A 55541-nucleotide genomic window follows, 5' to 3' on the forward strand; every position below is an offset into this window, starting at 1 on the left:
GTCACCGGCCTCGGCGTGCCGATCGGCGGCCAGCAGGCTGCGGTCGGCCCGCTCAGCGCCCCAGAACAGCCGGGCCGACTCGTCCAGCAGGCGGCCGTGCTCGGAGGCGGTCAGCGACGGCTCGGCCAGCAGCAGGTCGAGCACCTGCATCGCCTGGTCGCGGTGCTGTCCGCCGTCGCGGTAGAGCTGCCACAGCAGCTCCCGCGCCCGCCGCAGCGGCTCGGGCAGGCCCGCCCGCTCCAGGGCCAGCACCGCCTCCTCGGCGGCGCCGTAGCGGGTTTCGGCGTCGTTGTGCTCGCGCAGGAGCATCGCCGCGTCGAGCCGGGCCAGCGCGGCGGCGGCCACGTCGCCGGCGGCCGTATGCGCGGCGATGCGGTCCTGCACCTCGGCGAGCCGGTTGCGGGTGCGCCGCCCCGCGGTGTCCAGCACGCTCAGCGGCAGGCTGTCCACCAGCGGTGGCGCGGACATCCGCTGCCGGGCCAGCTCGCCCTGGAACGTGGTGCCGTTGCGGGCGTCGAACCGGGCCGCGAGGTCGGTCACCAGCGCGGTCAGCTCGTCGCGCAGCGCGGTCACCGTCGTCGCCGGCCGCCGCCCGTCCGCGCCGGTCCGGCCCTGCACCGCGATGTCGCCGTGGCCGCCGTCGGCCAGCCGGTTCAGCACGAGCACGGCGGGCGCGGCGAAGGCCAGCACGTCATGCGGGCTCACCGTGCCCGCCAGCCACGGCAGGTGCCGTTCCAGCAGCTCCAGGCCACGCAGCTCGTTGCCGCTGCGGCCCAGGAACGTCAGGTGCGTGCCCAGGGCCGGCAGGTGCAGCCGGTCGGTGCGCATCACCCGGTACGCCGCGCGGTGCAGCTCGGCGGCCTTGCGAAACGCGCCCGTGTGCAGGTGCGCCAGCATCAGGTTGGTGCGGATGCGCTCGGGCTGGGTGCGGCACCAGCTGTCGGCGAACGGCTTGGCGACCTCGATCGCGTCGGCGTGCCGGTCCAGCATCATCAGATACCAGGCCTGCGCCGACGGCACGCACACCGAGCAGTTGGCCAGGCTGTCACGCTTGGCGGTCACCATGTCGTGGTACGCCGCCGCCGCCTCGTCCAGGTCGCCGACGTGCAGGGCGATCTGCCAGCGGGCCTGGTGCACCGCGTGCAGGCTGTGCCCGCCGCGCAGGTAGCGGGCCCGCATGTCGTCCAGCACCGCGTACGTGCGGTCGAGCGGGATGTCGGGGAACTCCGGCAGCGCGTTCACGATCCACTTGAACTGCCAGAGGATCGACTCCTCGGTGTCCGGTCCGCCGATCTCCGGGTCGCGGTCGTAGGCGGCCAGCGACAGCGAGAACGCCAGGAACGCCCGCCGGTCGTCGCCACCGAACACGAACTTCTCGATGGCCTCGTGCCGGAACTCGAACGTCAGCTTCGCGTCCCCGGCCGCGTCCGCGGCACGGATCACGGCGTCGAGCGCGCCGTGCTGCGCCGCGCCGTCCGGCATCGCCATGGCCGCCGCGAACTCGTTGCGCAACTGCTGTTCATTCATCGCCACAGCGTCTCCCCCTCCAGCTCGTCGAAGTCGTCCTCGTCGACGGACCAGTCCTCGGCGAGCTCGGCGAAATCGCGGCCGAGGGCGTGCAGCACGGCCGCATACAGCAGGGTGGTCTCCCACTGCTCGTCCTGCTCGAAAGCGGCGCGGGCGAGCGGCTCGGCCGCTTCGGCCCGCCCGTCGCGCAGCAGTGCCAGCGTCTCGACCCGGGCCAGCCGCTCGCGCAGCGGGTCGCCGTCCGGGACGAGCCGCGCGCCGTCGCGGGCCTGCGCGGCCGCGTCGGCGAAGTGACCAGCCAGGTGCAGTCGCCGGGCGTCGGCCAGGGCCAGCCGGGCGCGGCGCGGACGCCAGTCGTCGTCGACGGGCGCGTCGGCGGCCAGCTTGCGGGCCCGCTCCACCACGGCCTGGTCGACGATGCGTTTCACCGCGAACAGGGCGTCGAAGGCCGCGCCGGGGTCGCCCGCCGACGCGAACTCGTCGGCCGCCGCCAGCACGCGGGCCGCGGCTCGATCGGAGTCGGGGTCGCCCTTCGCCGCGGCCAGCAGCAGCGTGATCCGGCTCGGGGCGTCGGCGGGCAGCGCCGGTGCGGTGAGCACCGCGTCGACCGCCTCCAGCGCCTCGGGCCAGCGGTGCGCGTCGCGGTGCAGCTCCCACAGCAGCAGCCGGCAGCGCAGCGCGTCGTCGTGCAGGCTGGCCCGGGACAGCCGGCCCAGCGCCTCCTCGGCGCTGTCGAGCGCGTCCTGGGCACGGCCGGCACGCCGCTGCTCGTACGCCGCGTCCAGCAGCGCCTTCGCTGCGGTGTCCAGGTCGCCCCGGGCGTCGGCCTCGCTCACCACGTCCATCAGCGCGCCTATCGTCGAGGTCATGCGCTCGCGCGGCCGGGTCGCCACGCTCATCGACAGCCGGTCGGTCAGCGGCTCGGCGGCCAGGTGGCCCTCGACCCGTGAGCTGATGTGCGTGTTGCCGTTACGGGCGTCGAACCGCGCCGCGATCGCGCGGGCCAGCGCGGCCACCTCCGCGCCGACCTGCGCGATGGTGCTCGCCGCCGGGCCGCCCGGCACCGCCGCGACGGGCAGGTCGCCGTGCCCGGCCTCGGTCAGCCGCCGCAACACCTGCCCGGCCGCGGCCGCGAACTCCATCGCCGCGTACGGCGACGACGGCGCGTCCAGCCAGCCCCGGTGCCGCTCGATCAGTTCCAGCCCTCGAGTCTCGTTACCGGACAGCCCGCAGAAGCGCAGGTGCGCGGCGATGTTGTCCAGGTGGTGCCGGTCGGCGCGCATGTGCGGGTAGCCGACCCGGTGCGCGTCCATGGCGTCGGCGTGCCGGCCCGTGCGCAGGTAGGGCAGCAGCAGCTCGGACAACATCCACTGCGGCTGCTCGGTGCAGCCGCCACGGGAGAACGGCCGGCCGATCTCGATGGCCTCCTCGTCGCGGCCCAGCGACACCAGGTGCCGGACCTGACCCGACGGCACGCAGGCGGCGCAGTCCGACAGCCGGTCCCGGCGGGCGGTGAGCATGCGGTCGTACCAGTGCTCGGCGGCGGGGTCGCCGGTGTGGTGGGCGACCAGCCACCGGTGCTGGTACACCGCGTGCAGGCTGTGCCCGCCGCGCAGGTAGCGGGCCTCCATGTCGTCCAGCACGGACCGGGTGCGGTCCAGCGGGATCTCCGGGAACTGCGGCAGCGACCAGACCACCCACTTGAACCGCCACAGCAGCGTGTGGTCGGCGTGGTGCCCCGTCGCCGCCGGGTCGCTGTCGTAGGCCTGCAGGCAGTGCGAGAACGCCAGGAACAGGCGCGCCGGGTCGCCGCCGTGGTGGAACTCGCTCATCGCCGACATGCGCCAGCCGAACGCCTCCCGGCGCATCCCCGCCGCGTCGGCGTGGCGCAGCGCGATGTCGTATGCCGCGAACCGCGCCGCGCCCGGTGGCCGGCGGTGCGCCTCGTGCCACAGCTCGTGCACGGCCTGCTCGGTCATCGTCACGCGGCACCGCCGTGCATGGCGCGGCCGAGCAGGCCCAGGAACGACTGGTTGAGCGCGGCCGTGTCGACCGGGCGCAGCGGCTGGCGGCCCAGCAGCAGCGCCTGCACGTACAGGCCCTCCACGACCAGCACCGTCAGGTCCGGGTCGGTGACCGTGACGGCCTGGCGGATCAGCGGGTTGCGGTGGTTCAGCACCAGCTGCGGCCGGTCGGTGCGCCCGGCGGTGAACGAGCCCAGGATCGAGGCCCACACGTCGTCGACGTCCTCCTGGCCGCGCTTCAGGTCCAGGTGCAGCGCGGTGTCGCCGTCGAGCAGGTACAGCGCGGGCAGGCCGGCCGGGTCGAAGGCGCGGATCAGCACCTCGACGCCGAAGCGGTCCAGCGCCCGCTGCGCGCCGACCAGGAAGGCCCGCAGCCGCAGCTCGTCGTCCGGGGCTAGCTCCTCCAGCCGGGTGGACAGGTCGCTGGCCGACAGCGCCTCGGTGGTGATCTTCTCGTCGAGGGCGGGCAGCCGGGACAGCAGCTCGGCGTCGTAGACGTAGCCGGCGTTGACGACGGCCAGGCCCTGCGCCGAGGCGACGGCGGCGATCTGCCGGAACTCGTCCAGCGACGGCACGAAACGCACCACGCCGTAGGTGTCGCGGAACTGGGCCAGGGTCATCGGGCCGACCGTGGTCTCGTACGGCCACCACTGCTCGACCAGCCGCAGCATCTCGTCGTCGTGCACCGCGAGCGCCTTCACACCCAGGTGGTGGATGCGCAGGAACTGCTGCAGCTTCGCCTCGTCGACCGTGCCGAGCCGGGTCATCCAGCCGCGCAGCTGGTCACCCAGCGACTCGCGGACCTGCGCCAGCAGCGTGTCGTCGTACAGCGCCTCGCGGCTGGCCGTCGGGCGCAGCTCGGTGGTGTCGATGACGCAGCGCACGAAGAACGCCCACTCGGGCAGCAGCCCCTCGACACCCTCGCTGAGCAGCATCTGCTTCAGGTACACCCGGTGCGCCACGCGGGCGGCCGGGTTGGACGGCATCGGCAGCACGAACGCCACGCCGCGCAGTCCGGCCTCGGCGACATCCAGGTCGATCACGTCGAACGGCGTGAACCCGAAGGCCTCCTCGGCGTACGACAGCAGCCGCGCCCGCCGCGCCACCTGCGCCTCACCCTCGCCCGTCTCCCACGGGGCCAGCCCGGTGGTGATCGGCTCACCGTCGACCTGGACCGTGATCGGCAGCATCGAGCCGTACAGCCCCGCCAGCTCGCGCACGGTCTGCGGCAGCAGCCACTCCTCCGCGCCGCGCCGCGGCCGCAGCGTCACGACGGTGCCCGGCGCGGCGAGCGCGTCGTCGCCGTCGAGCACCCGCACCTGGTAGCTGCCGTCCGAGGAGCCCAGCCACTCCACGGTCGGGTTGTCGCCGCACCGGGTGCGCACCTGGATCGTGTCGGCGACCAGGAAGCACGACAGCAGGCCGATGCCGAACTGGCCCAGGAACTCGTGCCGGGCGAAGCCCAGATCGTCGCGCTTGGAGCTGCGGCCGATCGTGGCCAGCAGCTCGTGCACCTGGGGCTCGGTCAGCCCGATGCCGTTGTCGGTGATGGTCAGCGGCTGCCCGGCGGCCTTCGGGGCGCTGATCTCGATGGCGCCGGCGTGCTCCAGGTCGTTCACCCGCACCGCCGTGATCGCGTCGACGGCGTTCTGCATCAGCTCGCGGACGTACACCCGCGGGCTGGCGTAGAGGTGGTGGCTGAGCAGGTCGACGATGCCGCGCAGATCGACATGGAAGGTGTACGACACGTGGGTCCTCCGTGGTGGGGTGTACGCGGTCGCCGACCCTACCGTCCGTCACCGACGTTCGCGGACTGGTTTACGGCCGCGGCGGCTGTCGGTGTCCGCTGGCACCATGTCGCCCACGAGGGAGAGAGGTGGCGCGTGGAGCAGCTGATTCCGAAGCTGTCCGGCGTCTGGCAGGAGCACCTGGACGCCGACAGCGAAGCGTCGGGCCGGCGGTTGGGCAACGTGCTGGGCACGGCGTGGAAGGGCTGGGTCCGCGACATCACGGCGCTGCCCGGCTGGGTGAAGGTGCAGGCGTGGCAGCCGCAGGACCGGCGCGGCCCGGCCATGCACCTGCACGCCCTGGCCTGCGCCGGGCGGCTCGACTGCCCGGCGCAGCGTGACCTGCTGCGCCACCTGGCCGCCCAGGACGCGCCATGGACGAGCGCCCACCTGTCCTGGTGCCTTCGGCACGTGGCCGGCAGCGTGGGGTGCGACGCCGACCTGATGCACCTGGAACTGCCGGCCGCGCTCGCCGCCCGGCTGCCCGGCACGGAGCTGGTCGGCCATCAGCGTGCGCTGGAGGCGGTGCTCGCGATCGTCGCGGACAACCCGCCGGACGACGTACGGCTCCAACGCCGGCTCAGCGCCGCGCTGAACGCCGGGATCAGGAAGGCCGGCAACCACGGGCGCCGCCCGGGATGGCGGGCGGCACCGGTTGCCGGGCGCGGCAGGTGGTTACGAGAGATCGTGCGGGGCCGTCGCCCACTTGTGGACCGGCGGCGGCTCCCCCTCGGCGTAGCAGACGGTGACCGGGCACCGGTTCGCGCTGTGCAGGCCAGGGTGGTACAGGTCGAGCAGATCCCGGCGCGCGGCCAGCGCTTCGGGCGTGCGGCCGGCGGTGTGCAGGTTGCGCTGCAGGGCGTACAGCGCCCAGATCAGCAGGTTGGTGGCGTGATGGTCCTGGACGGGGTCGATCTGTTGAGCGTTCGCGACCGCCTCCTCGGCGAGCCGGAACCGGGCGTCCGGCGAGTCCGTGACGCGCTCGGGGAGCAGGAGCACGCTTACCAGGCGGCTGCGGTAGCCGGGGGTGCGGGCGGCCAGCGTGCGGCAGGCCCATACCTCCGTCACCGGATCAGGCCCGGCGGACGATGGGAGAGCGCGTGGCTCTGCGGACAGAACGCGACGCCCACCGCGCAGGCGGCGGGCGTCGCGTGTCGGCTTCCGGGGGCGTCGCGACCCGCAGACTGAGCTGCCTAAGCTTCCCGCTCATGTCCGTTTTTCGAGGTGGCACCCGCGCGATCTTCACTTGGCCGTACGACTGGTCCGTGCGATGTGCTCAGCGTCGATCAACATGCCTGCTTCCGATTCATTGCTCATTGTTGAGCGGGTCGGATGTTTCGCTCTCCGTCGCCGGGTAGCGGCTGGAGTCCTGGACCGGCAGTCTGGTCCGGTGGCGATCGGCCCGTTCCAGCAAGATCTGTTTGACCCGCTGGTGCGGGGTGTGCAGGGCGATGTCGGGGTCGCCGGCTCTTGCCTGGATGTTGATCGCGGCGTTCACGTCTGCCTGCCACACGACCCCGCACCAGGTGCAGTGAAGCCGGTCCCCGCTGCGGCGGCCCAGGCTGCTGCAGCGATGACAGGCTTGTGAGGTGTAGGCGGCGTTGACGGGAACGAGCACAGAACCTCTGCGCTCCGACACGCTTTTCAGGGCCTCGGCGGTGACCCCTTTGGTCCACGCCGCTAGACGCCTGTTCACATTCTTGCCGAGCGGTCTGCGCCCGGTGAAGGTTTTGGTAAGGTCCTCGGCCACGACGGTGGCGGCCTTGTCGACGACCCGGTGCACGGCGGTGAACGTCTCGGTGCGCACTTTGGCCCGCCAGGCCCTGTCGCGGCGGTTCTTCTTGACCGTACCCAGGTTGTTGCCGAGGATGCGGTCGGCTTTGGCGCGGTCGCCACGCAGTGCGGCCTGGTTGGCGATCGACCGCAGCCTGGCCCGGGCCCGGCCCTTCTCCTTGCGCTGGTCGGACTCGGCGGTGAGCAGTGTGCCCAGGCCGGTGCCGTGATGTTCACCGTCGGCGTGAGGACCTCGGTGTAGCCCTTGTCCACGCCGATGGTCGCTGATCCGCACGGATGCTGGCTGGTGTTCATCGTGGCCGCGTCGATCTGGTAGTGGACCTCGACCCGGCCGCCGCGCAGGATCAGCCGCAGCGTGCCGGTCGGCGCGACGGTGGTGCGCAACGGGATCTTCACCATCGCGCGCTGCTGGAGGCCGGGAACGGCCAGCCACAGTCGGCCGCGGGCGTCGACGCGGGTGTTGTGCTGGTCGGCGCGTACCACGATCTGGTTGTGGGTGCGGTTGCGGCCGCGCCGCCAGGCCCGGCGCATCTGCCGGGGCCAGGTACGCATCAGCAGCCCACCGTTCGGCCTTCAGCGCAGTGAACAGTCGGCGCCGTTCGGCCGGGTCACTGGTGTGTCGGCCGATCGCGCGGCGTACCTTCACCTTCGCGGCGGCCCGGTTCGCGGCGATGTCGGCCATCGCGTCGCGGACCGTCTCCTTCCACGCATTGGCCAGCACCCCGAACCCCCGATGGGTGCCCTCGGCCAGCCACCGGTCACGGACCAGCCGGTCGGAAAGACCCGCACCGCCCACCGACCCGTAACGCTGCCACACCAGCACACCAGACAACGCACCCGACCCAGCCGGCGCGCCTGCTCCACCAGCGCACCGTACTTGCCGGGGTTGAGCCGGTGCGAGTACGCGACCCGCGTCACCTTCACCCTGCGGCCGCCTGCCCTCGTACAACATTTGCCAACCGGCCGATGCGGTCCGCGAACTCCCCGCTCCGACGAACACCGCGCACGATGCCAACCCTACACCGGTCCAGATAGGAACGCGCTGACTGGTCCGAGTCCCGGCAGGTCAGACGGGCGGCCGCCGGGTGTCCGTCGAGGACTTCTTCAGCGAGAAGTCGGAGCAGCCCGGGTCGGTGATCTCGCCGCGGATGCTCTGCCCGGCCAGCGGTGAGAACGAGGCTTCCAGCCCGACCATGATGTAGTCGCCCGGCCGTTTGATCCAGTGGTCCGGCTCCAGCGTGAAGCCGGTCGCCGTGTACGAGCCCTCGACCACGTACGACCCGCGCGGCACGTTCGGGTTGCTCTTCACCGCGAAGAACTCGAAGGTCGCCTCGACCTCGTGGTCGTCGACCACGAAGATGACCAGCTTCAGCCCGGTCAGGCCCTGCCGGCAGCGGTAGGTGCCCTCCCACGTCCCGTTGAGATAGGCCCGCGCCGCTGTGAGCGGGTCCCCGGACGGGGTCGGCGAGGGCAGCGGCGAAGGGCTCGCCGTGGTGGTCGGCGCGACCACGAGGTTCGGTGCGGCCGGGCTGTCGGGCCGCTGGATCAGGTACCACGCGCCACCGGCGACGAGTGTGAGCGCCACCAGGGCGGCGACCCCGGCGAGCACCCAGGTGAGCGTCTGCGATCCGCCGGACCGGGCTGCCGTCGCGGGCGGCGACCAGGGCGGCAGCGTCTCGGTGGGCGGCGGGTACGCCCCCGGGGCCAGCGGCAGCGTGCCGGTCGTCGCGAACATCGGCGGCGCGAGGTCGTTGAGCAGCGCGTCCAGCCACGTGGTGAGGGTGTGCACCCGACCCGACGGCGCGGCGGACAGCGCGTTGAGCAGCCGGTGCTGGAAGGCGGGGAACGCCGCGCACAGCGGGTTCGCGCGCAACAGGTCCGACAGCCGGACCAGGTCGATGCCCACTCGCGGGCCGGGCCCCTGGTGCGGCGGGTGGACCGGCGGGGGCGCGCCCAGCACGGCGTGCACGACGGTGGCGACGAACGCGTAGCGGTCGGCGTCGGGGCTGGTCAGCGCGCCGGGCAGGAACAGCTCCGGGGCGGCGTACGGGGTGCTGCGGGCGGCCACCAGGGAGCCGTCGACGGTCCACAGCTCGCCCAGGTCGGCGGGGCTGCTGGAGCCGTCGGGGCGGACCACGATGGTGGCAGGCTTGACGTCGCCGTGCGCGACCGGAACGCCGGTGCGGCGGCCCGAGTGCAGGTCGTCCAGCACGGCGGCGGTCCCGGCGAGCACGCGTACCCGCTGTGCCAGCTCTTCGTACGGGTTGAGCGCGAGCCAGTCGAGATAGGACTGATCGCCGAACCGGTTGTCGTACACGGCATCCCCCTGTCTCGGGACAATATAGATGGCCGTGTCGCCGGTGCGGACCGCCCGCACCGTCGCGGGTGCGGGCGGTCCGGGATCAGGCCGGGATCCGCTCGACCGGGATCCACAGCTGGGCGTCGACGTGCGTGCCGTCGGCCGAGATCCGGTTCTGCGACAGCTCCGGCCCGGGACGGCTGCGGTACGGGTTCGACGGGAACCACTGCGTGTACACGTCCCGCCAGAGGAACTGCACCGCCTCCGGGAACGCGCCCGAGGTCTCGAACACCGCCCACGTGCCCGCCGCGACCGGCAGCGCCTCCAGGTCCGCGGGCACGTCCGCGTCCGTGACCACGCCGTGCCAGTAGTCCAGCTCGACGCCCTCGGACCGGTCCTCGCCCAGGCCCGCGCTGACGTGCACGATGCCGCCCGGCTCCTGGTCGCTGAGCGCCTCGATGCGCGCGACCGTCTCCTTCGGGATGCCCTTCAGGAACGCGACGATCGCCGGGTTCATCCCCTCGTGCACCAGCGGGACCCGCGCCTTGAGGCCGACCAGCTGGAACTTCTCCTTCTCCACCACCCGATATCGCATGGTGCTGCTCCCTTCGACGATGAGCCGGAAGGACATCCGGGGGTACGCCCGCAGCGTCGCCCCGCCGCGGCGCGCCTCGCCCGGCCCGACGCCGTGCACGGCCTTGAACGCCCGCGCGAACGCCTCGCCCGAGCCGTAGCCGTAGCGCACCGCGATGTCGAGCAGCGTGCGCTCGCCGGCCAGCACCTCGGCCCCGGCGACCGTCATGCGCCGCCGCCGGACGTACTCCGACAGCGGCACCCCGGCCAGCGCCGAGAACATGCGCCGGAAGTGGTACTCCGACGTCATCGCGATCCGCGCCAGCTCGGCGATCTCGATCTCCCGATCGAGGTGCCGCTCGACGTGTTCCAGCGCCTGGTTGAGCTGCTCCAGCACCCCGGACTCCCTCCTGTTTCCGAACACCACGCTAGGGGGAGCGGGGCCTGCCCGACCCGACTTACGGTGCCCGCCGCGGTCGGGTGCTCCGCCGGTCAGAGCAGGTCGGACAGGGTGCGCAGCTGGGTGGCGACCGACTGGCCGATGGCGCGCCCGTGCGCCTCGCCGCCGGAGGAGTAGCGGGTCAGCACGGCCATGGTCCAGTCGTCGCCCAGCGCCAGGCAGTTGACGTTGTAGAAGCCGTACGGCGCGGGTCGCCACACCCAGCCGTTCTTGATGGCGATCCTGGACTGCTCCGCGGCCGGGAAGGCGCGCCGGATGCCGAAGTTGCCGGTGCCGCGCACCGCGCGCATCTCCCCGATGAGGTAGTCGGTCCACGTCGGGCCGGCCGCCGCGCCGGTGCCGATGGCGTGGGCGATGCGGCAGGTGTCGCGCGCCGACAGCTTGGTCTTGCTCCAGTCGGGCCCGGCTTCGGAGTCGGTCAGCTTGCAGATCGAGATCAGCCGGGTGATCGTGTTGCGCCCGCCGAGTTCGTTCCACAGGAGCGTGGCCACGCCGTTGTCGCTGTCGCGGATCAGCTTGGTGATCTCGGCGAACCGGGCCGCACTCGGCGTCCGGCCCGCCTCGGTGGCGCGGCGCAGGTAGTCGGCGGCCAGCCAGGCCTTGATCATCGAGGCGGTCATGTTCGTCTCGTGCAGGTTCTTCGCGCCGACGATCTCGCCGGTGCCGCGGTCCATCAGCGCCCAGCTGTACCAGCCGCTGGTGGTGATTTTGACCAGGTCGCCGGCGTTCGCCGCGGTCAGCGTGCGGGCCCGCTCCACGCCCGGCGGGCCGGGCTGGGCGGGCACGGCGACCGGCGCGGTGTCGGGCAGGGCGGCCGGTTCGTGCCAGACCGCCGCCGTGCCGGGGTCCGCGCCGCCGCGGCCGGCCAGCCAGAAACCGCCGGTGGCCAGCGCGGCCACGCCCGCGCCGCCGGCCAGCAGGGCGCGTCGACGGGTGTGCTCGGTCATGAGGGGGTGCTCCGTGGGGGTGCGGAGTGGCGGCCGGCGGGCGGGGGTGCGCGTCGGCGGTTCAGTGCGGGGGTGTGGTCATCCCGTCGATGATGCCCCAAGCCGGGGGCTCGTGTGGTCCGCGAACCGGGTCAGTCCAGGCTGATCGTTCCGGTGATGGTGGTCGGGCCGGCCGCGGCGAGCGTCTCGGCGATGCCCTCGGCCCAGCCGCGGATCGCGTCCCAGTCCCGGAAGTCGCCCTCGGGCGCGCGCAGCGCCACGACCAGCGCCTGCTCGGCGATGCTCAGCCGGCTGTGCTCCAGCCGCCCGGCGAAGACCTTGTGCTCGCGGGCGGCGGTGGCCTCGGCGATGGCGATGACGTCGACCGGGTCCTCGTCGGGCATCGGCGGGTCGCCGACCGGGCCGCTGGAGAACAGCCACACCGGCCGGGCCGACAGCACCGCGGCGTGGCTCTGCACGAACCAGCGGGCCGGTTGCAGCCAGTGCCCGGAGTACACCGCGCTGCCGATGACGAACGCGTCGAAGCCGTCGACCTGCACGGATGGGTCGATCTCGACCGCGTCGGCTTCGAAACCGCGCTCCCGGAGCACCTTGGCGATGGCGTTGGCGATCTCCGCCGTCGCCTCGTACTTCGACGCGGCGGCCACCAGCACGCGGCGCGGTGGGCCGGTCTGGCCGGTCAGCGCCTCGGGCAGTTCGTCGAGCTGCGCCATGACCAGGCGCTGCAGCGGTGGCTCCAGCAGGGGCGGCGCGGTGACGGGGGCGGTGGCGGGAGCGGGAGCCGTGGTCATGCCGGGGTCCGCTCCAGGTCGGCGTCCGCCTGCGCGAGCAGCCGCTGTCCCAGCTCCACCAGGGCCCGGCCGGCGGCCAGTTCGTCGCCGATCTCGGGCACCTCCTCGTCGAACCGGTTGCGGGCCGCGCTGCCGTCGCCGCGCAGCGCCGCCGCCGTGCCGCCGGTGTCGAGGCGGGCGTGTGCCTGCGTACGGCCGGAGCCGTCGTCGTCGATCGTGATGTCGACGGTCCAGTGCTTGGTGCTCATCGGCCCGGCCTCCCGGCAGTCACGCGCCGACACGCCGTCAGGTCGCGTGCCGCCCCTGCCATTGTCGCGCCCGTACCGCCCTGCTTGGGCCGGTTGGCCTGCACAAAGGCATTTCCGGTCGGATCGCGGCCGCCGCGCCCGGTGACGTGGTGACGGCGCGACGGGCCGCCGCTCACTATGGTGTGCGTGTGTCCAGCGAACAGGTGTACGCCGGTGTGTTCGGCACCGTCCTCGGAATCGCGCTGCTCATCGCCGCCATCAGGTGGATGTTCGGCAAGCGGTGATGTAAAAGATAGCTGACATGCGGTACGCTCCGCCGTACCGTTGATGTCAAGAATTCTTTACATCACGGCTGACCGAGAGGAGCCGCCATGACCTCCTGCAAGCCCGCGCCCGCCGCCGACACCGACCGCGTCCCGACCACCTATGAGGAACGCAACACCTGGTGCATGGCGATCCTGGTGCCCGTCACGTCCCTGGCGTACTTCGCCGTGGTCATCCCGCGCCTGTGGCGCCAGCCCGTGGCGGAGATCGCCTGGGTGACGCCGATGCTGTGGGCGATGGGAGCCACCGTCGTCGGCACCATCCTCGGCTCCATCGTGGCGGCCATGCTCGCCCGGGACGGCCACACCGAGTCCGACGTGCGCGACCGGGAGATCGTCCGGCACGGCGACCGCATCGCCCAGAACGTGCTGGGATTCGGGGCCGCCGCCGTGCTGGTGCTGGCGATGCTGCGGGCCGACCAGTTCTGGATCGGCAACGTGCTGTTCCTGCTCGGCGCCGTCGGCACGACCTGGGGCGCCGTCGCGAGGATCCGGGCGTACCGCGGGGCGTTCCATGGTTAAACCGACCCGTGTCACCAACCGCATCCGGGTGCTGCGCGCCGAGCACGGCGACATGACCCAGGCCGAGCTGGCCGAGCGGGTCGGTGTCACCCGGCAGACCGTCATCGCCATCGAGCAGGGGCGCTACTCGCCGTCGCTAGAGATGGCGTTCCAGATCGCCCACGTGTTCAAGGTGCCCCTCGACGACGTGTTCCAGTACCCCGAGGACGCGGCCTGACGGGTGCCGGGGCTGCCCGCGGCCCGCGCCGGGTGGTGGCATCATGGCCCGATGGCTGCTGAGGATCCCGCGGAACGCCGCTGGCGGACGATGCGCGGCTGCGACCGGATCCTGTCCGGGCACCGCACGCCGTCCCTGCGTGAACGGCTCGCGGACCTCGCGGCCGTCGACTACGACGGGCTCGACGACCGGCCCGACTTCTACGGCGGCGGGCCGGTCGCGGCACTGGAGCGGCGGGTCGCCGGGCTGCTCGGCAAACCCGACGCCGTGTTCTTCCCGACCGGCACCATGGCCCAGCAGGTGGCGCTGCGCTGCTGGGCCGAGCGCACCGGCAACCGGGCCGTCGCGCTGCACCCGCTCGGGCACCTGGAGGTGCACGAGCGCAAGGCCTACCAGGTGCTGACCGGCCTGCGCGGGGTCTGGCCGACGGCCGAGCCGCGCCAGCCCACCGCGCAGGAGGTGCGCGACCTCGACGAGCCGTTCGGCACGCTGCTGCTCGAACTGCCGCTGCGCGACGCGGGCTTCGTGCTGCCCACCTGGGACGAGCTGAACGCGGTGGTGGCCGCGGCCCGCTCGCGCGGGGCGAAGGTGCACTTCGACGGGGCCCGGCTGTGGGAGTCGGTGTTCCACCTGGGCCGGGATCTGCCGACCGTGGCGGGGCTCGCCGACAGCGTGTACGTCTCGCTGTACAAGACCCTCGGCGGGCTGTCCGGCGCGCTGCTGGCCGGGGCCGAGGACTTCACCGCGCAGGCGCGCGCCTGGCGGCACCGCTACGGCGGGCAGCTGTTCCAGCAGTGGCCCGCGGTGCTGGCCGCGCTGGCCGGCCTCGACCGGGAGCTGCCCCGCCTCGGCGAGTACGTCGCACATGCGAAGACCGTCGGCGCGGCGCTGGCCGCGCTGCCCGGCGCGCGGGTCTTCCCGCACGAGCCGCACACCCACCAGTTCCAGCTGTGGCTGCCCGGCCCGGCCGCGGCGCTCAACCAGGCCGTGCTGACCCTGGCCGAGCAGCAGAAGACCTGGTTCGCCAACGTGTTCACCGACCGGACCCCGGGCCTGGCGATGACCGAGATCACGGTGGCCGCGCCGGCGCTGGAGTGGACCGCCGCCGACGTCACCGCGGCCGGGCTCGCCCTGCTGGAACTGGCCGCCGCGGCGCAGGGCTGAGAGACTGGCCGTGATGCTCACGACGCTGCTCGACGAGGTGGCCCGGCTGCGCGCGACCCGGCCGGGCCGCTTGCTGGTCGGCATCGCCGGCGCCCCCGGCGCGGGCAAGTCCACCCTGGCCCTGGAGCTGGCCGCGAAACTCGACCACGCCGCGGTCGTGCCGATGGACGGGTTCCACCTGGCCAACGTCGAGCTGCGGCGGCTCGGCCGGGCCGACCGCAAGGGCGCGCCGGACACCTTCGACGCGGCCGGCTACGCCGCGCTGCTGCGCCGCCTGCGCGAGGCGACCGGCGAGACGGTGTACGCGCCGACGTTCGACCACGTCCTCAACGAGCCCGTCGCCGGGTCGATCCCCGTCCCGCCGGACGTCGAGGTCGTCGTGACCGAGGGCAACTACCTGCTGCTGGACACCCCGCCGTGGGACCGCGTGCGGCAGCTGCTCGATCTCGCCGTCTACCTGTCCGCCGACGACGGCCCGCGGGTCGACGGCCTGCTCGCCCGCCAGCACGCCAAAGGCCTCGACCCCGCCGCCGCCCACGACTGGGTGCACCGCAGCGACGAAGCCAACGCCCGCCTCGTCAAGGCCACCGCGCACCGCGCCGACCTTCGCCTGCACCGCCCCTGACCGACCCGGCCCCGCACCGTGCCCGTGCCGCGCTCGTGCCGTGCCCGTGCCGCGCCCGCACCGTGCCGCGGCGCGCTGCCTGCGGCGTGGCGCGGCGCGGTGCCAAGATCGTTCGACTTGCCTGGCACCTGTGCGTATCTTGAGGCCGAATACCCCCATGTGCCTGGCAAGTCGAGCGATCTTGCGGCGGTATGCGGCTTATGTGGAGTTCGTCCGTTAGCCTGCCAGGGTGCATTCGAAGCTCAGCGAGCGGCAGCGGCGCATCCTGGAGGTGATCCAGGACGCCGTGACCAGCCGCGGTTACCCGCCCACGCTGCGGGAGATCGGACGGGCGGTGGGCCTGGCCGCTTCCTCGTCGGTCGCGTACCACCTGCGCGAGCTGGAGGAGAAGGGCCTGCTGCTACGCGACCGGGGCCGGCCGCGGGCGCTGAGCGTACGGCTGCCGCTCGACGACGGCGGCATCCCGCAGCAGCGCGGGGCGGCCACCGTGCAGGTGCCGCTGCTCGGCACGATCGCCGCGGGCGGCCCGATCCTGGCCGAGGAGTCGTACGAGGAGACGCTGACGCTGTCGCGGGACCTGGTCGGGCACGGCACGCTGTTCTCGCTGCGGGTACGCGGCGACTCGATGGTCGACGCGGCGATCTGCGACGGCGACGTGGTGGTGATCCGCCGGCAGCCGACCGCCCACAGCGGGGAGATCGTCGCGGCGATGATCGACGGCGAGGCGACCGTGAAGGTGTACCGGGTCAGCCGTCTGCACGTGGAACTGGTGCCGTGCAACCCGGCGTACGACCCGATCCCCGGCGACGACGCGGTCGTGCTGGGCAAGGTCGTGGCGGTCGTACGCCGGGTGCGGTGATCAGCTTTCGAGGCGGGCGCGCTCCGCGGCGTACTGCTCGTCGGTCAGTTCGCCCCGCTCGCGGCGGCGCTCCAGCGTGGCCAGCGCCTCCGCACGCTGCTCGAAGGTGAGCGACGCCTGCGGCTGGGCCGGGACCGGCTGGGCGGGGTAGCCGGGGGCGGGGTAGCCGGGCGGGTAGGCGTACGGGACGGGCGCGAAGCGGGGGGCACGGCGGAAGTAGGCGTTGGCCGGCGGCAGGGCCAGCAGCACCGCGACGGCGATCAGGGCCAGCATGCCGAAGCCGAACAGCGCCAGGCTGCCGTAGAAGTACCAGTCCGGGTAGCCCTGGGGCAGCCGCTGGGCGAAGGTGTGGATGCCCGAGCTGTCGCGGCTGTACGCGGTCAGGTAGCCGATGCTGCTGAATGCCGGCGTGCCCGCCGAGCCGAGCCCGCACACGTTGCAGAGCAGGGCGAACCCGACGGCGATCCAGGTGAGGATGCGCCCGACGAACGCGCCCCGGCCGACCGCCAGCGCGAGCAGCACCACCACGGCGGCCGCGACGACGCCGAACCCGGCCGACACCACCGGCAGCGCACCCGTGAGCCCGCTGATGAAGTCCCAGGCCCGGGGATCGACCCCGGATTCCTCCATGGCCGCACGCACCCGGGCGGGGTACTCCCCGGAGCCGGCCATGATCATGACGGCGTCGATCAGGTAGGCGGCGGCCACGGCGATCAGCAGCCACATCGCCGCGGTCACCCCGGCCGGGCGTTGCTTCGTCGTGGGCGCGGGGTGGGGCGCGACGGCGTCGGTCATCTTGTTCCTCCCGTGGACAGGGCTGCGACCTTAGCAGTCACCCACCAACCGGGACGACCTGCCGCCAGGTCACATCCATTGTGTTAACTGTCGGAATGCGTGCCTGGGAGGACGAGTACGCCGAGTTCGCCACCGCGCTGGCCCCGGCGCTGCGGCGGCAGGCGCGCCAGCGGTGCGGCGACTGGGCGGTGGCCGAGGAGCTGGTGCGGCGCACCCTGCTGCGGCTGTACCGGCGCTGGCCGGCGCTGGGCTACGAGCCTCCCGAGGCGTACGCCCAACGCCACCTGCTCCGCGCACTGCGCCGTCACAAGCCGGGGGACCCGGCCGAAGGTCCCGAACCGCCGCTGGGCCTGTCCACGGCGGAGCTGGTCGGCGCCGGACGGCGGCTGCGCCGCCGCGACCTCGCGGTCAGCACCCTGCTCACGGTCGCGCTGGCGGTGGGCGTCGGGTTCGCGGTGATCATGCTGCGGCCCGATCCCGGCGGCACGCCGCCGCCCGAGGAGGTCGACTGCATGGCCGGGGTCCCCGGGCCGACACCCCTGCCGTCGTCGACCCGTTCGCCGGTGCCGCCCACGCCGCCGCAGGTCGGAGGCCGGGCCGGAGTGGACCGGTTCGCGGTGCTGTCCGGCGCGATGCCGCTGGCCCAGGCCGAGCCGGTGACCGCCGACGCGGCGCTGACCGAGCGCTACGCCTGCCTGATGGCCGAGCTGATCCTCACCCGGGTCAACCCGCTCGGCCTGCGCCGCAACGACCTGGGCCTGGCCGACGGCGGGGACACCCGCGAGCTGGCCCCGCTACCCGACCCGGCCCTCGCGCCCGGCGCGCTCACGGTGAGCCTGCAACTGGTCAACGGCAACGGCTACGGCACCCTGACCATCTCGGCCGCGCCCACCACGTACGTGCCCGACCTGGGCCACTGCGAGCGCCTGACCTGGTGCGGGTTCAGCGCCGAACTCGACAGCGGCGCGATCCTTGAGCAGTACGGTGTGCGCGAGCAGCCCGAGGACCGCCGCGCCGGCTTCGCCCTCGGCCCCGACGCCCAGCTCTGGACCGTCCTCGTCTACACCGGCCACACCCTGGTCATGGTCACCATCACCAACACCCCCGACCCCTTCGCCGCCCAACCCTCCAGCCAGCGCAACCCCGCCCTCGGCATGTCCATCACCCAATTCGCCGCCGACCCCCGCCTAGCCCTTTTCGACCCCACCGCGACGCCTCGATCGCGTTGATCATGAACTTAAGGGCGTGCTCGACGGCGTGTCACCACCCCTAACTTCATGATCAACAAGTGGGGGGCGTGGGGGGCGTGGGGGGCCAGTAGGGGTTGGGGGAGTGGATGAGGGCGGCGGCGCCGATCAGGCCGGCGTTGTCGGCGAGTTGGGCGGGGGTGATCGTGAGGTGCTGGAGGAAGCCGAGGCGGCCGAAGCGGGCCAGGCCCTCCTTCAGCGGGGGGAAGAGCAGGTCGGCGGCGTTGGCGACGCCGCCGCCGATCACCACCTGGTCCAGGTCGCACATCGCGGCGGCCGAGACGATGCCCGCGGCCAGGGCGTCCGCGGCACGGGTGAACGCGCGCAGCGCCACCGGATCGCCGGAGCGCGCGGCGTCGGACAGGTCGCGGGCGGTGCCGTCGCCGGCGGGCCGCCAGCCTTCGCGCAGCGCGTACCGGACCATGCTGGGTCCGCTGGCGATCGCCTCCACGCAACCACGCCCGCCGCATGGGCAGTCGTCCCCGTCGAGGTCGACGACCATGTGGCCGACGTGCCCGGCGTTGCCGGACTCGCCGGTGAAGGGCCGCCCGCCGTGCACGAGCCCGCCGCCGACGCCGGTCGACACCACGAGCACCAGCAGGTCGTCGTGTCCGCGGCCCGCCCCGCGCCAGTGCTCGCCGATCGCCGCGCACACCCCGTCGCCGGCCAGCCGCACCGGCACGCCGGGCACCTGCGCGGCGAGCCGGTCGACCAGCGGGAAGCCCCGCCAGGCGGTGATGTTGACCGGGCTCACCGTGGCCCCGGCCAGGTCGAACGGCCCCGCGGTGCTCGTGCCGACCCCGACCACGGGCCGGTTTCCGGCTTCCTTGAGCAGGCCGTCGAGCATCGCCGACAACCCGGCCCACACCTGCTCGCCCGCGTCCGGGCCCGGCAGCGGGCGCGGCGTGGGGATGCGGTCGGCGGCCAGCACGGTCCCGTCGGCGTCGACGAGTCCGGCGGCCATCTTGGTGCCGCCGATGTCGACGGCGAGGGCGAGCGGTCCGGCAGCGTGGTGCGGCATGGGGGGCTCCTGGAGGTCGGGGCGTTGGAAGAGAGTATGACAACGTTGTCCGGCCGTCGCCGCCCCGCCCCCGGCGACCGGGTACCGTTCCTGCCGTGACGAGCGAGCACAGCGAAGCCCCGGCCCGGGCCGGCCGCCGCCCCACCATGGTCGACGTGGCCCGGCTGGCCGGAGTCAGCCTCAAGACCGTGTCGCGGGTCGTCAACGGCGAGCCGCACGTGCAGCGCGCCATGGCCGACCGGGTGCTCGCCGCCGTCGCCGAACTCGGCTTCCAGCGCAATCACATGGCAAGCGCGCTGCGCGCGGGCCGGGCCAGCGCCACCATCGGCCTGATCATCGAGGAGCTGGCGAACCCGTTCTACTCCACCATCGCCCACGTGACCGCCGAGATGGCCCGCGAGCGCGACACCCTGCTGCTGTCGGCGTCGTCGGAGGAGGACCCCGTACGCGAGGAGCGGCTGTTGCGCGACCTGTGCTCCCGTCGCGTCGACGGGCTGCTGGTGGTGCCCGCCGGCTGCGACCACTCGTTCCTCAACTCGCAGGTCGAGATGGGCATCCCGGTGGTGTTCCTGGACCGCCCCGGCACCAACATCGAGGCCGACGCGGTGCTGCTGGACAATCGCGGCGGCGCGCGCAACGGCGTACGCCGGCTCGTCGCCGACGGCCACCGCCGCATCGGGGTGCTGCTCGACTCGGTCGACGTGCACACCATGCGCGAGCGCCTCGCCGGAGCTCAGGACGCCCTCGCCGACGCGGGGATCGGCTACGACGGCGCACTGGTGCGCGGCGGCGTACGCGACCCGGGCACCGCCGCGTCCGCCGTCGCCGACATGCTGACCCAGCCGAACCCGCCGACCGCGTTCCTGGCCCTGAACAACCGCATCACCGTTGGCGCGGTACAGGAGCTGTGGCGGCGGGGCAGCGACGCCGCCCTGGTCGGCTTCGACGACTTCGAACTGTCGCACCTCATGCCGCGGCCGCTGACCGTCATCGGCTACGACACCCGCGAGCTGGCTCGTCGCGCCACGCAGCTGCTGTTCGCCCGCATCGACGGCGACCGGTCGCGGCCGCGTACCGTCGTGCTCCCCACCGAACTGCTGGACCGCGGCCTGACCCCGGCCCGCACCCCCCGCTGACCGCCCGGCCCGAAGGAAGGGCACCTTCACATCGCCATACGTTGTGGAAGGGCACCTTGCCATCCTTGCGGAGCGGGCGGGGCAGGTCAGGGGCCCGTGCGTCGGGCCCGAGGGTGCCGCGGCCCGGCGGCCGTCAGCCAGGCGTGGCGGCTTCGGTCGCCGGCGTCGCCGCGGCGGCTCGGGCCAGTCTGGCCGCCGCGAGGCGCAGCGGCGGGCGGTAGAGCCGGGCGCACCACAGCCGCCAGCGGCTGAACAGTCCGGACGGGACGTCCGCGCGCTGCCGGGACTCGTCGAGCCACGCCTGGGCCGCGTCCGCACCGGCCCAGCGGGCGGCCGCCGCATCGCAGGCGAACTCGGCGCACCAGCGGCTCACGACGTGCTGTGCCAGGCCGCCGATCAGCGCGATGGCCAGTGCCGGGGCGTTCCTGGCGACCAACCCGCAAGCGCACAGCAGCAGCCACAGCGAGGTGCCGACTATCCGGATCATGCGGTCGTTGCGCACCAGGTGGGCCGCCTCATGGGCGACCATGAACGGCAGGTACGGCTGGGCCGCGGTACCGGTGGTCACGCCGAGCCAGGTCCGCAGGTCGGTGCGCAGGCTGAACCCGTGCCAGTCGGCCGAGGCGCGCATCCGCACCTGGACGTCGCGCATGCCGTGGGCGGCCAGCATCGCGGCGAGCGGCGCAGGCAGGTGCGCCGGCGTCGGAGCCGGCACCGACGTGCGGACGAGGCGGCGCGGGCTGGGTCCGCTGAGCAGCGTGCCGAGGCAGACCGCGAAGACGGCCAGGAGCAGCAGGCTGCCCGCGGCGGCCCAGCCGGCGTCCGGCCAGGCGACGGCCGTCGTCACGAGGGCCAGCACGGCATACCAGGTCAGCGTGGCGACAAGGCGCAGGCCGAGACGGCGAGGTATCGACATCGACGTGTCGAAGGGCAGGGGTGCCGACGGCAGCGGCTCCTCCGCGTCGTCGTCGCCGGACTTCGCGAGCAGCGCGGCCCGCAGCGCCGCCGGTGTCGCGCCCGCCGCGGTCAGCGTCCTGCCGCCGACGCCGTCCGGCAGGCCGGCGACTGCCAGTAGCAGGTGAACCGTGGTCAGCTCGTTGTCCTGGCGGCTCAACGCCTCGCGTAGGGCCAGCTCCAGCAGCCGCTTGACCTCGCTGGTGAAGGGCAGATGGCGGATCGGGTGGTCGCCGGGAACCGCTGGGCGCAGGGCGAGGTACGCCTCGCGCAGCACTTCGGTGTCGAGTTGCTCGGTCAGCACCGACGCGGCCACCGAGCCCTCGGCACCGAGCAGCCCGAACAGCAGGTGTCCACTGTCGATCGTGTCGTGGCCGAGTGACAGCGCCACGGACTGCGCGGTGACGATCGCCCGGCGGGACTGTGCGGTGAGCCACTCGAACATGATCTCCCTCTCCGGTGCGGGATCATGCCACGACCGCGCTGCTGACGTGGTCCCGTGCGATGGGAAGGGCACCTTCTGCAACGCGGAGCGTTAAGAAGGTGCCCTTCCTTGCTTTCAGGCGGCGGCGGTGCGGAAGACGGGGTAGTAGCCGCCGGAGTGGCCGGTCGCCATGGGGTGGTAGGAGATGCCCAGGCTGGCGAAGTTGAGGGCGTGCAGCCACTTGTCGCCGCTGCAGAGCTGGTGCCCGACGAAGATGGAGCGCACGTCGGCGAAGACGAAGCCGTGCCGGCCGGCAGCGGACCGGGTGAGGTCGTCCACCAGGTTGATGCCTTCGTTGATCTTCGCGTGGGACGTGGCGCTGAGCCCGACGCAGGTGGTGCCGAGCTGGTAGAAGACCGGGTAGCCGAGGACCACGACGCGGGCGTTGGGGGCGCGGGAGCGGATCGCGTTGTACACGTTGTCGAGCAGGCCGGGCAGGGACGCGCGGGCCTTGTCCTCGGCGGTCTGCACAGCGGCGACGCACTGCGTGGTGCCGTAGAGGGCGCAGGTCTTCATGATGTCGGCGAAGCCGACGTCGTTGCCGCCGACCGAGATGCTGACGAGCGTGGTGGTGCTGCTCAGCGCGGACAGCTGGGAGCTGGTGACGCTGGTGGTGGTCGCGCCGGAGCAGGCGACGAAGGCGTACGACGCGGGGGCGTTCGCGGCGGCCCACAGGGCCGGATAGGCCTTGGTGCTGCGCTGGCAGGAACCGCTTTCGGACGTGTAGCTGCCGGCGCCGACGCCGGAGGAGTAGGAGTCGCCGAGGGCGACGTAGCGGACGGTGGAAGCGGCCTGGGCGGGGGTGGCGGCCAGGGCGACCAGCACGGTGAAGGCGGTGGCGAGGCTCGCCGTGAAGGTCAGCAGACGCGATCGGGTCAAGTCGTCCTCCGGGTCAGGGGCGATCGATCGCATATAGATATCAGTTGAAATCGCGTTTGTGAAGATCTCAATTCGCAAGTGTTGCAAGATGTTTCGGGGGTATGGCGCGGCGGCGGACGGTCGCCTACATTGGATCCGTTTGCCCAGGTGGTCGCGCCATCGGCGGGCGGTTGCGGGCTGGGCGCGAAACGCTGGTGGTGATCAGCGGACGGTTGGTGCGACGTGTGGTGGGGCGTGTTTGCCGTCAACTTCTTGCAGGGCGCTTCATGGGTGGGGCCGCGCATCGCATAGACGTTGGCCTATCACATCGAATCTGATCGAGTTCCAGTCGATGTGATAGGCCAACGTCTATGGCGGGAGGGGCGGGGCGGAGCGGGGCGGGCAGCGGTCGATTTCGCCGTCGCGCCAGCACCGGCCCGTCGCGGATCGCAGGAACTGCCGCAACGCGCGATGCCCTCGCCCGCCGTCGAGTACCGGACCGTCACCTTCCACTGGCTGGCGACCGTGACCCAGCGGCGCGCCCAGCGGCATGCCGACCGGCTGCACCTGCTGGCGGTCCAGGCAGGCGCGGGACTCGAGCAGGGCTGAATCCCGCCACGGGCATCAAACGGTCCGGGGACGACGGATGGTTAGGCTGGCCGCCATGCAGATCATCGAGGGAGCGGGACGGTGGACGCCGCCGCCGGCCGGTACGGCCAACGACTGGGTGGAGCACCTGAAGACGCCCGACCTGTCCGTGGGCACGTACTGCATCCCGGCGGGCGGGATCGACGACCAGAGCCCGCACACCGAGGACGAGGTCTACGTGGTCACCGCGGGCCGTGCCCGGATCGTGACGCCGGACGGCGAGGCGGCGGTCGGCCCCGGTGCGGTGATCTTCGTGGCGGCCGGCGAGGAGCACCGGTTCGTCGACGTCACCGAGGATCTGGTCCTGCTGGTGTTCTTCGGCCCGGCCTACGGTTCACGCGGCGGCGTCGTCGCGGGCTGAGGCGAGGCGCGGCATCGCTTGCTCCACTCTGATGTACTGCGCGCATGTCTCGGGGGAGCAGGATATTCACCATGGTGCTCGTGGCGGTCATCGCGGCCGCCGGTTACGGCGGCTATCGCTGGTGGCACGAGCGGCCGCCGTACGGGCCGGAGGTGCCGGCGTTCGCCGCCACGGCGGAGCAGTTGCCGTCCGGCGATGGACAGGAGCTCCGGCACCACGGTCATACGGTCTTCGTCCGTAAGGACGAGATGGCCATCAGCGGGAGCATCACCTGGCGGCCGCCGGCGGGGCGCGGTTCCGACTGGGACGAAGACGGCTGGTTCATGATCTTTGTGGTGGACAAGCGCGTCGACCTCATGCCACCGAGAGTCTGGGGCACCTCCCCGAGCGGGCTGGAGGTGGTGTCCGGCGGCGACGGCGTGCAGAACCGGATCGCGGAGAAGTATCCGTGGCTGCGAGGCGCCGGCGATATCAAGACCGATGAGAACACGTGGCGCGACGGCGGTATGACCCTGGCGACGACGCCCGCCGCCGGCGAGGTCGACTTCATCGCGATGTTCCCGCCGATCCCGGTCGGCGATCCGGCGCGGCGGTTTGTGGCCGCCGCCCCGGTCACCCTGTCCGACATCATGATCGCCGTCGCGTTCGTCGGCCCCGACCGGCAGGTCTACTGGGCCGAGCGGGTGTACGGCTAGATCCCCACCTCGGTCTCGGTCACCGGCGGGCCGGGCTGCACGGGCACCCGGGGTCCGGCGGCCAGCGCCGCGGCCAGCTCGTCGACCTCGCGCCACACCGCCGGGTCGTCCCAGTAGCCAGTGTGCCGACGGGCCAGCGGCAGCGGCTGGCCGTAGATGTACCAGCAGGTCTCCGGGTCGGGCAGCAGCACGTCCACGGCGGACGCCGGCTGGGCGGCCAGCGCCGCGCCGCCGATGTAGTCGGTGTCGTAGTGGAAGTTGCGCCACGCGAGCAGCCGCGGCTCCAGCGAGCGCAGCACGCCGTCGGTGAAGTACGCCGGGAACGCCCATCCGTACAGCGTGCGCAGCGGCGAACCGAAGGTGACCAGTGCGTACTGGCCGTCGGCGGGCAGGTTGTCGCGCTGCAGCAGCGCCGCCGCGGCGATGACGCTGCCCTGGCTGTGCGCCGCGACGACGGCCTTGCCGCCGTTGCTGTGCAGCCGCCACAGCCGCCGCTGCACCTCAGGCACGGCCCGCTCGGCGTACGACGGCGGCGCCAGCGGGTGGAACGCGCGCGGCCAGAACGTGCACACGTCCCAGATGACGCCGATGCGGCGGCGGCTGGCCAGGTTGGTCCAGCCCCGGCGCAGCAGCAGCACGACCAGGATCGGCAGCGCCGCGGTGAGGTAGCTGCCCGCGGTGACCGTCCACTGGGTGCCCCAGGGCAGCTGGTGGAAGACCCAGTAGCGGATCTGGATCGCGATCAGCAGGATCACGCCGACGACCGCCATCGCGGTGAGCAGGCGGTCGATGTGGCGCGGCATCTTCGCGACCACCCGGGCCCGCACCACGCTCGCGATCCAGCGCCGCTGCCCGGCCGCGTTGTCGTACCAGTCGGGTTCGCCGTCGGGCTGGGGATAGCGGTCGACGGCGTAGTACTTCTCGGCGGTCGCGCGGGCCTTGCGGCTCGCGCCGGCGCGCCAGTACGCGACCAGCTCGAAGAGGCCGAACAGCACGATCAGGGCCAGCGGCACCAGGGTCAGGTACTGGTGCAGCGTGGCGATGATCGGGTACACGTACAGCTCGCCGGGCTCCGGCGCGACCACCGGGATCAGCGTCAGCGAGTTGACCTCGCCGAACAGGTCGGTGATACGCAGCATCGCGCCCAGCATCACCGCGTTGAGCAGCGCGATGCTGACCGCGAGCACCACGAACGGCCCGAAGATGAAGAAGATGCCCCGCTTCCAGCCGCCCAGCAGTGTGGACACCAGCGTCAGCCCGAGCGCGCCGAAAATGCCGCCGAAGGCGATGTTGATGGTGTACCGCATGTTCGGCAGGTAACCCCAGGGCCGGCCCATCTCGGGCTGCGCCAGCAGGAACACGGCCGCGGCGGCCAGCGCGCCGACGGCCAGGGCGATCAGCAGCCCGGCCGCCCAGCGGCGGCATTCGTCCAGCGCGGTCACGATCAGCGCGCCGAGCACGGCGGCGCCGCCGAGGCCGATCGTGGCCAGCAGCGCCCACCGGGTCTCCATCGGCGGAAGGTCGCCGTCGTAGAACATGCCGTGGCCGGTGTAGCCCAGCGCCAGCGCGATGAACGCCAGGGCCGCCGCGACATGCGCGCAGCCCAGGTCGAACGCGCTGCGGCGGCCGTCCCAGAAGGTGCGGTCGGCCAGGGTCAGCTTCGGCTGGGCGGCGCTGGTCGCGGCCCGCGCCGGCTTGTGGCCCACCTGGTACGGCGGGTCGACCTCCTCGTACCGGTTGATGCTGCGCAGGGTCAGCACCGCCAGGAAGGCGACGAACAGCACCGGCACGAGCGCGCCGATCAGCACCCGCCGCCCGGCGTACTCGGCCAGCAGGGGGCTGCGCAGCCAGCTGAGCAGCCAGTTGTCGCCGGCGCAGTCGTCGCGTCCGCCGCACTGGTAGGCCAGCAGTTCCATGGTGCCCATCGCCATGATCAGCACCACGTTCACGGTGATGCCGAGCGAGGCCCAGCGCACGAACGTGCGGTGCAACCGGAAGCGCCAGCCGGAGCCGTGGGTCTTCGGCGTGCACATCCACCCGGCGAGGTTGGCCATCGCGAACGGCAGGAGCAGCAGCCACAGCACGCGCGAGCCGCTGCGCGAGGTCAGGCCGCCCCACGAGTACGCCTCGACGTGGCGGGTGGGCAGGTCGGCGGTGCGGTAGAAGCCGGCGATGCGGTCGCCGGAGACCTGCTGCGGGGCGAGGTCGCCGAGCAGGTCCTCCGCGGTGGTGCCGCCGACGCCGTGCAGGCGCAGCTCGGTCACCCCGGACAGGTCGACAGGAGGAGGGATCAGGCCGGACGGGCGGTCCACCGGCGCGGCGTCGTAGCGGGGCACGGGCATGGGGACACCTTGTTGCGGGGCAACGGGTCTGGCAACCGTCCGAATCGGCATACCGGGCGTCGCGAGCGCGACAGGGCGGCAGCCGATCACCCGATGGGGGAGGATGGCGGCATGGCACGCGCTGTGATGATCGACTGCGATCCGGGGATCGACGACATGATGGCCCTGCTCACCATCTGCGCCAGCCCCGAACTGGACCTGCTCGGTGTCAGCAGCGTCGGCGGCAACGTCGGCATCGAGCTGACCACCCGCAACGCCCGAGCCGTGCTCGCCCTGGCCGGGCGCGGCGACGTCCCGGTCGCCGCGGGTGCGGCCCGCTCGCTGGTACGCAGACCCGCCGGCGACAAGGACGGCGCCCACGGCGACGGCGGGCTCGGCGGCGTCGTGCTCCCCGAACCCCCGGGAAGCGCCGACGCCCGGCCCGCGGCCGAGTTCCTCGCCGCCACGGTGGCCGCCGCGTCCGATCCGGTCACCCTGTTCGCGGTCGGGCCGCTGACCAACGTCGCGCTGTTCTACGCGCTGCACCCGCAGGTCGCGGCCCGGCTCGAACGGCTGGTGGTGATGGGCGGGTCGATCGGCGCGGGCAACATGACCCCCGCGGCGGAGTTCAACGTGTGGTTCGACCCGGAGGCCGCGCACCGGGTGCTGACCGACCCCGGCGTGTCCGTGCCGACCACCCTGGTGCCGCTGGACGTGACCCGCCGCACCGGCCTGGTCGACGCCGACCTGGCCGCGCTCGCGAAGTCCGGGCCGATCGGCGCGCTCACCGCGCGGGCGCTGGGCGGCTACCGGCACGGCCTCGGCGCGGTCACCCCGGTGCACGACGCGGTCGCGGTGCTCGCCCTGCTGCACCCCGACCTGATGACGACCCGGCCCGCCCGGATCCACGTCGACACCGGCTACGGCCCCAGCCGGGGCAGCACCGTGGTGGACTTCGGCGCGGATGCCGGCGACGGGCCGGTGGTCGAGGTGGTCGTCGACGCCGACGTGCGTGCGGTGGCCGACGCGCTGCTCGATCGGGTGACCAGTCTCGACCTGCAGGTTTAGCGACGGCACCGGTGCGGTAGCCGTGGGTCATGGACGAGGAGCGCACCACTTCACGAGCCGAGAGACTGCTGCCCGAGGAACTGGCCGTCGGCAGCGACGATCCGCAGGCCCAGGCGGAGGCGATCCTGGCCGAGTCGGACATCCGCACGCTGCGCGCCCAGCACGGCCCCGACCTGTACGCCGAACGCCGCACCTCCGAGGAGGCCGCCGAGTAGTGGTCACTCGTCCGGCGCGAACTCGGCCCGGACCCCGAGCAGGCGGACCGCGCGGTCCTGGCTGAACCCGGCGAGGGCGGCCAGGGCCGCGCGCTCGACGGCTGCCGGGTCGGTCGTGGGGGCGTCGAGCGGGTGGCCGTGGGTGCGGGTGGTGAACGGGACGTAGCGCACCTTCACCACCACCCGTCCCACCGCGCGATCCTGCGCCACCACCGCGTCGGCGACCTGCGCGGCCAGCACCAGCACCTCGCGGCGTACGTCGGCCCAGTCGTCGAGGTCGGTCTGGAACGTCGTCTCCTTGCTCAGCGAACGCGCGACGTGGGGCGCTCCGGTCACCGGGGTGTCGTCCTCGCCGTGCGCGAGCCGTACCAGCCACGGGCCGGTGGCCGGGCCGAACGCCGCGGCCAGCTCCTGCGGGTCGGCGGCGGCCAGCTCGGCGACGGTGTGCAGGCCGTGCGCGGCCAGCCGCTTCGCGGTCTTCGCGCCGACACCCCACAGCGCGTCGGTGGGCCGGCCGCCCATCACCTCGGCCCAGTTCGACCGGGTTAGCCGGTACACCCCGGCGGGCTTGCCGAAACCGGTGGCGAGCTTGGCGCGCGGCCGGTTGTCGCCGATGCCGACGGTGCAGTCGAGGCCGGTGGCCGCCCGCACCCGCCGCTGCACGTCGCGGGCGGCGGCCTCCGGGTCGTCGGTGTCCGGGGCGAGGAACGCCTCGTCCCAGCCGAGCACCTCCACCACCGCGCCGGTCTCCCGCAGCGCCGCCATGACCAGCGCCGACGCCTGCTCGTACGCGGTGAAGTCGACGGGCAGGAAGACCGCGTCCGGGCACTTGCGCGCGGCGACGCGCAACGGCTGGCCGGAGTGCACGCCGAAGGCGCGGGCTTCGTACGAGGCGGTGCTGACCACGCCGCGTTTGGCCGGGTCGCCGTCGCCGCCGACCACCACCGGCCGCCCGCGCAGCTCAGGCCGGCGCAGCACCTCGACCGCGGCCACGAACTGGTCCAGGTCCACGTGCAGCACCCAGCCGGTCACCGTCCCATCGTCGCCCGGACCCGCTGCCGACCAGGGCGAACCGACGGATAATGGGGTGGAAGCATGATCATGGGGGTGAGTGTTGTCCCCGTCCGACGGCCGGACCCGACCGGTCCTGGCCCTGGGTGTCGTGGCGCTGTGCACGGCGGCGCTGCTGCAGAGCGGCGCAACCCCGGCCGGCCGGTTCGACGCGCGGCCGTGGCCGCCACCGAGGCCGGCTGTCGCGCAGGACGCGGCGCCGGACCGGCCGTGGCCGCCGCCGAAGCCGGCCGAGCCCGCCGCGCACGGGTACGGCCTGCTCTGAAGCGTGACGCGGGTCGGTGTGCCCGGCGCGCACGCCGGCTGTACGCATGCGGTCCACATCGTGTCCTGGTGCTAACGGTGATCCATGTTGGATACTGGCCAGCACCCAGATGATCTCCGATGGCAAGGCGTCACATGCCGCGACCGAAGGCCGCCGAATCCGACCGAGCACTACTCCGACTCGTGATCGACCTGGGCGACGCGCCCACGTCGCCGGAACTGATCGAAGCCGTACGCGCGCTGACCCATGTCTACGAGATCGGCATGCTCGCCGAAGCCGCCCGGTCCGGCTCGCGCTTCCGGGACGACGCGCTGACCCTGCTGCGGATCAGCGAGCGGGCCTGGGACGCGCCCGACCATGTCGGCACGGACGGCGACGCCGATCAGGAGCGGCTGCGCGACCTGGCCTGGCAGCGTTACGAGGACTCCGCCAACGCGATCGTCTGGGCTGTTCCACTGTGCGTGGCGACGATGACACTGGACGGGCTGCTCGACCTGACGCTCACCCACGCCGCGCAGGAGCCGCCGTGGAGCGACTACGGCGACGCCGCGCTCGCGGGCGTGGGCGCGGCCGTGCGGGAGATCCAGGCCTTCGCGTCGTTCGTCGAGCGGCACCGGGCGTACCCGCCGCGGCAGGCCGCCAGGGACCGGGCCGAGTTCGCCCGCCCGGCCCGGCAGCCCGAACCCGACCCGGGCCTGCGCCGCGAGCAGGAGGGATTCCTGCGCAGGCTGGCCTCCGACGGCTTCTTCCATCCCTTCGGCAGGCAGACCGCCCGGCTCATCGCGCCCGAGGACCTCGACAAACTGGAGCGCTCACTGGCCTACCTCAGCCGCCGCCGGGTCCGTCTCCACGACGGCGGCTGATCGCCGGGCGTCACGACGCCGCGCCCGGCCCGGTGGCCCGGCGGCGGAGGGTGCCGCGCTCTGGCGGGAACCGGCGCCGGGGGAGGGAGCCGTGCTGGGGCGGGTGAGCAGCAGCGTGGCACCCAGCAGGGTGAGAGCCGCGGCGACGCCGAGGACCAGCCGGTGGTCGAGCACCTCGACCGCGCCCGCGCCGAGCGCGATGGTCAGCGCCGTCGGCGCGAAGACCACGGTGTTCGCGGTCGCGGCGACCCGTCCGATCAGCTCCGCGGGGGTATGCCGCTGCACGGCCGTCATCACGGCGATGACCGTCCACGGCAGACCGACCCCGATCAGCACCCGGGCCAGGGCCACGACCGGGGTGGACGGCACGCACTGCAGCGCCAGGCCCAGGGCGGACAGCGTGGCACCCCACCACGCCGCAGCGGACTCACCCCGGCGGTCCAGGACCCGCCCGCACAGCAGCCCGCCCGCCACCGACCCGGCTCCCTGCGCGGCGGCCAGCACTCCGGCGAACTCGGGCACCCGCCCCAGATCCCCCACGATGACCAGGTACGCCGCCGCGTTGGACAGCCCGGACATCGCCACCGCCGCCGCACCGGTCCCGACCAGGCCGCGCAGCGCGGCATGCCGCCACAGGAAGCCGATGCCCGCTCGGGTGTGCCGCAGCAGCGAGCCCTCGCCGTGCGTGGCAACAGGCAGCGGGCCGGGCCGGACCGCCGCGTAGCAGCTGGCGGCCAGCCCGAGCGCCAGCGCGGCCAGCCCGGCCACGGACGGGCCGCCGTACAGCGTGAACAGCGCCGCCCCGGCCAGCGGCGCGACGAGCTTCATGCCCTCCTGCACACTCATCCGCAGGCTGTTCACGCCGCCCAGCCGGTCGGTGGGCACCGCCGCCTGCATGATCGCGGCCTCGCCCGCGTCGAGCAGCACGAACGTGACCCCGTAGCCGAGCATCACCGCGAAGATCAGCCAGGTCTGGCCGGCTCCCCGTACGGCGAGCAGGGTGAGCAGGAGCGCGGCCATGGCCACGCTCGCCGTCACGAGCAGCCGCTGCCGGGGCAACCGGTCGACCAGGGCTCCCAGCACGGGCCCGGCCAGCGACGGCAGGTGGACGCACAGCCCGCACAGCGCGGCGAGGCTCGCGGAGCCGGTCAGCGTGAGCACCCAGACCGACGCGGCCAGCGACATCGCCGTGCTGCCGAACCCCGAGGTGAGGGTCACTCCGAGGAACAGCCGTGCGTTGCGGTCGCCGAGCACCGCTGCCATCCCGCCGCCCATGACGGTCCTCCCTGAAAGTTGAGCCGAAGTGGCTCATCATGGGTGGGGCGGTCGGGCCTGTCAATGTGGACGTCAGGGTGCGCGGACACCCGGTCCGGGGTCCGGGGCGGCATCCCGGTACGCCTGGCGCAGCCGGGCCACGGCGACCCGCAGCAGCACCGGGCGGCTGTCCAGCTCGACCGCGGCCAGGTCGGCGACGGCGTGCCCCACCAGCGAATACAGTGCTCCTGCCGGGGCGTCGGCCGCGGCGGCGAGGCCGGTGCGTGCCAGCGCCGCGCGTGGCTGTACGCCGTCCCACGAGGGGTCCGCGGCCATCTGGTCGGCCGCGGCGCGGGCGGCGGAGCGCAGTTCGGCGACCGGCGCGATGTCAACGCAGTGTTGACAATCGGTGTCGTACGTCTGCTCGCCCAGCCGGGCCGCGCGCTGTTCGGCGGCCTGGCGGGAACGCAGGCCGAGCGCCGACGCGACCCGCGCCCAGCTCACTCCGCGGCGGCGGGCCGCGGCCAGCAGGTCCCGTTCCGCGTGGTCGATCGCGGAACGCAGTTCCCGCAGGTCGGACAGCGCGCCGACGATCCGGTCCGGGTCCCTGTCCGCCGCTGCCAGCACGCGGCGGTGCAGGTCGAGCCCGACCGCGCCGATGTGGTGACGATGCGGTCCGGCGGCGGGGGAGGAGGTCATGCGGTCATGGTCGGGGCCGGCCGACCCGATGTCAACGTCGCGTTGACAGTCAGCGGGCCGGCCGCTCGACCTCCTCGGTCGGCAGGCGGAACTCCGCCACGGCCGCCGCCGGGATGAGGGCTGGTGACGCCGCTCGTGGAACGTCGAGCCGACCAGCGCGTTGCGCAACGCGCGTGCCGGGCCGGGTCTGCCGTCCGGAGTGACTGCCGACGGCGGACCGGGCGATCGGCGCAGTCGGCTCGCCGTCCACAAAGCCCAGTGAAGCACTGTATGCGGTATCGCGCATACATCCGTATGGCTGGTATATGAACTTCGTGTTATCGATCAGTGGCGCTGAGTAGCCAGGGTCAGCGGTGCCGGACCCACACGTTGGGTTCGGCGTACACGCCGGTGTCGGCCTCGCGGTCCACGCCCAAGGTGCTCAGCCCGTCAGGGATGACGTAGTCGCCCGAGTCGGGCAGCGCCAGCCCGGTCCAGCTCTCCCAGTCGGCCACCGAGCCGGTGATGACCTGCGAACGCGGCGCGGCGGCCAGCACCCGCGCGCCCATCCGGACGTGGGTGCGCAGCCACGGGTCCTGCGGCAGCCCGTCGGGGCGGGTCCAGGCCTGGTAACGCTCGATCGGCGTGAGCGGGTAGCGGGCCTTGTGCGTGGGCCGGACCGGGCAGATCACCCGGCTGCGACCCCGCGTCGCGGCGTCATCGCAGAGCGCCGTGAGCAGCTTCGCCGCCAGCCCGGTGCCCTGCCGGTCGGGGTGCACCTGCGCGGCGAGCACGGCGTGCGTGTCCGGTGTGCTCCCGGCGTCGTACGCGGCCAGGGCGCGCGCGAGGCTGTCGTTGTATCCGGCGGGCAGGTCGGACACCTCGCCGGTCCAGCGCAGCGGCACCGCCCAGCCCGCCGCCACCGGCTCGCCGCCGTCGAGCAGCACCAGCTCCAGATCGCCGAACAGGTCGCGGACCCGTCCGATGTGCCGCTTGGTCTCCTGGTCGTGGAAGATGAACTCCGGCCAGCCGCCGCCGAACAGCCGCTCCAGCTGCTCCTGCGGGCGGGGGCGGGCGTGCATGGGCTCCGCGGTGAGATTCACCGGCCGAGGCTAGATCCCGGCGGGCGCCTTGTCGATCACGGGATGGCGCAGGCCGCGGTGGCCCGCCGGCAGCGACTTGCGCATCACGTACCAGCTGACGGCCAGGCATGCCGCGACCACCGGCCAGGTCAGCGCGATCGTGGCGACCGTCAGCGCCTCGGTCTGCCCCGCCCAGAACAGCGGCAGCCACACCGCGAGCCGTACGACGTACTGCATCACCCAGATCCAGCTGGCCCGGCTGTACGCGCGCAGCAGCGCGGGGTCGCGCCGCCAGGTGCCTCGCTGTCCCAGCACGCCGCCGACGACCACGCCGAGCAGCGGCCACCGCAGTACGATGCTGACCGCCCAGGCCAGCGCGCTGGCGGCGTTGGTGGCGATGCGGATCAGGAAGAACGCCTCGGGGCGGTTGGTGTACAGCGCGATCAGCGCCGCGACGACCACGCCGAGCAGGCCGATCAGCACCGCGCCGAGCTTGTCGCCGCGCACCAGCCGCCACACCCCGATCGCCGCGGTGACCGCGACCGCCGCGCCCACGCCCCACTCGATCGACCGTCCGCCGGCCACGAAGGCGATGCCGAACGCCAGCGGGCCCAGCGTGGCGTCCAGGGCGGCACGACGTCCGCCGAGCAGCTCGGCGAAGGTCTCACCGGCGGGGTCGGGCCGGGTGGCGGTCACGTGATCTCCAGCGGTCGTCGGGTTAGGTGAGCCTAGCCTGTCCGGCATCGGCCGGGAAGCGCCCGCGTCCTGGGCTGGGACATTCCGGCCCGACCTGGTAGGAAGATCCTTATGCGTACGCCCGCCACTGACGAGGTTATCGACCTCTGCCGCGACCTGATCCGCATCGACACCACCAACACGGGTGATCTGGCCACCAGCGCCGGCGAGCGGGCCGCCGCCGAGTACGTCGCGACCAAGCTCAGCGAGGTCGGCCTCGACCCGCAGCTGTTCGAGAGCCGGCCCGGCCGGGCCAGCGTGGTCACCCGCATCCCGGGCGCGGACTCCTCGCGCGGGGCGCTGCTGGTGCACGGCCACCTGGACGTCGTGCCCGCCGACGCGAGCGAGTGGTCGGTCCACCCCTTCTCCGGGGAGATCAAGGACGACTTCATCTGGGGCCGCGGGGCCGTGGACATGAAGGACTTCGACGCCATGTCGCTGGCCGTGGTGCGCGACTGGCAGCGCACCGGCTACGTGCCGCCGCGCGACATCGTGCTCGCCTACACCGCCGACGAGGAGGCGGGCAGCGACTGGGGCGCGAAGTTCCTGGTCGAGGAGCACCCCGACCTGTTCGAGGGCTGCACCGAGGCGATCGGCGAGGTCGGCGGCTTCTCCTACACGGTCAGCAACGACCTGCGCCTGTACATGGTCCAGACGGCCGAGAAGGGCATCGACTGGCTGCGCGTGCACGCCACCGGCCGCCCGGGGCACGGCTCGTTCGTGCACGACGACAACGCCGTGACGGCCCTGGCCGAGGCGGTCGCCCGGGTGGGCCGCCACCGCTTCCCGGTCGTGGTGACCCCGACGGTGCGGGCCTTCCTGGAAGAGGTCGGCGAGGCGCTGCAGATCGAGATCGACCCGAACGACCCCGAGGCCGCCATCGCCAAGCTCGGCCCGATCGCCACCATGATCGGCGCGACGATCCGCAACACCGCCAACCCGACCCGCCTGAACGCCGGCTACAAGGACAACGTGATCCCGGGCCGGGCCAGTGCGACGATCGACTGCCGGACCCTGCCGGGGCAGTTCGAGCTGTTCCGCGAGCAGCTCGTGGAGGTGCTCGGGCCGGATCTGGAGATAGAGTCGATTCACCGCCAGCCCGCGCTGGAGACCGGGTTCGACGGGGCGCTCGTCGATGCGATGGCGCTGGCCCTCAAGGCCGAGGACCCGGGCGCGCACGCGGTTCCGTACATGCTTTCGGGTGGCACCGACGCCAAGTCGTTCGCCCGGCTCGGCATCCGCTGCTTCGGCTTCGCGCCGCTGCGCCTGCCGCCCGATCTGAACTTCTCCGCGTTGTTCCATGGCATCGACGAGCGCGTGCCGGTGGAGGGACTACAGTTCGGCGTGCGGGTTCTGGACAGGTTCCTGCGGCAGAGTTAGGCCCGGTCGTGCGCGGCCGGGAACCGGCCTGTCTCGTCGTATGAAGGAGTAACCGAGTAATGAGCGACAACCACGCCGCCGTCGAGGCCGCGCTGGAAGAGATGATCACCGCCGCCCGGGCGCACCTGGCCGCTGTACGCGACGCCAAGGGCGAGGTCGACAGCGATGACGTCTGGCGTGCCTACGTGGCGTTCAACAACGCCGCCGTCACCTACGACGACGCCCTCTCGGAGACGTACGGCGAGCCGCTGCCCTGGGAGGTGGAGCCGATCGACCTGGAGAAGGCCGACCGGTTCATGGCCGACCTCGTCGCCGCCGAGCAGGCGCCGACCGACCCGCACCCGAAGGTGATCTCGGTCCGCCAGCGCCGCGACTACCTGATCCCGAGCGTCTCCGCGCTGATCAACGCCGCCGAGCTGGCCCGCCGTGAGGCCGGTCTCAGCGACGGCGACTCCGAGCCGGTGGCCTCGGTCGCCGACGCCGTGCTGGAGCTGCTGCAGAGCTCCGACGGCTCGCTCGCCGCGCTGGACATCCCGGAGCTGGAGCCGCTGGACGGCATCGTCACCGTCGCCGAGGTGGACAAGTCCCTGGAGCCCGACGACTTCGAGGAGACCGACGCCAACGGCCCGTTCACCCTGGGCGCGTCCGACAAGCTGGTCGCCCGCCTGGACGAGCACCTGAACGGCGACATCATGGAGGACCAGGACTGACGTCCTGATCTGACTACCGACGGCGCGCTCCCGGAAACGGGGCGCGCCGTCCGCGTTCCGGCGGCATACTCGGCGACCATGGGCGGAACCGGATTGTGTGTCCTCAGCCCGCTGCCCGCCGCGCGGATCGAGCCGGCGGTCGTGGCGGCGTTTCGGGCCGAGGGGCTGGTACGGCACTCCGCCCGGGTGCGCGACTGGTACGACGCCGCGGGGCGGCCGTACGCCTACTACCTGAAGGCGACCGACTTCGAGTTCGACCCCGAGGAGACGGCACCGCTGGAGCAGGCCGTGGGCGTGTCGATGGCTTCTCAGGTGCAGGTGCACATCGGTGTCGGCGATCCGGCCGGAAGACCCGCGTTGGGGCGCATCGCCCATCGGCTCGCCCTGGCGGCCGACGGCTGGGTGTACATCGACCTGCATGATCCGCCGCCCGCGGGCATCCGGGAGCTTTTCGAACGGGCGGGGCGGTGCGTGGCCCTCGAGGACGACGACACGGTCTTCTTCGTCGACGCGGCGGCGATGGCCGCCTGGCTGGCCCACCCCGAGTTCTACGTCATCAAATGAGGCTGGTCGGGAGCGTGTCCAGTCGGCCGGTGGCGTGACGCGCACCGACACGGTCGCGCCGCCGGGCAGGGGCGCGCCCTTACACCGCGTCAGACGGACAGGCCGGGCAAGGGAAGGGCCCGCAGCGGCCGGCGGAGCAGCACCTTGCGGGTGCCGTCCCTCATCAGCTGCACGCGGGCCAGTTCCCAGCCGCCGTACTCAGCCTGGATCGCGAGCCGCACCGCGGCGGTCAACCGATCGACATCCGGAGGTAACCGCAGCGGTGCGTATTCGTAGTCCATAGAGCGATGGTGCACCTCTGTCCCAGGTCAGGCAAGCAGGGCGGGCGCCCCATCTGGCGGTGTTACACCCGTTCAGAGCTCAATGCGGCAGAACATCCGTATTCGCACGTGGGCCGCACCCGCTCCACGCTCAAGATCGCTCGACTTGCCCAGGCAACCGGGCGAATGGCCGATCAAGATACGAACAGGTGCCAGGCAAGTCGGACGATCATGGGCGCTGCGCGCCGCGCGCGGCACGGCAGTGGGGCGGGGTGGTCAGTCGAGTTCGGGGTAGCCGAGGGGGATCGCGGAGACGTCGTCGAGGGCGCGGGAGATCTCGGGGGGCAGGTCGATCTCCTCGACCTGGAGTGCCGCCACGAGTTGGCCGACGTTGCGGGCGCCGAGGATGGGCGCGGTCACGCCGGGGCGGTCACGTACCCAGGCCAGCGCGACCTCGGCGGCGGACACGCCCAGGCCGTCGGCGGCGGTCGCCACCGCCTCCACGATCGCCGAGCAGCGCGGCTGCAGGTACGGCAGCACCGAGCGCTCGAAGTGCGGCGACGCGGCCCGCGAGTCGGCCGGGCGGCCGTGGCGGTACTTGCCGGTCAGCACCCCGCGGCCCAGCGGCGACCAGGGCAGCACGCCCAGGCCCAGCGCCGCCGCCGCGGGCAGCACCTCCCGTTCGATGCCGCGCTGCAGCAGCGAGTACTCCATCTGGGTGGCCACGATCGGGGCGCGGCCGGGCCAGGCCTGCTGCCAGGTCACGGCGCGGCCGGTCTGCCAGCCGGAGAAGTTCGACACACCGGCGTAGCGGGCCTTGCCGGAGCTGACCGCGTGGTCGAGCGCGGCCAGGGTCTCCTCCCACGGGGTGTCCGGGTCGTTTCCGTGCACCTGCCACAGGTCCACATACGACACACCGAGGCGGCGCAGCGTGGTGTCGAGGGTGCGCAGCAGGTGCCCGCGGGAGCCGTCGTGGCGGCGGCCGGCCCGTGCGCGCAGCCCCGCCTTGGCGACGATCAGCACGTCGTCGCGGGAGACCATGGCGTCCAGGAGGGTGCCCAGCACCGCTTCGGCCTCGCCGTCGGCGTACACGTCGGCGGTGTCGAGCAGCGTGCCGCCGGCGTCCACATACGCCTTGAGCTGTGCGCCCGCGTCGTCCGGATCGGTGTCCAGGCCCCAGGTCATCGTGCCCAGGGCCAGGCGGGAGACCACCAGCCCGCTACGGCCCAGCGGTCGTTGCTGCATGGGGTGAACTGTATTCGGCTTGACACGTCGGCGGGGATCGGTGGGTGACGCGCGCGACATGCGGCACAGAACCCGCGGCGAGACCGGTTTATCGAGCTTGCTTTGAGGGAAGTGGGCTGTGGTTGAGGTGCACGGTCGACCCAGCCCCAGGAGCGCCGAACCATCATGTCGAGCAGTACGGCCGGTGGAAGTCCGACTGAGCCGGCCACCGCCCGCCCCCGCAGCCCCTACATCGACACCCTGCGCGCCGTCGCGATCGTGCGGGTGTTCCTGCAGCACACCGTGCCACTGGGCGTGCTCACCACGCTGCTGCCCGCGATGTGGGTCATGTTCGGTCTCGCCGGCTACCTGACCGCGGTGTCGCTGCGCCGGGGCGGCGCGGCGGCCACGGTGCGTTCGCGGCTGCGCCGCCTGCTGCCGCCGCTGTGGATGCTGGGCGCGATCGGGGTGCCGTTGATGCTGCTGCACGGCTGGCACGCGGTCACCTGGACCGACCTCGTCCCGTGGGTGTTTCCGCTGGTGAACCCGCCGGGCAGCGAGTGGGGCGCGGCGCTGGTCGTCGCGCTGTGGTATCTGCGGGTCTACCTGTGGTTCGTGCTGCTGTCCCCGGTGCTGCGCTGGCTGTTCGAGCGTGCGCCGGTGGCCACGCTGCTGGTCCCGCTCGGGGCGGCCGTGCTGCTGTCGACCGCGGTCAGGCTGCCGAGCAACGCGGTCACCGATGTGATCTGGAGCACTGCGGCGTACGGCACCGCCTGGGTGCTCGGGTACGCCCGCGAGTCCGGGCTGCTGGATCGGCTGACCTGGCCCACCTGCCTGGCCGCCGCGGGGGCGCTGGGCGCGGCGGCGCTGCTGCGGGCGGCCGCCGACCGGGAAGGGCTGCACGACCAGCTGGTGCCCGTGCTGTGGGGCACGGCCGTGGTGCTGGTGGCGCTGCGGGCCCGGCCCCGGCTGGACCGGCTGGCCATGCCGCTGCGCCGGGCGGTCGCGCTGCTCAACGCGCGGGCGGTGACGGTCTACGTGTGGCAGCTGCCGATGGTGGCCGTCGGCCTGTGGCTGCTCGGTCCGCTGGCCGGACCGCCGGCGCGCACCGTCGCGGTCGCGGCCGTACTGACGGCCGGTGCGGTGCTCTGTTTCGGCTGGGTCGAGGACCTCGCCGCGAAGCGGCCCCCGGCGCTGCTGCCGGCCTTGCCCGCCGCCCGCCGTGCCACCGTCGACGCGGTACGAACGCCGTCCCGTGTGACGCGAGGCTGAGACCGGGGTCATCCTTCCCATGATCCCTACCACTCGGTAACGTTGGCCCACCGCCGCCGACGCGGCCCGGCCAACGGAGGTCACCATGCGACTCGGTCTCAACATCGGCTATCTGACGCCGTGGTCCACGCCCGAAAACCTGCTGGCCCTGGCGCGGGAGGCCGACCGGCTCGGCTTCTCGGTGGTCTGGGCGGCCGAGGCGTACGGCTCGGACTCGCCGACCCTGCTCTCCTGGATCGCCGCGCAGACCGAGCGCATCGACATCGGCAGCGCCGTCATGCAGATCCCCGGCCGCACCCCCGCCGCGACCGCGATGACCGCCGCCACCCTCGACACGCTGTCGGGCGGCCGGTTCCGCCTCGGCCTGGGCGTGTCCGGTCCGCAGGTCTCCGAGGGCTGGCACGGCGTGCGCTTCGCCAAGCCGCTGGCGCGCACCCGCGAGTACGTCGACGTCGTCAAGCTCGCCCTGTCCCGCAAGCAGGTCACCTACGACGGCGAGTTCCACACGCTGCCGCTGCCCGACGGCCCCGGCAAGGCGCTGCGCCTCAACTTCCACCCGCTGCGCACCGACATCCCGGTCTACCTCGCCGCGGTCGGTCCGAAGAACCTGGAACTGGCCGGCGAGATCGCCGACGGCTGGCTGGCCGTCTTCTATGCGCCCGAGTTCGCGGCCGAGCAGCTCGGCCAGATCGCGGCCGGGCGCGCCAAGGCGGGCAAGACGATGCAGGGCTTCGACATCGTGCCCAGCGTGCCCGTCGTCGTCGGCGACGACGTCGAGATGTGCGCCGAACTCGTGCGCGCGTACGCCGCGCTGTACGTCGGCGGCATGGGCAGTCGGCAGCAGAACTTCTACAACCAGCTCGCCACCCGCATGGGCTACGGCGACGCGGCCGCGCAGGTCCAGGAGCTGTACCTGGCCGGACGCCAGCGCGACGCCGCCGCGGCGATCCCGATGGAGTTCATCGACCGCACTTCACTGCTGGGTCCCAAGGAGCGCATCGCACGACGCCTGCGTGACTTCGCCGATTCGGGCGTGACTACGCTGTCGCTGGCGCTGTTCGTCGCAGACGCCGACTCCGGCAAGGAGACCTTGCGTACGGTGGCCGAGGCGTACGCGGAGAGCGGACTGGGAGACTAAGTGGAGATCGAGATCTGGCAGGCGATCGTGCTGGGCATCGTGGAGGGGATCACCGAATTCCTCCCGATCTCCTCCACCGGACACCTGACCATCACCGAAAAGCTGATGGGCCTGCCGATCGACGATCCCGCAGTCACCGCCTTCACCGCCGTGATCCAGATCGGAGCGATCGCGGCGGTGCTGGTGTATTTCTTCAAGGACATCGCCCGCCTGGCCGGGGCATGGTTCAAGGGACTGTTCTCGGCCGAGGCGCGCCAGATCTTCGACTACAAGTTCGCCTGGTACGTCATCGCCGGCTCGATCCCGATCGGCATCGTCGGCTTTCTGGGCCGCGACCTCATCACCGGTCCGCTGCGCAGCATGTGGTTCGTGGCCGGCTCGCTGATCGTGTGGAGCGGTGTGATGGCCTTCGCCGAGTACGCCGCCACCCAGACCCGCGGCGAGAAGCAGCTGCGCCTGACCGACACGCTCGTCATCGGCTTCGCCCAGTGCCTGGCCCTGATCCCGGGCGTGTCCCGGTCCGGCGCCACCATCACCACCGGTCTGCTGCGCGACATCGACCGGGTCACCGCCACCCGGCTGTCGTTCTTCCTCGGCGTGCCCGCGCTCGTCGCCGCCGGCATCTACGAGCTGCCCGAGGCGCTGGGCAGCCCCACCGTCACGGCCGCCTCCCTGATCGTCGGCACCGTGGTCAGCTTCATCGTGGCGTACGCCTCGATCGCCTGGCTGCTCAAGTTCGTCGCGCACCACTCGCTGATGGCTTTCGTCTGGTATCGGGTGATCCTGGGCGGCGCGATCATCGCATTGCTCGCCACGAACACCATCTCCGCCACCTAGGCTGGCGGGCGTGGCCACGCTACTGCTGTTGAGGCACGGACGCACCACCGCCAACGCCGACGGCATCCTCGCCGGGGACCTGCCCGTCGAGCTGGACGAGCTGGGCGTCGCCCAGGCCGAGCAGGCCCGGGGACGGCTGGCCGGGCTGCCGCTGGCCGTCGTCGTGACCAGTCCGCTGCGCCGGTGCCGGCAGACCCTGGAACTCGCCCTGCCCGGCGTCGCCCCGGTGGCCGACGAGGGACTGCGCGAGTGCGGCTACGGGGAATGGTCCGGGCGCTCGCTCAAGGAGCTGGCGGACAACCCGCTGTGGTCGACGGTGCAGCACCATCCGGCCGCGGTCGTGTTCCCGGGCGGGGAGGCGATGGCGGCGATGGCCAACCGCGCCGTCACCGCCGTACGCGCCTGGGACGCCCGGATCACCGAGTCCCACGGCCACGACGCGGTGTGGCTGGCGTGCAGCCACGGCGACGTGATCAAGGCGATCGTGGCGGACGCGCTGGGCATGCACCTGGATCTGTTCCAGCGCATCTCGGTGGAGCCGTCGTCGGTGACCGCGATCCGCTACACGCCGCAGCGGCCGTTCGTGCTCCGCGTCAACGACACCGGCACCCCGGTCTCCGCCCTGCTGCACAAGCACCGCCCACCCGCCGAGGAGACCGCCGAGAGCGACGCCGTCCTCGGCGGCGGCGCCTGACCCGTCGCGTCCTGTCGCGCTCCGCCTCGGCTGGTCGGGGCAGGTCGCGGCGGCCTTGATCGTTCGACTTGCCTGGCACCTGTGCGTATCTTGACCCGCCATTCGCCCACTTGCCAGGCAAGTCGAACGATCTTGGTGAGGGATGCGACCGCGCTGAACGGCACCGTGCCGCGCTGAACCGGGCCGAGCCGCGGGGTGCGAGCCGCAGGGCGCGGGGCGCGCGTGCGGCCTAGGCGTCGCCGGGCGGTCGGGCGGGGGCGGGCATGGGGGTGGCCGCCGACGAGCGCAGGCCGTCCAGGGACACGTGGAGGATGCGGCGCCATGCGGGTTCCGGGACCACCGGCGCGATGCGGCCGAGGGCGACGAGCAGCAGTGACACGTCCTCGGCGGTGATGTCGGGGCGCAGCTCGCCGGACTCGTGAGCGGCGCGCACCAGCTCCGCGATCAGCGGGCCGACCTGCTGGCGGCAGTACTGGCGGGCGGTGCTGCCGGCCTGGCCGGGTAGCGCCTGGCAGTAGGCGTCGAGCAGCCCCGGGGACGCGGTCTGCCGTCTGAGCGCGTCGCCGAGGAACCCGCCAAGATCGGACCACGGCCGGCCGGTGAGCGCCGCCGACGCCGCGTCGGCCCACGAGGTGAACACGTGCTCCAGCGCCGCGTCGAGCAGCGCCTCCTTGGTGGGGAAGTGGCGGTACAGCGTGCCCATGCCGACCTCGGCGCGGCGGGCGATCTCGCGTACGTCGACGTCGCTGCCCCGTTCGGCGATCAGCCCGGCCGCGGCGTCGAGCAGCCGGCCGCGGTTGCGGGCGGCGTCGCTGCGCGTGGCGGCCGCGGGGCCGGCGGCCGAGGGTGACGTCATGCACACACCCTACCGGAGCGGCTGCTCCGTTTCGGTGCTACGGTCGGGGAGCAGGCGGAGCAAGTGCTCCGTTTCACGCCGGGCCGCCTGCGCCGGCCGTGGTCGGCGAGATCGTGCCAGGTCTCGCCGGCCCACCGGGCCCGGCATGGTGCCCGTTCGAGTCAGAAGGACAGCCGCATGACGATCCCGCTCTCCATCCTCGACCTGGCCCGCATCGGCCCCGGCGAGACCGCGCACGAGAGCATCGCGGCCAGCGTCGACCTCGCCCGCGCCGCGGAGGAGCACGGCTACCGGCGCGTCTGGTATGCCGAGCACCACAACATGCCCACGATCGCGTCCTCGGCCCCGGCCGTGCTGATCGCGCACGTCGGCACGTTCACCCGCGAGATCCGGCTCGGCGCGGGCGGCGTCATGCTGCCCAACCACACCCCGCTGACCATCGCCGAGCAGTACGGCACCCTCGACGCCATGTATCCGGGGCGCATCGACCTGGGCCTCGGCCGGGCTCCGGGCTCGGACCAGAACACCATGCGCGCCCTGCGCCGCGACGCGCAGTCGGCGGAGGGCTTCCCGAACGACGTTCTGGAACTGCAGGCCTACCTGGCCGGCAAGTCGCGTATTCCCGGCGTGGACGCGGTGCCGGGCAAGGGCTCCCGGGTGCCGTTGTACATCCTGGGCTCGTCGCTGTTCGGGGCGACGCTGGCCGCCGCGCTCGGCCTGCCGTACGCGTTCGCCTCGCACTTCGCGCCGCAGGCCCTGGAAGCGGCCGTGGCGGCGTACCGGCGGGAGTTCCGGCCGTCCGAGCAGCTCGACCGGCCGTACGTGATCGCCGGGGTCAACGTCGTCGCCGCTGACACCACCGCCGCGGCCCGGGAGCAGTTCCAGGGCACCCGGCGCGCGTTCGCCACGGGCCTGTTCGGGCGCGGGCAGACCTTCACCGACGAGCAGGCCGACCAGCTGCTGGCCCAGGGCGCGGGCGCGCACGTCGACCAGATGCTGCAGTACTCCGCCCTCGGCACACCCGCCGAGGTGCGCGCCTACCTCGACGCGTTCGTCCGGCAGGCGGGCGTCGACGAGCTGATCGTCGCCCACCACGCCACCGGCGCGGCCCGCCTGCGCTCGGTCGCCCTGCTCGCCGAGGCCATGCAACCCGCCCACGCCTGACCGGCCCCGGCCGGCGGCGGCGGCGAAGATCGTCCGACTTGCCAGGCATCCGTGCGTATCTTGAACCGCGATACGCCCATGTGCCTGGCAAGTCGAGCGATCATGGCGGGCCGGTCAGGTGTCCAGGCGTAGGGCGAGGTAGAGGTCTACGCGGTCGGCGAAGCGGTCCAGGTCGCGGCCGGTGAGGTCGGCGATGCGGCGGATGCGGTAGCGCAGCGTGTTGACGTGCAGGTGCATCGCGCTCGCGCAGCGCGTCCACGAGCCGTCGCAGGCCAGGAACGTCTGCAGGGTGCGCACCAGGTCGGCGTGGTGGTCGGCGTCGTACGCCCGCAGCGGCGCGAGCAGCCGGTCGGCGAACGCCTGCCGGACCGCCCGGGGCACGCCCGCGAGCAGCAGATCGTGCGAGGCCAGCTCGTCGCTGCCGACGACCGACACCCGGTCCGGCCGGTCGAGCGCGTACCCGTGCGCGTGCCGGGCCTGTGACAGCGCCCCGGCCAGCTCGGCGACCGTCGCCGCGGGTTCGCTCACTCCCGCCGCGAACCGCGTGCCCCGCACCGCGGTCGTGAGATGGCGTGCCGTCTCCCGCAGCTCATCGAGCCCGCCCGCGCCCGCGACCACCGCCACGACCGCATCGCCCACACCCGCGACAGCCGCCCCGGGCACCATCTCCTCCACCACCGCGACGGCTGCGCCGTCCGCGTCGTGCAGTTTCGTGGAAACTGCACCCATCGCGAAGCTGTTTCGTGCACTTTCCTGGAAAATGCCGGAGCCGGAGCCGGAGCCGGAGCCGGGCGAAGGTGCGGGGCTGGTGGGGAGGGAGGCGACCAGGACCGTGTACGGGCCGGTGGTGGGTAGGCCGCAGGCGTGCAGTGCGGCGGCGGCCTCGGCCGGGTCGGCGGCCGCTGCCAGGGCGTCGGCGAGCTGGGCGGCGAGGCGCCGCTCGATCCGGCGGGCGCGGTCGGCGCGGGCGGCGTCCAGCGCGGTCAGTTCGACGAGTTCTTCGAGCAGGGCGGGCTCGGTGCAGGCGACGAAGCGCATGCCGGGGGCGGGGGTCGGCGCGGGCGCGTCGAGGTGGAACTCCTGCTCGCCGATGCGGCAGCGGGCGGGCAGGATGTCGGCGCGCAGGAACGCCGTCGCCAGCCGCCGCCCGACGGCGAGACCGTGCGGTGCGCCGCCCGGATCGCCCGCGACGGCGCGACCGGTGCAGGTCAGCACCCACGCCCCGGTCGCGGGCCACACCTCGGCCAGGTCGGCCCCGGTGGCGAGGGTGGCCACCCGGCCGCGGCGGCGGCTGCGGGCGGCCAGCGCCCCGGCTTCGCGTTCGGCCCAGAGCACCGTGTTGATCCGTTCGGTCACCTCGCGGAACGACACCTCGGCGGGCACCGCGAACAGCGGCAGCCGGTGCCGCCGGCAGGCCTCGACCAGGTCGGCCGGGACGGGCCCGAGCAGCGCCTCGCCCGCGCCGAGCGCGGCCACCCCGGCTCCGGCCAGCGCCGCGACGAACAGCTCGGAGTCGGCGGGCTCGCGCCGCCACATCATGCCGGTCAGCACGACCTCGCCACCGGCGAGGTAGCGGCCGGGGTCGAGCAGGTCCGTGGTGTACGCGAGCTGCGCGGGACGGTCCAGCTCGCCCTCGCCGGCGAGCACCGGCAGCCGGACACCAGGCTGTTCCAGCACGTCACGTAGCCGCATGCGCACCGCCTTTGTCGTAACCTCCAAAGAGCCTAGCCAGGCTTTGTTGCAGTTTCGGTCCTTCTCACCCTTCAGCGCCAGAGGGCGGGGCAGTTGACTCATTCCATGTCGCCGGCCGAGTTCAACGCTCTGCCCGCCCCCGACGCCGAACGCGAGCTGCTGACCTGCAACGCGTCGAGCGCATGGGCGCGGGCGGTGGCGGCCGGGCGGCCGTACGCGGGCCTGCGCGAGCTGCGCGAGGTCGCCGCCGGGGCGGTCGCCGCGCTCACCTGGCCGGACGTGCGGCAGGCCCTCGACGCCCACCCGCGCATCGGTGAGCGGGCCGCGGGCGAGGGCCGCGAGGCGGCGTGGTCGCGGCGCGAGCAGTCGGGCGCCGCGTCCGCCGACGAGCGGACGGCGGCGGCGCTGGTCGAGGCCAATCGGGCGTACGAGGACCGCTTCGGCCACGTGTTCCTCATCTTCGCGAGCGGCAAGACGGCCGAGCAGATGCTCGCGGCGGCCCGGCAGCGGCTGGCCAACGACGAGTCCGCCGAGCGCGACGTGGTACGCCGGGAGCTGACGGCGATCACCTTGCTGCGCCTCGATCGGTTGTTCGGGACATGAGCGAGCGCAGCGAGCGAATCATGCGCCTCCAGTCATGCCGCCGACGAGCGAAGCGAGGCGAAGGCATGAGGGAGTGGAGTGCCGGATGACCCTGTCGACCCATGTGCTGGACACCTGTCGGGGGGAGCCCGCGGCGGACGTGCAGGTCACGCTGCAGCGAATGGGGCAGTACGGCTGGGTCGTCGTGGCGACCGGGATCACGAACGCCGACGGGCGGCTCGCCGACTGGGTGCCCGCCGAGCAGTGGCTGGTGGGGCGCTACGGGCTGCGCTTCGACGTCGCGGCGTACCAGGGGCTCGGCAGTTTCTTCCCCGAGGTGACGGTCGTCTTCGACGTCACCGACACCACCCGCCACCTGCACGTGCCGCTGCTGCTCAGCAAGTTCGGCTACACCACCTACCGGGGGTCCTGATGACGATCCACCTCGGACCCAACCGGTACGGCAAGGCCGAGTGCCGCCTGGTCACCGTGGTCCGTGACGGCGAGCGGCACGAGCTGACCGACCTGAACGTCAGCACCCGGCTCGCGGGCCGCCTCGACGCGACGCATCTGACCGGCGACAACGCCGACGTGCTGCCCACCGACACGCAGAAGAACACGGTGTACGCGTTCGCCCGCGACGGCTTCGCGAGCATCGAGGAGTTCGGGCTGCGGCTGGCCCGCCACTTCGTCGCGACCCAGGACGCGATCGAGCGGGCCCAGGTGCACATCGAGTCGTACGGCTGGCGGCGGCTCGGCGGCCACTCGTTCGCCCGCGCCGGGGACGAGGTGCGCACGGCGACGCTGACCGCGACCGCGGAGCGGGCCTGGGCCGTCGGCGGGCTGCACGGGCTGACGCTGCTGAACACGACCGGCTCGCAGTTCAAGGGCTTCCCCCGGGACCGGTACACGACGCTGCCCGAGGCCGACGACCGCATCCTGGCCACGGCCGTGGACGCCCGCTGGCGGTTCGCCACGCTCGACGTGGACTGGAACGCGGCCTTCGCGGCGGTCCGCGACGGCCTGGTCGGCGCGTTCACCGACACCTACAGCCGCTCGTTGCAGCAGACCCTGTACGCGATGGGGGAGCGGGTGCTGAACACGGTGCCCGAGGTCGCCGAGGTGCGGCTGGTGCTGCCGAACCGGCACCACTTCCTGGTCGACCTGTCGCCGTTCGGGCTGGACAACCCCGACGCGGTGTACTTCGCGGCCGACCGGCCGTACGGCCTGATCGAGGGCTCGGTGCGGCGTGACGGTGCTGCCGAGCCGGGGCTAGCGTGGGACCTGGGAGCAGCCTGATGGACTTCATGACCCCGTTGACCTGGGCCGATGCCCTGGCGATCAGGGCGGAGCGGCCGGACGCGGTGCCGATCGCCGGGGGCACCGACGTGATGGTGGAGATGAACTTCCACCGGCGGCGGCCCGGTGTGCTGCTCGACCTGACCCGCATCGGCGATCTGACGACCTGGGCGATGGATGGCGAGCTGCTGCGGATCGGCGCGGGTGTCTCGTACACCCGCCTCATCGAGGAGCTGGGCGACCGGCTGCCGGGGCTGGCGATGGCCGCGCGCACGGTCGGCTCGCCGCAGATCCGCAACCGGGGCACCCTCGGCGGCAACCTGGGCTCGGCCTCGCCCGCCGGCGACGGCCACCCGCCGCTGCTCGCGGCCGGTGCGCAGGTCGAGCTGGCCTCGGTGCGCGGCACCCGGCTGGTGCCGATCGACGAGTTCTTCACCGGCCCCAAACGCAGCGTGCTCGCCCCGGACGAGCTGATCGCCGCGGTGTGGGTGCGGCCCGCCGACGGCCCGGAGCAGTTCTCGAAGATCGGCACCCGCAACGCGATGGTGATCGCGGTCAGCTCGTTCTCGCTGGCCCTGCACCCGGGCCGCCGCGCGGTCGGCACCGGCATCGGTTCGGCCGCGCCCACCCCGCGCCGGGCGGCCGAGGCGGAGCTGTTCGCCGCCGGGCAGCTGCCCTGGGACACCCTCGCCGCGCTGGAACCCGGCGTGGCGCGGCGTTTCGGCGAGCTGGTCGCCGCGGCCGCATCGCCGATCGACGACGTGCGCGGCACCGCCGCGTACCGCCGCCACGCGCTGGCCGTCCTGGCCCAGCGCACCCTGACCTGGGCCTGGAGGGACCTATGCGGGTGACCTGCACGGTCAACGGCACGACCCGGACCGCCGACGACGTCTGGGAGGGCGAGAGCCTGCTCTACGTGCTGCGTGAGCGGCTCGGCCTGCCCGGCAGCAAGAACGCCTGCGAGCAGGGCGAGTGCGGCTCGTGCACGGTGTACCTGGACGGGACCGCGGTCTGCGCCTGCCTGGTCGCCGCGGGCCAGGCCGCCGGGCGCGAGGTGCGCACCGTGGAAGGGCTGGCCCCCGAGGGCGAGCTGGACCCGGTGCAGCGGGCGTTCCTGCGGGCGGGGGCCGTGCAGTGCGGCTTCTGCACCCCGGGGCTGATCGTCTCGGTGCACGACCTGCTGGCCCGCGTCCCGCACCCGAGCGACCCCGAGATCCGCGAGGCGCTGGCCGGAAACCTGTGCCGGTGCACCGGCTACGAGAAGATCATGGACGCGGTACGCCTGGCCGCGGGTTCGGCGGGCGAGCGATGAGGACCGTCGTCAGCGGCTGTGCGATCGCGACCGTCGACGCGGCGGGCGCGGAGTACCTGCGCGGACACCTGGTCATCGACGGCGACCGGATCACCGAGGTCGGTGCGGGCGACTACGACGGCCCCGCCGACCAGGTCATCGACGGCCGGGGCTGCCTGGCCACGCCCGGCCTGGTCAACACGCACCACCACCTCTACCAGTGGGCCACCCGAGGGCTCGCCCAGCAGAGCAACCTGTTCGACTGGCTCGTCGAGCTGTACCCGGTGTGGGCCGGGCTCGACGACGAACTCGTGTACGTCACCACGACCGCGGGCCTGAGCGCGCTGGCGCTGTCGGGGTGCACCACCGCCGCCGACCACCACTACGTGTTCCCGCGCGGCTCCGGTGACCTGATCGGGACGCAGGTCGAGGCGGCGGCGTCGGTCGGCGTGCGGCTGCACGCCTGCCGCGGCTCGATGGACCTCGGCGTCTCGCAGGGCGGGCTGCCGCCGGACCACATCGTCGAGTCCACGGACGCGGCCCTGGCCGCGACCGCCGCCGCGATCGAGCAGCACCACGACCCGTCCCCGTCGGCGATGGTGCGTGTCGCCGTCGCGCCCTGCTCACCGTTCTCGGTCACCTCCGACCTGATGCGCGAGGGCGCGTCGCTGGCCCGCGCGCACGGCGTGCGGTTGCACACGCACCTGGCCGAGACGGTCGAGGAGGACGCCTTCTGCCGTGACCGCTTCGGCTGCACTCCCGTCGAGTACGCGGAGAAGCTCGGCTGGCTCGGCGACGACGTGTGGCTGGCGCACGGGGTGCACCTCGACGACGCCGCGGTGGCCCGGCTCGGCGCGACCGGCACCGGGGTGGCGCACTGCCCCAGCTCCAACGCCCGCCTCGGCGCGGGCATCGCCCGGGTGCGCGACCTGCTCGACGTCGGCGCTCCGGTCGGCCTGGGCGTCGACGGCGCGGCCTCGCAGGAGGCCGGTGAACTGGGCCCCGAGCTGCGCCAGGCGATGCTGGCAGCACGCCTTCGCGGCGGCCCGGCCGCACTGACCGCCCGCGAGGCGCTGGCCCTGGCCACCACCGGCGGGGCCCGGTGCCTGGGCCGCGACGGCGAGCTGGGCACCCTGGAGCCCGGCAAGCTCGCCGACGTCGCCCTGTGGCGTATCGACGACCTCGGCCACGCCGGGATCGAGGACCCGGTCGCCGCCCTCGTCTTCGGCCCGCCCGCCCGTATCGAGGCCCTGCTCGTCGGCGGCAACCCGGTCGTGCGCCACGGCCGCCTCGTCCACCCCGACGAGGACTCCCTGGCCCGCGACCTCACCCGCGTCAGCCGCACCCTCCTGCGAAAGGCCGGCCGATGACCACGACGGTGCATGCGGGGTTGGCGGCGACGGTGACCGGTGGGGTGGGGGCTTCGCCGTCGCGGCCGGACGGGCGGCTGAAGGTGACGGGGGAGTTCGCGTTCTCGTCCGACCTGTGGGCCGACGACATGCTGTGGGGCGCGACGCTGCGCAGCCCGCATCCCCGGGCGCGGATCACGGGGTTGGACCTCGCTCCGGCGCTTCGCATTCCCGGGGTGTACGCGGTGCTCACGCATGAGGACGTGCCCGGCCGGCGGCTGTACGGGCTGGAGCACGTCGACCAGCCGGTGCTGGCCGCCGACGAGATCCGTTACCAGGGCGAGCCGATCGTCGTCGTGGCCGCCGACCACCCGGAGACCGCCCGGCGCGCCGTCCAGGCGATCGGGATCACCTACGAGGTCCTCGACCCGGTCACCGACCCCGAGGCGGCGCTCGACGACGCCCGCGCGCCCCGGGTGCACGCCGACCGGCCGAACCTGCTGCGCCACGTGCCGATCCGGCGCGGCGACCCGCACGCGACCGCCGCGGTCGTGGTGACCGGGGAGTACGAGGTCGGCATGCAGGACCAGGCGTTCCTCGGCCCCGAGTCGGGGCTGGCCGTGCCCGCCGAGGACGGCGGCGTCGACCTGTACATCGCCACCCAGTGGCTGCACGTCGACCAGCAGCAGGTGGCCGCGTGCCTGGGCCTGCCCGCCGACAAGGTCCGGCTCACCCTGGCCGGGGTCGGCGGCGCGTTCGGTGCGCGCGAGGACCTGTCCATGCAGGTGCACGCCTGCCTGCTGGCCCTGCACACGGGCCGCCCGGTCAAGATGGTGTACGGCCGGGAGGAGTCCTTCTTCGGCCACGTGCACCGGCACCCGGCCCGGCTGCGCTACGAGCACGGCGCGGACGAGCACGGCCGCCTCGTCTACGTGAAGGCCCGCATCCTGCTCGACGGCGGCGCGTACGCGTCCAGCTCCGGCGCGGTCGTGGCGAACGCGGCGACGCTGGGCATCGGCCCGTACGACGTGCCGAACGTCGTCATGGACGCCTACGGGCTCTACACCAACAACCCGCCCTGCGGGGCGATGCGCGGCTTCGGCGCGGTCCAGGCGTGCTTCGCGTACGAGTCCCAGATGGACAAGCTCGCGGAAGCGCTCGGCCTGGACCCGGTCGAGGTCCGGGTCCGCAACGCCCTGCACACCGGCGACCGCATGCCCACCGGCCAGGTCGTCGAGGGCCCCGCCCCGGTCGCCGAGCTGCTCCGCCTGGTCCAGGCCAAGCCACCGGCCGGGCAGGCCGACTTCCCGCCCGGCGGCACCGCCAACACCACCCGCGGCGAGGGCGTGGTCCGCGGCGTCGGCTACGGCATCGGCATCAAGAACGTCTGCTTCTCCGAAGGCTTCGACGACTACGCCACGGCCCGCGTCCGCCTCGAACTGATCGCCGGCCGCCCCGCCGTCCTCGTGCACACCGCCGCCGCCGAGGTCGGCCAGGGCCTGGTCACCGTCCAGGCCCAGATCGTCCGCACCGAACTCGGCGTCGACCAGGTCACCATCGCCCCCGCCGACACCGCCGTCGGCAGCGCCGGCTCCTCCTCGGCCTCCCGCCAGACCTACATGACCGGCGGCGCCGTCCGCGCCGCCTGCCAGGCCATCCGCGCTCACCTACTGTCCCGTCTGGAAGGAAGGGCACCTTCACATCGCCCTACGTATAGGAAGGGCACCTTGCCATCGCCGGAGGCGGCGGGAGCTGCGGTGACGGGAAGCGGCGCGGCGGGCGCGACCGCCCAGGACGGCCTCCGGCTGGCCGACGGCCGGGTCGTCGACGAGGACGGCACGGTCGTCGCGGACGTCGCCGAGCTGCTCGCCGAGGGGGCGATCGAGGAGACCGTGCAGTGGCGGCACCGGCCGACGTATCCGCTCGACCCGCAGACCGGGCAGGGCGACGCGCACGTGCAGTACGCCTTCGCCGCGCACCGGGCCACCGTCGACGTCGACACCGAGCTGGGCCTGGTCAAAGTCGTCGAGATCGTCACCGCGCAGGACGTCGGCAAGGCCGTCAACCCGGCCGCCGTCACCGGCCAGATCCAGGGCGGCACGGCACAGGGACTCGGCCTGGCGCTGATGGAGGAGATTCAAGTCGTCGACGGGAAGGTGCGTAATCCGTCCTTCACCGACTATCTGCTCCCTACGATCATGGACATGCCGCCGATGACAGTGGACGTGCTCGAACTGGCCGACCCGCACTCGCCCTACGGGTTGCGCGGCGTCGGCGAGCCGCCGACGATCTCCTCCACACCGGCCGTCGTCGCGGCGATCCGGGCGGCCACCGGGGCCGCGCTGACCCGGGTGCCGGTCCGGCCCGAACACATCGTGGGGGTATGAGTGACCGAGATCCTGACGCCCGAGGCGGTCGCGTTCGTCACCGAGCTGCAGCGCCGCTTCCGTCCCCGGCGCGACGAGCTGCTCGCGGCGCGCCGGGCCCGGCAGGCCGAGATCGACCGCACCGGCACGCTGGACTTCCTGCCGGAGACGGCGCACATCCGCGAGCACGAGTGGACCGTCGCACCGGCCCCGGCCGACCTGGTCGACCGCCGGGTCGAGATCACCGGCCCGACCGACCGCAAGATGACCATCAACGCGCTGAACTCGGGCGCGAAGGTGTGGCTGGCCGACCTGGAGGACGCCAACACCCCGCACTGGGCCAACGTCATCGGCGGCCAGCGCAGCCTCTACGAGGCGGTACGCCGCACCATCAGCCTCCAGCAGGGCGACAAGCTGTACGCGCTGCACCCCGGCCCGCTGCCGACGATCGTGGTCCGCCCCCGCGGCTGGCACCTCGACGAGCGCCACTTCGAGGTCGACGGGGAGCCCGGCGTCGCCGCGCTGGTCGACTTCGGGCTGCACTTCTTCCACAACGCGGCCGAACTGCTGGCCCGCGGCAGCGGCCCGTACTTCTACCTGCCCAAGATGGAGAGCCACCGCGAAGCGCGGCTGTGGCAGGACGTGTTCACGGCCGCGCAGGAGCTGCTGGGCATCCCGTACGGCAGCGTCCGGGCCACCGTGCTCATCGAGACGATCACGGCGGCGTTCGAGATGGACGAGATCCTCTACGAGTTGCGCGACCACGCCAGCGGCCTGAACGCGGGACGCTGGGACTACCTGTTCAGCCTGATCAAGAAGTTCCGCGCGTTCCCGGCGTACACGCTGCCCGACCGGGCACAGGTGACGATGGCCGCGCCGTTCCTGCGGGCGTACGCGCAGCTGCTGGTCAAGACGTGTCACCGCCGCGGCGCGTACGCGATGGGGGGCATGGCGGCGTTCATCCCGAACCGGCGCGACCCGGGCGTCACCGCGACGGCGCTGGCCAAGGTGCGCGAGGACAAGCAGCGCGAGGCCGCCGACGGCTTCGACGGCTCCTGGGTGGCGCACCCCGACCTGGTGCCGGTCTGCCTGGAGGTGTTCGCCCACGCGCTGGACGGCGCCCCGAACCAGCTCACCCGGCAGCGCCCGGACGTGCGGGTCACCGCCCACGACCTGCTGGACGTGCGCACCACGCCCGGTGAGATCACGCTGGCGGGCGTACGCGCCAACATCGACGTCGGGATCCGCTACATCCGGTCGTGGCTGGACGGCAACGGCGCGGCCGCGATCAACAACCTGATGGAGGACGCCGCCACCGCCGAGATCTCCCGCTCGCAACTGTGGCAGTGGATGCACAACGGCGCGGACCTCGCCGACGGCACCCGCATCACGCGTGACCTGCTGGAACAGCTGATCCAGGCGGAGATGGACACGCTCGGGGCCGACTACGCGCCCGCCCGCAAGATCTTCGAGCAGGTCGCGCTGTCCGACGACTTCACCGAGTTCCTGACCCTGCCGGCCGGGGAGCTGATCGACTGATGCAGCCCGCCGGACCGGGAGAGATCGCCGGCGTGCCGCGTGACGCGGTCGTCCAGGTGCCCGAACGGGAGCTGGACCGCAGGCTGGCCGCGACCGACGGCCAACTGCGCGACCGGCGGCCGGACGAGCCGTCCGACCGCCAGCCGCTGCACACCGTGTACGTGCCCGCCGACCGGGTGCGCACCGGCCTCGCTCAGCGCTGGGGCGAGCAGGCCCTGGCCGCGCTGTCCGAGCACGGGCTGCCCTACCCGGAGCAGCTGCACGAGCGGATCGGGCGCAAGCTGTCCACCGAGCCGATCGAGGACCTGCGGGTGGACTTCGAGGACGGCTACGGCCGCCGCGAGGACCCCACCGAGGACGCGCACGCCCGCAGCGTCGCGGCGTTCCTGGCAGCGCGCCCGGCCCCGTTCACCGGCGTACGGATCAAGAGCCTGGAGCCCGACACCCGGCCCCGGGCGCTGCGCACGCTGGAACGGCTGCTCGACGCGCTCGGCGCGATTCCGCCGAACTTCGTGATCACGCTGCCGAAGGTCAGTTCGGTGGACCAGGTCGAGGCCCTGGTGTGGCTGTGCCGCCACCTCGAACCGGCCGCCGGTCAACTGCGCTTCGAGCTGCAGGTGGAGATGCCGCAGGCGATCCTGGGCCCGGACGGGACCTGCCCGCTGCCCGCGATGATCCACGCGTCGCAGGGGCGCTGCGTGGGCCTGCACTACGGCACGTACGACTACTCGGCGGCGCTCGGCATCGCGGCGGCGTACCAGTCGCTGGAGCATCCCGCCGCCGACCACGCCAAGCAGGTGATGCAGGTCGCGGCGGCGGGCACCGGGGTACGCGTGGTCGACGGCTCGACGAACGTGCTGCCGGTGGGCGACACCGCGGCCGTGCGCGCCGCCTGGGCACTGCACCTGCGGCTGGTCCGCCGCGGCCTGGAACGCGGCTTCTACCAGGGCTGGGACCTGCATCCGGCGCAGCTGCCGACGCGCTACGCGGCCGCGTACACCTTCTTCCGGGAGGGCGCGCCCGCGGCCGCGACCCGGCTGCGGGCCTGGCTCGACGGCCGCGACAGCGCCGCGCAGCGCGACAGCGGTGCCCGCGGCACCGGCTACCTGGACGAACCCGCGACCGCGCGGGCCCTGTCCGGCTTCCTGCGACGCGCCGCGGCGTGTGGCGCGCTGGATGTCGGCGAATTCGGTGTCGATCGATCTATGCTGGAAGCCTTGTGAACTACGATCTCATTCTGCGCTCGCACCGCACGCTCACCCCGGACGGGGAGCGGCCCGCCGACGTCGGCATCCGTGACGGAGTCATCGCGGCGGTCGCCGGTTTCCAGGCGCTGTCCGGCGACGACGTCATCGACCTGGGGGAGTGTGCGCTGCTGCCCGGCCTGGTCGACACGCACGTGCACGTCAACGA

At 73.1% G+C, this 55541-nt stretch carries 57 protein-coding genes (2 of these 57 cut by a window edge); 34 read left to right on the forward strand and 23 right to left on the reverse strand.

Features of this window, described 5'->3' with window-relative positions:
* The 3 genes in view from AB0B66_RS18155 to AB0B66_RS18165 are tightly spaced (each overlapping or abutting the next) and all read right to left on the reverse strand, a layout consistent with a single transcriptional unit that may run on beyond the window.
* Positions 1–1527, reverse strand: the 5' portion of a protein-coding gene (locus AB0B66_RS18155; protein ID WP_360530534.1) for a hypothetical protein. Its footprint begins 528 nt before the window's first position; 1527 of the gene's 2055 nt are visible here — the first part of the coding sequence; the start codon lies at positions 1525–1527; the stop codon falls past the left edge of the window.
* The gene (locus tag AB0B66_RS18160; protein WP_360530537.1) at positions 1524–3512 is read right to left on the reverse strand and encodes a hypothetical protein; all 1989 of its coding nucleotides are present in this window, start codon (positions 3510–3512) and stop codon (positions 1524–1526) included. The genes AB0B66_RS18155 and AB0B66_RS18160 overlap by 4 nt, the downstream gene beginning before the upstream one ends.
* Positions 3509–5299 carry an HSP90 family protein gene (locus AB0B66_RS18165; protein ID WP_360530540.1) on the reverse strand — a complete coding sequence of 597 codons (1791 nt, stop codon included), beginning with the start codon at positions 5297–5299 and terminating at the stop codon, positions 3509–3511. Before AB0B66_RS18165 ends, AB0B66_RS18160 begins: the two co-directional genes overlap by 4 nt.
* Before the next feature lie 135 nt (positions 5300–5434).
* On the opposite strand from AB0B66_RS18165, the gene AB0B66_RS18170 reads away from it, so the two are divergent.
* On the forward strand, positions 5435–6526 hold the full coding sequence (locus AB0B66_RS18170) for a hypothetical protein (protein ID WP_360530543.1): 1092 nt from the start codon (positions 5435–5437) through the stop codon (positions 6524–6526).
* Between the two features lie 118 nt (positions 6527–6644).
* Here AB0B66_RS18170 and AB0B66_RS18175 read toward each other — a convergent pair whose 3' ends face one another.
* Positions 6645–7406 (reverse strand): transposase, encoded by a 762-nt coding sequence (locus tag AB0B66_RS18175; RefSeq protein WP_360530546.1) that lies wholly within the window; start codon positions 7404–7406, stop codon positions 6645–6647.
* A 2-nt stretch (positions 7407–7408) separates the two neighbouring features.
* Here AB0B66_RS18175 and AB0B66_RS18180 point away from each other — a divergent pair, with 2 nt between their 5' ends.
* A complete protein-coding gene (locus tag AB0B66_RS18180; protein ID WP_360530549.1) occupies positions 7409–7717 on the forward strand; it encodes a hypothetical protein in 309 nt (102 codons plus the stop codon).
* A gap of 481 nt (positions 7718–8198) precedes the next feature.
* Here AB0B66_RS18180 and AB0B66_RS18185 read toward each other — a convergent pair whose 3' ends face one another.
* The 5 genes from AB0B66_RS18185 to AB0B66_RS18205 all read right to left on the reverse strand — a co-directional run bounded on the left by AB0B66_RS18185 (position 8199) and on the right by AB0B66_RS18205 (position 12450).
* The gene (locus tag AB0B66_RS18185) at positions 8199–9449 is read right to left on the reverse strand and encodes a hypothetical protein (RefSeq protein WP_360530551.1); all 1251 of its coding nucleotides are present in this window, start codon (positions 9447–9449) and stop codon (positions 8199–8201) included.
* Positions 9450–9534: 85 nt separating this feature from the next.
* Complete coding sequence (locus tag AB0B66_RS18190) at positions 9535–10401, reverse strand: AraC family transcriptional regulator (RefSeq protein WP_360530553.1); 867 nt, start codon at positions 10399–10401, stop codon at positions 9535–9537.
* Between the two features lie 95 nt (positions 10402–10496).
* Entirely contained in the window at positions 10497–11411 is a 915-nt protein-coding gene (locus AB0B66_RS18195) for a hypothetical protein (RefSeq protein WP_360530556.1), read from the reverse strand.
* 131 nt (positions 11412–11542) lie between these two features.
* Positions 11543–12202 carry a flavodoxin domain-containing protein gene (locus AB0B66_RS18200; protein ID WP_360530559.1) on the reverse strand — a complete coding sequence of 220 codons (660 nt, stop codon included), beginning with the start codon at positions 12200–12202 and terminating at the stop codon, positions 11543–11545.
* On the reverse strand, positions 12199–12450 hold the full coding sequence (locus tag AB0B66_RS18205; RefSeq protein WP_360530562.1) for a dsRBD fold-containing protein: 252 nt from the start codon (positions 12448–12450) through the stop codon (positions 12199–12201). The genes AB0B66_RS18200 and AB0B66_RS18205 overlap by 4 nt, the downstream gene beginning before the upstream one ends.
* A 371-nt stretch (positions 12451–12821) precedes the next feature.
* Here AB0B66_RS18205 and AB0B66_RS18210 point away from each other — a divergent pair, with 371 nt between their 5' ends.
* The 5 genes from AB0B66_RS18210 to lexA all read left to right on the forward strand — a co-directional run bounded on the left by AB0B66_RS18210 (position 12822) and on the right by lexA (position 16160).
* A complete protein-coding gene (locus tag AB0B66_RS18210) occupies positions 12822–13295 on the forward strand; it encodes a hypothetical protein (RefSeq protein ID WP_360530565.1) in 474 nt (157 codons plus the stop codon).
* Positions 13288–13512, forward strand: coding sequence for a helix-turn-helix transcriptional regulator (locus tag AB0B66_RS18215; RefSeq protein ID WP_360530568.1), 225 nt, complete (start codon positions 13288–13290; stop codon positions 13510–13512). Before AB0B66_RS18210 ends, AB0B66_RS18215 begins: the two co-directional genes overlap by 8 nt.
* A 51-nt stretch (positions 13513–13563) precedes the next feature.
* A complete protein-coding gene (locus tag AB0B66_RS18220) occupies positions 13564–14676 on the forward strand; it encodes a beta-eliminating lyase-related protein (protein ID WP_360530571.1) in 1113 nt (370 codons plus the stop codon).
* A gap of 13 nt (positions 14677–14689) precedes the next feature.
* Complete coding sequence (locus AB0B66_RS18225; RefSeq protein ID WP_360530574.1) at positions 14690–15301, forward strand: nucleoside/nucleotide kinase family protein; 612 nt, start codon at positions 14690–14692, stop codon at positions 15299–15301.
* 229 nt (positions 15302–15530) lie between these two features.
* Complete coding sequence (gene lexA, locus AB0B66_RS18230) at positions 15531–16160, forward strand: transcriptional repressor LexA (protein ID WP_360530577.1); 630 nt, start codon at positions 15531–15533, stop codon at positions 16158–16160.
* Here lexA and AB0B66_RS18235 read toward each other — a convergent pair whose 3' ends face one another.
* Positions 16161–16955 carry an SHOCT domain-containing protein gene (locus AB0B66_RS18235; protein WP_360530580.1) on the reverse strand — a complete coding sequence of 265 codons (795 nt, stop codon included), beginning with the start codon at positions 16953–16955 and terminating at the stop codon, positions 16161–16163.
* 95 nt (positions 16956–17050) lie between these two features.
* Between AB0B66_RS18235 and AB0B66_RS18240 the strand changes: the two genes are divergently transcribed.
* On the forward strand, positions 17051–18184 hold the full coding sequence (locus tag AB0B66_RS18240; protein ID WP_360530583.1) for a sigma factor: 1134 nt from the start codon (positions 17051–17053) through the stop codon (positions 18182–18184).
* Between the two features lie 52 nt (positions 18185–18236).
* On the opposite strand, the gene AB0B66_RS18245 is transcribed toward AB0B66_RS18240, so the two are convergent.
* On the reverse strand, positions 18237–19223 hold the full coding sequence (locus AB0B66_RS18245; protein WP_360530586.1) for an ROK family protein: 987 nt from the start codon (positions 19221–19223) through the stop codon (positions 18237–18239).
* 146 nt (positions 19224–19369) lie between these two features.
* Here AB0B66_RS18245 and AB0B66_RS18250 point away from each other — a divergent pair, with 146 nt between their 5' ends.
* Positions 19370–20359 (forward strand): LacI family DNA-binding transcriptional regulator, encoded by a 990-nt coding sequence (locus AB0B66_RS18250; RefSeq protein ID WP_360530828.1) that lies wholly within the window; start codon positions 19370–19372, stop codon positions 20357–20359.
* 133 nt (positions 20360–20492) lie between these two features.
* Here the strand turns inward: AB0B66_RS18250 and AB0B66_RS18255 are convergent, their stop codons facing one another.
* Both AB0B66_RS18255 and AB0B66_RS18260 read right to left on the reverse strand, forming a co-directional pair.
* Positions 20493–21758 carry a Clp protease N-terminal domain-containing protein gene (locus tag AB0B66_RS18255; RefSeq protein ID WP_360530589.1) on the reverse strand — a complete coding sequence of 422 codons (1266 nt, stop codon included), beginning with the start codon at positions 21756–21758 and terminating at the stop codon, positions 20493–20495.
* A gap of 114 nt (positions 21759–21872) precedes the next feature.
* Positions 21873–22676, reverse strand: coding sequence for an SGNH/GDSL hydrolase family protein (locus AB0B66_RS18260; protein ID WP_360530597.1), 804 nt, complete (start codon positions 22674–22676; stop codon positions 21873–21875).
* 450 nt (positions 22677–23126) lie between these two features.
* Between AB0B66_RS18260 and AB0B66_RS18265 the strand changes: the two genes are divergently transcribed.
* The 3 genes from AB0B66_RS18265 to AB0B66_RS18275 all read left to right on the forward strand — a co-directional run bounded on the left by AB0B66_RS18265 (position 23127) and on the right by AB0B66_RS18275 (position 24359).
* The gene (locus AB0B66_RS18265; protein ID WP_360530600.1) at positions 23127–23264 is read left to right on the forward strand and encodes a hypothetical protein; all 138 of its coding nucleotides are present in this window, start codon (positions 23127–23129) and stop codon (positions 23262–23264) included.
* Positions 23265–23319: 55 nt separating this feature from the next.
* Complete coding sequence (locus tag AB0B66_RS18270; protein WP_360530603.1) at positions 23320–23664, forward strand: cupin domain-containing protein; 345 nt, start codon at positions 23320–23322, stop codon at positions 23662–23664.
* A 71-nt stretch (positions 23665–23735) separates the two neighbouring features.
* Positions 23736–24359, forward strand: coding sequence for a hypothetical protein (locus AB0B66_RS18275; RefSeq protein WP_360530606.1), 624 nt, complete (start codon positions 23736–23738; stop codon positions 24357–24359).
* Here AB0B66_RS18275 and AB0B66_RS18280 read toward each other — a convergent pair.
* Positions 24356–26701: a hypothetical protein gene (locus tag AB0B66_RS18280; protein ID WP_360530608.1), complete on the reverse strand. Its 2346-nt coding sequence runs from the start codon at positions 26699–26701 to the stop codon at positions 24356–24358. The two genes, AB0B66_RS18275 and AB0B66_RS18280, sit on opposite strands and share 4 nt — an antisense overlap.
* A 111-nt stretch (positions 26702–26812) precedes the next feature.
* On the opposite strand from AB0B66_RS18280, the gene AB0B66_RS18285 reads away from it, so the two are divergent.
* Entirely contained in the window at positions 26813–27748 is a 936-nt protein-coding gene (locus tag AB0B66_RS18285; protein ID WP_360530611.1) for a nucleoside hydrolase, read from the forward strand.
* A 29-nt stretch (positions 27749–27777) separates the two neighbouring features.
* The gene (locus AB0B66_RS18290; RefSeq protein WP_360530614.1) at positions 27778–27963 is read left to right on the forward strand and encodes a hypothetical protein; all 186 of its coding nucleotides are present in this window, start codon (positions 27778–27780) and stop codon (positions 27961–27963) included.
* Between the two features lie 3 nt (positions 27964–27966).
* Here the strand turns inward: AB0B66_RS18290 and AB0B66_RS18295 are convergent, their stop codons facing one another.
* Positions 27967–28995 (reverse strand): DNA polymerase IV, encoded by a 1029-nt coding sequence (locus AB0B66_RS18295; RefSeq protein WP_360530617.1) that lies wholly within the window; start codon positions 28993–28995, stop codon positions 27967–27969.
* A gap of 79 nt (positions 28996–29074) precedes the next feature.
* Between AB0B66_RS18295 and AB0B66_RS18300 the strand changes: the two genes are divergently transcribed.
* Positions 29075–29299: a hypothetical protein gene (locus AB0B66_RS18300; RefSeq protein ID WP_360530620.1), complete on the forward strand. Its 225-nt coding sequence runs from the start codon at positions 29075–29077 to the stop codon at positions 29297–29299.
* Positions 29300–29433: 134 nt separating this feature from the next.
* Complete coding sequence (locus tag AB0B66_RS18305; protein WP_360530623.1) at positions 29434–30162, forward strand: hypothetical protein; 729 nt, start codon at positions 29434–29436, stop codon at positions 30160–30162.
* Here AB0B66_RS18305 and AB0B66_RS18310 read toward each other — a convergent pair.
* The 4 genes from AB0B66_RS18310 to AB0B66_RS18325 form a co-directional block, all read right to left on the reverse strand.
* The gene (locus AB0B66_RS18310; RefSeq protein ID WP_360530626.1) at positions 30112–31437 is read right to left on the reverse strand and encodes an MFS transporter; all 1326 of its coding nucleotides are present in this window, start codon (positions 31435–31437) and stop codon (positions 30112–30114) included. The two genes, AB0B66_RS18305 and AB0B66_RS18310, sit on opposite strands and share 51 nt — an antisense overlap.
* Before the next feature lie 72 nt (positions 31438–31509).
* Positions 31510–32115, reverse strand: a complete 606-nt coding sequence (locus AB0B66_RS18315; protein ID WP_360530629.1) for a hypothetical protein — start codon at positions 32113–32115, stop codon at positions 31510–31512.
* 347 nt (positions 32116–32462) lie between these two features.
* Positions 32463–33197 (reverse strand): GNAT family N-acetyltransferase, encoded by a 735-nt coding sequence (locus AB0B66_RS18320; protein ID WP_360530632.1) that lies wholly within the window; start codon positions 33195–33197, stop codon positions 32463–32465.
* 9 nt (positions 33198–33206) lie between these two features.
* A complete protein-coding gene (locus AB0B66_RS18325) occupies positions 33207–33872 on the reverse strand; it encodes a DUF3159 domain-containing protein (RefSeq protein ID WP_360530635.1) in 666 nt (221 codons plus the stop codon).
* Positions 33873–33983: 111 nt separating this feature from the next.
* Between AB0B66_RS18325 and AB0B66_RS18330 the strand changes: the two genes are divergently transcribed.
* The 3 genes from AB0B66_RS18330 (at position 33984) to AB0B66_RS18340 (ending at position 36565) form a co-directional block, all read left to right on the forward strand.
* Complete coding sequence (locus AB0B66_RS18330) at positions 33984–35291, forward strand: M20/M25/M40 family metallo-hydrolase (protein WP_360530638.1); 1308 nt, start codon at positions 33984–33986, stop codon at positions 35289–35291.
* 59 nt (positions 35292–35350) lie between these two features.
* Entirely contained in the window at positions 35351–36001 is a 651-nt protein-coding gene (locus tag AB0B66_RS18335) for a hypothetical protein (RefSeq protein ID WP_203693421.1), read from the forward strand.
* Between the two features lie 78 nt (positions 36002–36079).
* Positions 36080–36565: a hypothetical protein gene (locus AB0B66_RS18340; protein ID WP_360530641.1), complete on the forward strand. Its 486-nt coding sequence runs from the start codon at positions 36080–36082 to the stop codon at positions 36563–36565.
* A gap of 89 nt (positions 36566–36654) precedes the next feature.
* Here the strand turns inward: AB0B66_RS18340 and AB0B66_RS18345 are convergent, their stop codons facing one another.
* Both AB0B66_RS18345 and AB0B66_RS18350 read right to left on the reverse strand, forming a co-directional pair.
* A complete protein-coding gene (locus tag AB0B66_RS18345; RefSeq protein ID WP_166384643.1) occupies positions 36655–36846 on the reverse strand; it encodes a DUF5703 family protein in 192 nt (63 codons plus the stop codon).
* Between the two features lie 255 nt (positions 36847–37101).
* Positions 37102–38070 (reverse strand): aldo/keto reductase, encoded by a 969-nt coding sequence (locus AB0B66_RS18350; RefSeq protein ID WP_360530644.1) that lies wholly within the window; start codon positions 38068–38070, stop codon positions 37102–37104.
* A gap of 165 nt (positions 38071–38235) precedes the next feature.
* Between AB0B66_RS18350 and AB0B66_RS18355 the strand changes: the two genes are divergently transcribed.
* From AB0B66_RS18355 to AB0B66_RS18370, 4 genes are all read left to right on the forward strand, one after another.
* Positions 38236–39321: an acyltransferase gene (locus AB0B66_RS18355; RefSeq protein ID WP_360530646.1), complete on the forward strand. Its 1086-nt coding sequence runs from the start codon at positions 38236–38238 to the stop codon at positions 39319–39321.
* 85 nt (positions 39322–39406) lie between these two features.
* Positions 39407–40459: an LLM class F420-dependent oxidoreductase gene (locus AB0B66_RS18360; protein WP_360530649.1), complete on the forward strand. Its 1053-nt coding sequence runs from the start codon at positions 39407–39409 to the stop codon at positions 40457–40459.
* Positions 40460–40465: 6 nt separating this feature from the next.
* Entirely contained in the window at positions 40466–41296 is an 831-nt protein-coding gene (locus tag AB0B66_RS18365; RefSeq protein ID WP_360530831.1) for an undecaprenyl-diphosphate phosphatase, read from the forward strand.
* A 1-nt stretch (position 41297) separates the two neighbouring features.
* Entirely contained in the window at positions 41298–41990 is a 693-nt protein-coding gene (locus tag AB0B66_RS18370) for an MSMEG_4193 family putative phosphomutase (RefSeq protein ID WP_360530834.1), read from the forward strand.
* A gap of 229 nt (positions 41991–42219) precedes the next feature.
* On the opposite strand, the gene AB0B66_RS18375 is transcribed toward AB0B66_RS18370, so the two are convergent.
* Positions 42220–42846, reverse strand: a complete 627-nt coding sequence (locus tag AB0B66_RS18375; RefSeq protein ID WP_360530652.1) for a helix-turn-helix domain-containing protein — start codon at positions 42844–42846, stop codon at positions 42220–42222.
* 177 nt (positions 42847–43023) lie between these two features.
* Here AB0B66_RS18375 and AB0B66_RS18380 point away from each other — a divergent pair, with 177 nt between their 5' ends.
* A complete protein-coding gene (locus AB0B66_RS18380; RefSeq protein WP_360530655.1) occupies positions 43024–44010 on the forward strand; it encodes an LLM class flavin-dependent oxidoreductase in 987 nt (328 codons plus the stop codon).
* A 114-nt stretch (positions 44011–44124) separates the two neighbouring features.
* Here the strand turns inward: AB0B66_RS18380 and AB0B66_RS18385 are convergent, their stop codons facing one another.
* The gene (locus AB0B66_RS18385; RefSeq protein ID WP_360530657.1) at positions 44125–45702 is read right to left on the reverse strand and encodes a PucR family transcriptional regulator ligand-binding domain-containing protein; all 1578 of its coding nucleotides are present in this window, start codon (positions 45700–45702) and stop codon (positions 44125–44127) included.
* A 105-nt stretch (positions 45703–45807) separates the two neighbouring features.
* On the opposite strand from AB0B66_RS18385, the gene uraD reads away from it, so the two are divergent.
* From uraD to allB, 10 genes are all read left to right on the forward strand, one after another.
* Positions 45808–46305 carry a 2-oxo-4-hydroxy-4-carboxy-5-ureidoimidazoline decarboxylase gene (gene uraD, locus AB0B66_RS18390; protein WP_360530660.1) on the forward strand — a complete coding sequence of 166 codons (498 nt, stop codon included), beginning with the start codon at positions 45808–45810 and terminating at the stop codon, positions 46303–46305.
* An 85-nt stretch (positions 46306–46390) separates the two neighbouring features.
* Entirely contained in the window at positions 46391–46717 is a 327-nt protein-coding gene (gene uraH, locus AB0B66_RS18395) for a hydroxyisourate hydrolase (protein ID WP_360530663.1), read from the forward strand.
* Positions 46717–47583, forward strand: coding sequence for a factor-independent urate hydroxylase (pucL, locus tag AB0B66_RS18400; RefSeq protein WP_360530666.1), 867 nt, complete (start codon positions 46717–46719; stop codon positions 47581–47583). The genes uraH and pucL overlap by 1 nt, the downstream gene beginning before the upstream one ends.
* Entirely contained in the window at positions 47583–48434 is an 852-nt protein-coding gene (locus tag AB0B66_RS18405) for an FAD binding domain-containing protein (protein WP_360530669.1), read from the forward strand. The genes pucL and AB0B66_RS18405 overlap by 1 nt, the downstream gene beginning before the upstream one ends.
* Positions 48425–48895 (forward strand): (2Fe-2S)-binding protein, encoded by a 471-nt coding sequence (locus AB0B66_RS18410; RefSeq protein WP_360530672.1) that lies wholly within the window; start codon positions 48425–48427, stop codon positions 48893–48895. Before AB0B66_RS18405 ends, AB0B66_RS18410 begins: the two co-directional genes overlap by 10 nt.
* Positions 48892–50244, forward strand: a complete 1353-nt coding sequence (locus AB0B66_RS18415; protein ID WP_360530675.1) for an 8-oxoguanine deaminase — start codon at positions 48892–48894, stop codon at positions 50242–50244. Before AB0B66_RS18410 ends, AB0B66_RS18415 begins: the two co-directional genes overlap by 4 nt.
* A complete protein-coding gene (gene pucD, locus AB0B66_RS18420) occupies positions 50241–52610 on the forward strand; it encodes a xanthine dehydrogenase subunit D (RefSeq protein WP_360530679.1) in 2370 nt (789 codons plus the stop codon). Before AB0B66_RS18415 ends, pucD begins: the two co-directional genes overlap by 4 nt.
* The gene (aceB, locus tag AB0B66_RS18425; RefSeq protein WP_360530682.1) at positions 52611–54128 is read left to right on the forward strand and encodes a malate synthase A; all 1518 of its coding nucleotides are present in this window, start codon (positions 52611–52613) and stop codon (positions 54126–54128) included.
* Positions 54128–55351 carry a hypothetical protein gene (locus AB0B66_RS18430; RefSeq protein ID WP_360530685.1) on the forward strand — a complete coding sequence of 408 codons (1224 nt, stop codon included), beginning with the start codon at positions 54128–54130 and terminating at the stop codon, positions 55349–55351. Before aceB ends, AB0B66_RS18430 begins: the two co-directional genes overlap by 1 nt.
* Positions 55348–55541, forward strand: partial view of an allantoinase AllB gene (gene allB / locus AB0B66_RS18435; protein ID WP_360530688.1) — the 5' end (the start) only. Its footprint extends 1108 nt past the window's final position; the window shows 194 of its 1302 coding nt (coding positions 1–194); it begins with the start codon at positions 55348–55350; its stop codon lies beyond the right edge, outside the window. Before AB0B66_RS18430 ends, allB begins: the two co-directional genes overlap by 4 nt.

The sequence above is a fragment of the Catellatospora sp. NPDC049111 genome, assembly GCF_040648615.1.
Classification (GTDB): Bacteria; Actinomycetota; Actinomycetes; order Mycobacteriales; family Micromonosporaceae; genus Catellatospora; species Catellatospora aurea.

Bases quoted from the DNA above. Each gene is read 5' to 3' on its own strand.
- AB0B66_RS18180 (WP_360530549.1), top strand. From the start codon at position 7,409: ATGCTGGCTGGTGTTCATCGTGGCCGCGTCGATCTGGTAGTGGACCTC.
- AB0B66_RS18195 (WP_360530556.1), bottom strand. From the start codon at position 11,411: ATGACCGAGCACACCCGTCGACGCGCCCTGCTGGCCGGCGGCGCGGGC.
- AB0B66_RS18200 (WP_360530559.1), bottom strand. From the start codon at position 12,202: ATGACCACGGCTCCCGCTCCCGCCACCGCCCCCGTCACCGCGCCGCCC.
- AB0B66_RS18205 (WP_360530562.1), bottom strand. From the start codon at position 12,450: ATGAGCACCAAGCACTGGACCGTCGACATCACGATCGACGACGACGGC.
- AB0B66_RS18210 (WP_360530565.1), top strand. From the start codon at position 12,822: ATGACCTCCTGCAAGCCCGCGCCCGCCGCCGACACCGACCGCGTCCCG.
- AB0B66_RS18215 (WP_360530568.1), top strand. From the start codon at position 13,288: ATGGTTAAACCGACCCGTGTCACCAACCGCATCCGGGTGCTGCGCGCC.
- AB0B66_RS18220 (WP_360530571.1), top strand. From the start codon at position 13,564: ATGGCTGCTGAGGATCCCGCGGAACGCCGCTGGCGGACGATGCGCGGC.
- AB0B66_RS18225 (WP_360530574.1), top strand. From the start codon at position 14,690: ATGCTCACGACGCTGCTCGACGAGGTGGCCCGGCTGCGCGCGACCCGG.
- AB0B66_RS18235 (WP_360530580.1), bottom strand. From the start codon at position 16,955: ATGACCGACGCCGTCGCGCCCCACCCCGCGCCCACGACGAAGCAACGC.
- AB0B66_RS18240 (WP_360530583.1), top strand. From the start codon at position 17,051: ATGCGTGCCTGGGAGGACGAGTACGCCGAGTTCGCCACCGCGCTGGCC.
- AB0B66_RS18245 (WP_360530586.1), bottom strand. From the start codon at position 19,223: ATGCCGCACCACGCTGCCGGACCGCTCGCCCTCGCCGTCGACATCGGC.
- AB0B66_RS18250 (WP_360530828.1), top strand. From the start codon at position 19,370: ATGGTCGACGTGGCCCGGCTGGCCGGAGTCAGCCTCAAGACCGTGTCG.
- AB0B66_RS18255 (WP_360530589.1), bottom strand. From the start codon at position 21,758: ATGTTCGAGTGGCTCACCGCACAGTCCCGCCGGGCGATCGTCACCGCG.
- AB0B66_RS18265 (WP_360530600.1), top strand. From the start codon at position 23,127: ATGCCCTCGCCCGCCGTCGAGTACCGGACCGTCACCTTCCACTGGCTG.
- AB0B66_RS18270 (WP_360530603.1), top strand. From the start codon at position 23,320: ATGCAGATCATCGAGGGAGCGGGACGGTGGACGCCGCCGCCGGCCGGT.
- AB0B66_RS18275 (WP_360530606.1), top strand. From the start codon at position 23,736: ATGGTGCTCGTGGCGGTCATCGCGGCCGCCGGTTACGGCGGCTATCGC.
- AB0B66_RS18280 (WP_360530608.1), bottom strand. From the start codon at position 26,701: ATGCCCGTGCCCCGCTACGACGCCGCGCCGGTGGACCGCCCGTCCGGC.
- AB0B66_RS18285 (WP_360530611.1), top strand. From the start codon at position 26,813: ATGGCACGCGCTGTGATGATCGACTGCGATCCGGGGATCGACGACATG.
- AB0B66_RS18290 (WP_360530614.1), top strand. From the start codon at position 27,778: ATGGACGAGGAGCGCACCACTTCACGAGCCGAGAGACTGCTGCCCGAG.
- AB0B66_RS18305 (WP_360530623.1), top strand. From the start codon at position 29,434: ATGCCGCGACCGAAGGCCGCCGAATCCGACCGAGCACTACTCCGACTC.
- AB0B66_RS18310 (WP_360530626.1), bottom strand. From the start codon at position 31,437: ATGGGCGGCGGGATGGCAGCGGTGCTCGGCGACCGCAACGCACGGCTG.
- AB0B66_RS18315 (WP_360530629.1), bottom strand. From the start codon at position 32,115: ATGACCTCCTCCCCCGCCGCCGGACCGCATCGTCACCACATCGGCGCG.
- AB0B66_RS18330 (WP_360530638.1), top strand. From the start codon at position 33,984: ATGCGTACGCCCGCCACTGACGAGGTTATCGACCTCTGCCGCGACCTG.
- AB0B66_RS18335 (WP_203693421.1), top strand. From the start codon at position 35,351: ATGAGCGACAACCACGCCGCCGTCGAGGCCGCGCTGGAAGAGATGATC.
- AB0B66_RS18340 (WP_360530641.1), top strand. From the start codon at position 36,080: ATGGGCGGAACCGGATTGTGTGTCCTCAGCCCGCTGCCCGCCGCGCGG.
- AB0B66_RS18345 (WP_166384643.1), bottom strand. From the start codon at position 36,846: ATGGACTACGAATACGCACCGCTGCGGTTACCTCCGGATGTCGATCGG.
- AB0B66_RS18350 (WP_360530644.1), bottom strand. From the start codon at position 38,070: ATGCAGCAACGACCGCTGGGCCGTAGCGGGCTGGTGGTCTCCCGCCTG.
- AB0B66_RS18355 (WP_360530646.1), top strand. From the start codon at position 38,236: ATGTCGAGCAGTACGGCCGGTGGAAGTCCGACTGAGCCGGCCACCGCC.
- AB0B66_RS18360 (WP_360530649.1), top strand. From the start codon at position 39,407: ATGCGACTCGGTCTCAACATCGGCTATCTGACGCCGTGGTCCACGCCC.
- AB0B66_RS18375 (WP_360530652.1), bottom strand. From the start codon at position 42,846: ATGACGTCACCCTCGGCCGCCGGCCCCGCGGCCGCCACGCGCAGCGAC.
- AB0B66_RS18380 (WP_360530655.1), top strand. From the start codon at position 43,024: ATGACGATCCCGCTCTCCATCCTCGACCTGGCCCGCATCGGCCCCGGC.
- AB0B66_RS18385 (WP_360530657.1), bottom strand. From the start codon at position 45,702: ATGCGGCTACGTGACGTGCTGGAACAGCCTGGTGTCCGGCTGCCGGTG.
- uraD (WP_360530660.1), top strand. From the start codon at position 45,808: ATGTCGCCGGCCGAGTTCAACGCTCTGCCCGCCCCCGACGCCGAACGC.
- uraH (WP_360530663.1), top strand. From the start codon at position 46,391: ATGACCCTGTCGACCCATGTGCTGGACACCTGTCGGGGGGAGCCCGCG.
- pucL (WP_360530666.1), top strand. From the start codon at position 46,717: ATGACGATCCACCTCGGACCCAACCGGTACGGCAAGGCCGAGTGCCGC.
- AB0B66_RS18405 (WP_360530669.1), top strand. From the start codon at position 47,583: ATGGACTTCATGACCCCGTTGACCTGGGCCGATGCCCTGGCGATCAGG.
- AB0B66_RS18410 (WP_360530672.1), top strand. From the start codon at position 48,425: ATGCGGGTGACCTGCACGGTCAACGGCACGACCCGGACCGCCGACGAC.
- AB0B66_RS18415 (WP_360530675.1), top strand. From the start codon at position 48,892: ATGAGGACCGTCGTCAGCGGCTGTGCGATCGCGACCGTCGACGCGGCG.
- pucD (WP_360530679.1), top strand. From the start codon at position 50,241: ATGACCACGACGGTGCATGCGGGGTTGGCGGCGACGGTGACCGGTGGG.
- AB0B66_RS18430 (WP_360530685.1), top strand. From the start codon at position 54,128: ATGCAGCCCGCCGGACCGGGAGAGATCGCCGGCGTGCCGCGTGACGCG.